Annotated in this window: 62 protein-coding genes and 2 tRNA genes (1 of these 64 running past the window's edge); 39 read left to right on the plus strand and 25 right to left on the minus strand. The window is 64.9% G+C overall.

Going from position 1 to position 54,687, the window contains the following annotated elements; genetic code table 11:
- Positions 1–17: 17 nt before the first annotated feature.
- Positions 18–3,839 (minus strand): hypothetical protein, encoded by a 3,822-nt coding sequence (locus MU553_RS04785; protein WP_247376291.1) that lies wholly within the window; start codon positions 3,837–3,839, stop codon positions 18–20.
- A 289-nt stretch (positions 3,840–4,128) separates the two neighbouring features.
- On the opposite strand from MU553_RS04785, the gene MU553_RS04790 reads away from it, so the two are divergent.
- Positions 4,129–4,854 (plus strand): competence/damage-inducible protein A, encoded by a 726-nt coding sequence (locus MU553_RS04790; RefSeq protein ID WP_247376292.1) that lies wholly within the window; start codon positions 4,129–4,131, stop codon positions 4,852–4,854.
- Here the strand turns inward: MU553_RS04790 and MU553_RS04795 are convergent.
- Positions 4,851–6,050 (minus strand): CBS domain-containing protein, encoded by a 1,200-nt coding sequence (locus MU553_RS04795; protein ID WP_247376295.1) that lies wholly within the window; start codon positions 6,048–6,050, stop codon positions 4,851–4,853. The two genes, MU553_RS04790 and MU553_RS04795, sit on opposite strands and share 4 nt — an antisense overlap.
- Positions 6,051–6,146: 96 nt before the next feature.
- On the opposite strand from MU553_RS04795, the gene MU553_RS04800 reads away from it, so the two are divergent.
- Entirely contained in the window at positions 6,147–6,536 is a 390-nt protein-coding gene (locus MU553_RS04800) for a cupin domain-containing protein (protein WP_247376298.1), read from the plus strand.
- On the opposite strand, the gene MU553_RS04805 is transcribed toward MU553_RS04800, so the two are convergent.
- Positions 6,515–7,156 (minus strand): DUF7979 domain-containing protein, encoded by a 642-nt coding sequence (locus MU553_RS04805; RefSeq protein WP_247376300.1) that lies wholly within the window; start codon positions 7,154–7,156, stop codon positions 6,515–6,517. The two genes, MU553_RS04800 and MU553_RS04805, sit on opposite strands and share 22 nt — an antisense overlap.
- 138 nt (positions 7,157–7,294) lie before the next feature.
- Entirely contained in the window at positions 7,295–7,498 is a 204-nt protein-coding gene (locus tag MU553_RS23855) for a hypothetical protein (RefSeq protein ID WP_379813854.1), read from the minus strand.
- Between the two features lie 166 nt (positions 7,499–7,664).
- On the opposite strand from MU553_RS23855, the gene MU553_RS04815 reads away from it, so the two are divergent.
- From MU553_RS04815 to MU553_RS04835, 6 genes are all read left to right on the plus strand, one after another.
- On the plus strand, positions 7,665–7,982 hold the full coding sequence (locus tag MU553_RS04815) for a cupin domain-containing protein (RefSeq protein WP_379814037.1): 318 nt from the start codon (positions 7,665–7,667) through the stop codon (positions 7,980–7,982).
- A 36-nt stretch (positions 7,983–8,018) separates the two neighbouring features.
- Positions 8,019–8,147 (plus strand): hypothetical protein, encoded by a 129-nt coding sequence (locus MU553_RS23520; protein WP_282594174.1) that lies wholly within the window; start codon positions 8,019–8,021, stop codon positions 8,145–8,147.
- Between the two features lie 75 nt (positions 8,148–8,222).
- Complete coding sequence (locus MU553_RS04820; RefSeq protein WP_247376302.1) at positions 8,223–10,277, plus strand: DEAD/DEAH box helicase; 2,055 nt, start codon at positions 8,223–8,225, stop codon at positions 10,275–10,277.
- A gap of 48 nt (positions 10,278–10,325) precedes the next feature.
- The gene (locus tag MU553_RS04825; RefSeq protein WP_247376305.1) at positions 10,326–12,362 is read left to right on the plus strand and encodes a hypothetical protein; all 2,037 of its coding nucleotides are present in this window, start codon (positions 10,326–10,328) and stop codon (positions 12,360–12,362) included.
- Positions 12,363–12,644: 282 nt separating this feature from the next.
- Entirely contained in the window at positions 12,645–14,261 is a 1,617-nt protein-coding gene (locus MU553_RS04830; protein ID WP_282594176.1) for a BCCT family transporter, read from the plus strand.
- 166 nt (positions 14,262–14,427) lie between these two features.
- Positions 14,428–14,500: transfer RNA gene (locus tag MU553_RS04835), tRNA-Pro, on the plus strand.
- A gap of 344 nt (positions 14,501–14,844) precedes the next feature.
- Here the strand turns inward: MU553_RS04835 and MU553_RS04840 are convergent.
- Together MU553_RS04840 and MU553_RS04845 are read right to left on the minus strand one after the other, a co-directional pair.
- Positions 14,845–15,108, minus strand: a complete 264-nt coding sequence (locus MU553_RS04840) for a HalOD1 output domain-containing protein (RefSeq protein ID WP_247376310.1) — start codon at positions 15,106–15,108, stop codon at positions 14,845–14,847.
- Between the two features lie 283 nt (positions 15,109–15,391).
- Positions 15,392–16,534, minus strand: a complete 1,143-nt coding sequence (locus MU553_RS04845; RefSeq protein ID WP_247376313.1) for a hypothetical protein — start codon at positions 16,532–16,534, stop codon at positions 15,392–15,394.
- 163 nt (positions 16,535–16,697) lie between these two features.
- Between MU553_RS04845 and MU553_RS04850 the strand changes: the two genes are divergently transcribed.
- The 7 genes from MU553_RS04850 (at position 16,698) to MU553_RS04880 (ending at position 23,937) form a co-directional block, all read left to right on the plus strand.
- Positions 16,698–20,210, plus strand: coding sequence for an LAGLIDADG family homing endonuclease (locus tag MU553_RS04850; protein WP_247376316.1), 3,513 nt, complete (start codon positions 16,698–16,700; stop codon positions 20,208–20,210).
- Complete coding sequence (locus MU553_RS04855; protein WP_247376318.1) at positions 20,210–20,512, plus strand: DUF7854 family protein; 303 nt, start codon at positions 20,210–20,212, stop codon at positions 20,510–20,512. Before MU553_RS04850 ends, MU553_RS04855 begins: the two co-directional genes overlap by 1 nt.
- A gap of 68 nt (positions 20,513–20,580) precedes the next feature.
- Positions 20,581–21,174 (plus strand): DUF7504 family protein, encoded by a 594-nt coding sequence (locus MU553_RS04860; RefSeq protein ID WP_247376320.1) that lies wholly within the window; start codon positions 20,581–20,583, stop codon positions 21,172–21,174.
- Between the two features lie 68 nt (positions 21,175–21,242).
- On the plus strand, positions 21,243–21,581 hold the full coding sequence (locus MU553_RS04865) for a DUF7855 family protein (protein ID WP_247376322.1): 339 nt from the start codon (positions 21,243–21,245) through the stop codon (positions 21,579–21,581).
- On the plus strand, positions 21,578–22,393 hold the full coding sequence (locus tag MU553_RS04870; protein ID WP_247376325.1) for a DUF7856 family protein: 816 nt from the start codon (positions 21,578–21,580) through the stop codon (positions 22,391–22,393). The genes MU553_RS04865 and MU553_RS04870 overlap by 4 nt, the downstream gene beginning before the upstream one ends.
- 30 nt (positions 22,394–22,423) lie before the next feature.
- Entirely contained in the window at positions 22,424–23,272 is an 849-nt protein-coding gene (locus MU553_RS04875) for a DUF7857 domain-containing protein (RefSeq protein ID WP_247376328.1), read from the plus strand.
- Complete coding sequence (locus tag MU553_RS04880; RefSeq protein ID WP_247376331.1) at positions 23,269–23,937, plus strand: MinD/ParA family ATP-binding protein; 669 nt, start codon at positions 23,269–23,271, stop codon at positions 23,935–23,937. Before MU553_RS04875 ends, MU553_RS04880 begins: the two co-directional genes overlap by 4 nt.
- Here the strand turns inward: MU553_RS04880 and MU553_RS04885 are convergent.
- Positions 23,913–24,776: a transcription initiation factor IIB gene (locus MU553_RS04885; protein ID WP_247376334.1), complete on the minus strand. Its 864-nt coding sequence runs from the start codon at positions 24,774–24,776 to the stop codon at positions 23,913–23,915. The two genes, MU553_RS04880 and MU553_RS04885, sit on opposite strands and share 25 nt — an antisense overlap.
- 160 nt (positions 24,777–24,936) lie before the next feature.
- Positions 24,937–25,776 (minus strand): hypothetical protein, encoded by an 840-nt coding sequence (locus MU553_RS04890; RefSeq protein WP_247376337.1) that lies wholly within the window; start codon positions 25,774–25,776, stop codon positions 24,937–24,939.
- 50 nt (positions 25,777–25,826) lie between these two features.
- On the opposite strand from MU553_RS04890, the gene MU553_RS04895 reads away from it, so the two are divergent.
- The 4 genes from MU553_RS04895 to MU553_RS04910 all read left to right on the plus strand — a co-directional run bounded on the left by MU553_RS04895 (position 25,827) and on the right by MU553_RS04910 (position 28,808).
- Positions 25,827–26,336 (plus strand): DUF7858 family protein, encoded by a 510-nt coding sequence (locus MU553_RS04895; RefSeq protein ID WP_247376339.1) that lies wholly within the window; start codon positions 25,827–25,829, stop codon positions 26,334–26,336.
- Positions 26,337–26,632: 296 nt separating this feature from the next.
- On the plus strand, positions 26,633–27,088 hold the full coding sequence (locus tag MU553_RS04900) for a pyridoxamine 5'-phosphate oxidase family protein (protein ID WP_247376341.1): 456 nt from the start codon (positions 26,633–26,635) through the stop codon (positions 27,086–27,088).
- A gap of 50 nt (positions 27,089–27,138) precedes the next feature.
- On the plus strand, positions 27,139–28,089 hold the full coding sequence (locus MU553_RS04905) for an NAD(P)H-binding protein (RefSeq protein WP_247376344.1): 951 nt from the start codon (positions 27,139–27,141) through the stop codon (positions 28,087–28,089).
- A complete protein-coding gene (locus tag MU553_RS04910; RefSeq protein WP_247376347.1) occupies positions 28,086–28,808 on the plus strand; it encodes a DUF7530 family protein in 723 nt (240 codons plus the stop codon). The genes MU553_RS04905 and MU553_RS04910 overlap by 4 nt, the downstream gene beginning before the upstream one ends.
- Here MU553_RS04910 and MU553_RS04915 read toward each other — a convergent pair.
- The 3 genes from MU553_RS04915 to MU553_RS04925 all read right to left on the minus strand — a co-directional run bounded on the left by MU553_RS04915 (position 28,795) and on the right by MU553_RS04925 (position 30,575).
- Entirely contained in the window at positions 28,795–28,968 is a 174-nt protein-coding gene (locus MU553_RS04915; RefSeq protein WP_247376349.1) for a DUF5786 family protein, read from the minus strand. The two genes, MU553_RS04910 and MU553_RS04915, sit on opposite strands and share 14 nt — an antisense overlap.
- Positions 28,969–29,268: 300 nt before the next feature.
- Positions 29,269–29,556, minus strand: a complete 288-nt coding sequence (locus tag MU553_RS04920) for a DUF5789 family protein (protein WP_247376352.1) — start codon at positions 29,554–29,556, stop codon at positions 29,269–29,271.
- Between the two features lie 116 nt (positions 29,557–29,672).
- Positions 29,673–30,575 (minus strand): ArsR/SmtB family transcription factor, encoded by a 903-nt coding sequence (locus MU553_RS04925; protein WP_247376355.1) that lies wholly within the window; start codon positions 30,573–30,575, stop codon positions 29,673–29,675.
- 132 nt (positions 30,576–30,707) lie between these two features.
- Here MU553_RS04925 and MU553_RS23525 point away from each other — a divergent pair, with 132 nt between their 5' ends.
- The 8 genes from MU553_RS23525 to MU553_RS04960 all read left to right on the plus strand — a co-directional run bounded on the left by MU553_RS23525 (position 30,708) and on the right by MU553_RS04960 (position 36,654).
- Positions 30,708–30,839 (plus strand): DUF7859 family protein, encoded by a 132-nt coding sequence (locus MU553_RS23525; RefSeq protein ID WP_282594180.1) that lies wholly within the window; start codon positions 30,708–30,710, stop codon positions 30,837–30,839.
- A gap of 73 nt (positions 30,840–30,912) precedes the next feature.
- Positions 30,913–32,016, plus strand: a complete 1,104-nt coding sequence (locus MU553_RS04930; protein WP_247376358.1) for an aminopeptidase — start codon at positions 30,913–30,915, stop codon at positions 32,014–32,016.
- A 203-nt stretch (positions 32,017–32,219) separates the two neighbouring features.
- On the plus strand, positions 32,220–32,393 hold the full coding sequence (gene rpl18a, locus MU553_RS04935; RefSeq protein ID WP_247376361.1) for a 50S ribosomal protein L18Ae: 174 nt from the start codon (positions 32,220–32,222) through the stop codon (positions 32,391–32,393).
- Positions 32,390–32,860, plus strand: a complete 471-nt coding sequence (gene pfdA / locus MU553_RS04940; protein WP_247376364.1) for a prefoldin subunit alpha — start codon at positions 32,390–32,392, stop codon at positions 32,858–32,860. The genes rpl18a and pfdA overlap by 4 nt, the downstream gene beginning before the upstream one ends.
- Before the next feature lie 10 nt (positions 32,861–32,870).
- Positions 32,871–34,028: a signal recognition particle-docking protein FtsY gene (gene ftsY / locus MU553_RS04945; protein ID WP_247376367.1), complete on the plus strand. Its 1,158-nt coding sequence runs from the start codon at positions 32,871–32,873 to the stop codon at positions 34,026–34,028.
- Positions 34,029–34,129: 101 nt separating this feature from the next.
- Complete coding sequence (locus tag MU553_RS04950; RefSeq protein ID WP_247376369.1) at positions 34,130–34,546, plus strand: hypothetical protein; 417 nt, start codon at positions 34,130–34,132, stop codon at positions 34,544–34,546.
- Between the two features lie 220 nt (positions 34,547–34,766).
- Positions 34,767–36,167, plus strand: a complete 1,401-nt coding sequence (locus tag MU553_RS04955) for a signal recognition particle protein Srp54 (RefSeq protein WP_247376371.1) — start codon at positions 34,767–34,769, stop codon at positions 36,165–36,167.
- Positions 36,168–36,396: 229 nt separating this feature from the next.
- A complete protein-coding gene (locus tag MU553_RS04960; protein ID WP_247376372.1) occupies positions 36,397–36,654 on the plus strand; it encodes a hypothetical protein in 258 nt (85 codons plus the stop codon).
- Between the two features lie 29 nt (positions 36,655–36,683).
- Here the strand turns inward: MU553_RS04960 and MU553_RS04965 are convergent, their stop codons facing one another.
- The 4 genes from MU553_RS04965 to surE form a co-directional block, all read right to left on the minus strand.
- Entirely contained in the window at positions 36,684–36,899 is a 216-nt protein-coding gene (locus MU553_RS04965; RefSeq protein ID WP_247376375.1) for a YgaP family membrane protein, read from the minus strand.
- Positions 36,900–36,965: 66 nt separating this feature from the next.
- Positions 36,966–37,343 carry a DUF7322 domain-containing protein gene (locus MU553_RS04970; protein WP_247376377.1) on the minus strand — a complete coding sequence of 126 codons (378 nt, stop codon included), beginning with the start codon at positions 37,341–37,343 and terminating at the stop codon, positions 36,966–36,968.
- 61 nt (positions 37,344–37,404) lie between these two features.
- Positions 37,405–37,665 carry a YgaP family membrane protein gene (locus MU553_RS04975; RefSeq protein WP_247376378.1) on the minus strand — a complete coding sequence of 87 codons (261 nt, stop codon included), beginning with the start codon at positions 37,663–37,665 and terminating at the stop codon, positions 37,405–37,407.
- Positions 37,666–37,733: 68 nt separating this feature from the next.
- A complete protein-coding gene (gene surE / locus MU553_RS04980; RefSeq protein ID WP_247376381.1) occupies positions 37,734–38,612 on the minus strand; it encodes a 5'/3'-nucleotidase SurE in 879 nt (292 codons plus the stop codon).
- 171 nt (positions 38,613–38,783) lie between these two features.
- Between surE and MU553_RS04985 the strand changes: the two genes are divergently transcribed.
- Complete coding sequence (locus MU553_RS04985) at positions 38,784–39,293, plus strand: hypothetical protein (protein ID WP_428222014.1); 510 nt, start codon at positions 38,784–38,786, stop codon at positions 39,291–39,293.
- Between the two features lie 77 nt (positions 39,294–39,370).
- Here the strand turns inward: MU553_RS04985 and MU553_RS04990 are convergent, their stop codons facing one another.
- From MU553_RS04990 to MU553_RS05005, 4 genes are all read right to left on the minus strand, one after another.
- Positions 39,371–40,042 carry a helical membrane plugin domain-containing protein gene (locus tag MU553_RS04990; protein ID WP_247376384.1) on the minus strand — a complete coding sequence of 224 codons (672 nt, stop codon included), beginning with the start codon at positions 40,040–40,042 and terminating at the stop codon, positions 39,371–39,373.
- Positions 40,043–40,051: 9 nt separating this feature from the next.
- Positions 40,052–41,194 (minus strand): NAD(P)/FAD-dependent oxidoreductase, encoded by a 1,143-nt coding sequence (locus tag MU553_RS04995; protein ID WP_247376386.1) that lies wholly within the window; start codon positions 41,192–41,194, stop codon positions 40,052–40,054.
- 61 nt (positions 41,195–41,255) lie between these two features.
- Positions 41,256–41,498, minus strand: coding sequence for a sulfurtransferase TusA family protein (locus MU553_RS05000; protein WP_247376387.1), 243 nt, complete (start codon positions 41,496–41,498; stop codon positions 41,256–41,258).
- 43 nt (positions 41,499–41,541) lie between these two features.
- Positions 41,542–41,940, minus strand: coding sequence for a DsrE/DsrF/DrsH-like family protein (locus tag MU553_RS05005; protein WP_247376389.1), 399 nt, complete (start codon positions 41,938–41,940; stop codon positions 41,542–41,544).
- A 141-nt stretch (positions 41,941–42,081) separates the two neighbouring features.
- Here MU553_RS05005 and MU553_RS05010 point away from each other — a divergent pair, with 141 nt between their 5' ends.
- The 3 genes from MU553_RS05010 (at position 42,082) to MU553_RS05020 (ending at position 44,331) form a co-directional block, all read left to right on the plus strand.
- Positions 42,082–42,660 carry a magnesium transporter gene (locus tag MU553_RS05010; protein ID WP_247376390.1) on the plus strand — a complete coding sequence of 193 codons (579 nt, stop codon included), beginning with the start codon at positions 42,082–42,084 and terminating at the stop codon, positions 42,658–42,660.
- The gene (locus tag MU553_RS05015) at positions 42,660–43,217 is read left to right on the plus strand and encodes a magnesium transporter (protein ID WP_247376392.1); all 558 of its coding nucleotides are present in this window, start codon (positions 42,660–42,662) and stop codon (positions 43,215–43,217) included. Before MU553_RS05010 ends, MU553_RS05015 begins: the two co-directional genes overlap by 1 nt.
- 70 nt (positions 43,218–43,287) lie before the next feature.
- On the plus strand, positions 43,288–44,331 hold the full coding sequence (locus tag MU553_RS05020; RefSeq protein ID WP_247376393.1) for a nucleoside recognition protein: 1,044 nt from the start codon (positions 43,288–43,290) through the stop codon (positions 44,329–44,331).
- A gap of 304 nt (positions 44,332–44,635) precedes the next feature.
- Here the strand turns inward: MU553_RS05020 and MU553_RS05025 are convergent, their stop codons facing one another.
- Together MU553_RS05025 and MU553_RS05030 are read right to left on the minus strand one after the other, a co-directional pair.
- A complete protein-coding gene (locus MU553_RS05025) occupies positions 44,636–45,031 on the minus strand; it encodes a hypothetical protein (protein WP_247376395.1) in 396 nt (131 codons plus the stop codon).
- A gap of 49 nt (positions 45,032–45,080) precedes the next feature.
- Positions 45,081–45,989: a CBS domain-containing protein gene (locus tag MU553_RS05030; protein WP_247376397.1), complete on the minus strand. Its 909-nt coding sequence runs from the start codon at positions 45,987–45,989 to the stop codon at positions 45,081–45,083.
- Between the two features lie 130 nt (positions 45,990–46,119).
- Between MU553_RS05030 and MU553_RS05035 the strand changes: the two genes are divergently transcribed.
- Both MU553_RS05035 and MU553_RS05040 read left to right on the plus strand, forming a co-directional pair.
- A complete protein-coding gene (locus tag MU553_RS05035; RefSeq protein ID WP_247376399.1) occupies positions 46,120–47,037 on the plus strand; it encodes a lamin tail domain-containing protein in 918 nt (305 codons plus the stop codon).
- 53 nt (positions 47,038–47,090) lie between these two features.
- Entirely contained in the window at positions 47,091–48,158 is a 1,068-nt protein-coding gene (locus MU553_RS05040; RefSeq protein ID WP_247376401.1) for a molybdopterin-dependent oxidoreductase, read from the plus strand.
- Here the strand turns inward: MU553_RS05040 and MU553_RS05045 are convergent.
- Genes MU553_RS05045 through MU553_RS05055 form a run of 3 tightly spaced genes read right to left on the minus strand, consistent with a single transcriptional unit; the run spans position 48,150 to position 49,737 of the window.
- Positions 48,150–48,761, minus strand: a complete 612-nt coding sequence (locus MU553_RS05045) for an HAD family hydrolase (protein ID WP_247376403.1) — start codon at positions 48,759–48,761, stop codon at positions 48,150–48,152. The two genes, MU553_RS05040 and MU553_RS05045, sit on opposite strands and share 9 nt — an antisense overlap.
- On the minus strand, positions 48,758–49,177 hold the full coding sequence (locus MU553_RS05050; protein WP_247376405.1) for a coaE operon protein: 420 nt from the start codon (positions 49,175–49,177) through the stop codon (positions 48,758–48,760). Before MU553_RS05050 ends, MU553_RS05045 begins: the two co-directional genes overlap by 4 nt.
- Positions 49,174–49,737, minus strand: coding sequence for an AAA family ATPase (locus MU553_RS05055; RefSeq protein ID WP_247376407.1), 564 nt, complete (start codon positions 49,735–49,737; stop codon positions 49,174–49,176). Before MU553_RS05055 ends, MU553_RS05050 begins: the two co-directional genes overlap by 4 nt.
- A gap of 278 nt (positions 49,738–50,015) precedes the next feature.
- On the opposite strand from MU553_RS05055, the gene MU553_RS05060 reads away from it, so the two are divergent.
- The 5 genes from MU553_RS05060 to MU553_RS05075 all read left to right on the plus strand — a co-directional run bounded on the left by MU553_RS05060 (position 50,016) and on the right by MU553_RS05075 (position 53,293).
- Positions 50,016–50,090: transfer RNA gene (locus MU553_RS05060), tRNA-Arg, on the plus strand.
- Between the two features lie 183 nt (positions 50,091–50,273).
- Positions 50,274–50,402 carry a hypothetical protein gene (locus MU553_RS23530; RefSeq protein ID WP_282594185.1) on the plus strand — a complete coding sequence of 43 codons (129 nt, stop codon included), beginning with the start codon at positions 50,274–50,276 and terminating at the stop codon, positions 50,400–50,402.
- Complete coding sequence (locus MU553_RS05065) at positions 50,399–50,578, plus strand: hypothetical protein (protein WP_247376409.1); 180 nt, start codon at positions 50,399–50,401, stop codon at positions 50,576–50,578. Before MU553_RS23530 ends, MU553_RS05065 begins: the two co-directional genes overlap by 4 nt.
- A complete protein-coding gene (locus MU553_RS05070; protein ID WP_247376411.1) occupies positions 50,575–52,416 on the plus strand; it encodes a DUF8148 domain-containing protein in 1,842 nt (613 codons plus the stop codon). The genes MU553_RS05065 and MU553_RS05070 overlap by 4 nt, the downstream gene beginning before the upstream one ends.
- A gap of 85 nt (positions 52,417–52,501) precedes the next feature.
- Positions 52,502–53,293 (plus strand): hypothetical protein, encoded by a 792-nt coding sequence (locus tag MU553_RS05075; protein ID WP_247376413.1) that lies wholly within the window; start codon positions 52,502–52,504, stop codon positions 53,291–53,293.
- Between the two features lie 24 nt (positions 53,294–53,317).
- On the opposite strand, the gene MU553_RS05080 is transcribed toward MU553_RS05075, so the two are convergent.
- A complete protein-coding gene (locus tag MU553_RS05080) occupies positions 53,318–54,331 on the minus strand; it encodes a DUF7961 domain-containing protein (RefSeq protein ID WP_247376415.1) in 1,014 nt (337 codons plus the stop codon).
- A 139-nt stretch (positions 54,332–54,470) separates the two neighbouring features.
- On the opposite strand from MU553_RS05080, the gene MU553_RS05085 reads away from it, so the two are divergent.
- Positions 54,471–54,687 carry the 5' portion of a hypothetical protein gene (locus MU553_RS05085; protein ID WP_247376417.1) on the plus strand. Its footprint extends 116 nt past the window's final position, so 217 of the gene's 333 nt are visible here — the first part of the coding sequence; its start codon is at positions 54,471–54,473; its stop codon lies beyond the right edge, outside the window.

Here is a 54,687-nt window from a genome sequence, read left to right on the forward strand (position 1 = left end):
CCCACGCGACCGCCCCGTCACGCTCGCCAGTCGGCTTTCGCCAGTTTCCCGCTGAGATGGCGCACCGTGAGGATGTCCGTCGCGCCGTCGGCGTCCAGCTTGAACTCCCGGGGCGCGGTGTTCCGGCTGTACTCCTTCGTCACGCGCGGCTCGTCGTCGGGCGGGTCGTTCAGCGCCGCCAGCACGTCGTGGGCGGCGTCCCGGTTGAGCGTGACCCAGATCGCGGCCTCGGGCTCGCAGGCGGCCATCTTGTCGTAGTCGGCCGGGATCGCCTCGTGACTGTCGTGGTTCAATCGTTCGGCCTCGCCGGTGACGACGACGTTCCCGTCGGCGTCGAGCCCGGCGACGTCCAGCCGGCGCCGCCCGGACTCCCCGCCCTCGGCCGCGTCGTCCCCGCCCATGAACGCCGCCGCGGAGACGCCCTCGGCGAGTTCGTAATAGGGTTGGACCTGGACGACCGGCGAGTCGGGGTCGTCCCGGAACGTCTGGCGGATGTAGCGGTCGAGGACCTCGACCATGTGGACGTGCTGGGCGGACTCTTCGAGGTCGCCCACGCCGTGGCCGTAGTTGACGCCCCGGCGGTAGCTCTCGCCGATGACGTCCCGGTGGTCGGGTGCCACCGAGTACAGCTTGTGGGGTTTGTCGCCGTCCTCTCGGATGACGCCGGCGTCGAGGAGTTCCCGGACGGCGTCTTGCTCGATGCCGACGTACTCGCGCAGCCGGATCATCGAGTCCCAGACGAGGTCGTACTCCAGGCGGTCGAACCGGCCCTGCTGGGCGTTGTAGACGGCCTGGACGAACAGGAGCTGCGTGACCGACCACTCCGACGCGGTGATCTCTTCCGGCGAGAGCTTGAGCGTCAGCTCACACACCGGGACATCGTCCGGGTCGACGTCGGCCAGCGCGTGACAGCACTCGATGGCCCGGCGCATCCCGTCGCTCGTCGGGTCGTAGCGGTTCTCACAGGCCACACACAGCAGGGCGTGGGCCGACTCGTCGTAGCTGACACAGTCGGGCAGGCGCTTGGTGTGCGGGAGCAGCGAATCGACCCGCGTGTCCAGGGTGGCTGACTCGACGTTCTCGTCGCTCACGTCGGGGTCGCCGTCCGCGTCGTCGGTCGACGCATCGTCGTCCTCGTCGTCCGCGAGGTGGGCGGGCGTCTCGTGGGCCAGGACGTACTGCTCGTGGGTGCGCTCGCGAACGCGGGCCAGCGCCTGCTGGAAGGCCCGCTCGTCGGCCCCGGTGAGTGGGTCCGACCCCGCAGGGTGGCCGGCCGGCAACGGCAGGGACTCCGCGAGGAACGGCTGGGGCACCTCGTCGTCGTAGTCCGCACCCGGGCGGACCAGCCACTCGCCAGGTGCCTGCCGGCGCAGCCGCTCGGCGACGTCGTCGACGTCGAGGTCCGCCGAGGACAGCACCCGGGCCAGGCCAGGGTCGTTGCCGACGTTGCCCGCGACGAACGTCCCGGTCTCGTTCAGGATCTCGGTGTAGGTGTCGTTATCGTCGGGGGATTTGAGCTGGCTCACGAACTGCAGATCGAGCGTCAGCGAGAGGCCGAACGACCGCCCCTCCGAGAGGAGCGTGTCGACGATCGCCTTGGCCTCCTCGAGATAGAGGTTCACCAGCGGCAGGTCGGCGTCGTCCGGCGTCCGCTCGTTGCGGCTCTTCAGGGCCGCCCACAGCTGCGAGAGGATGAGCAGCGTGAGCGGATCCTTCACGCGGTCCTCCATGCCCCCGTAGTCGAAGATGAGGACTGCGTCCTCGTCGAGCAGCTCACCGAAGTCCAGCGCCGGGTCATCGGGGCCGGGGACGTGCTCGAACGCCGGGGCGAGCCGGCTGTTGGTGGTGATCTCCTCGGCGCGGTTGAGGGCGCCAGACATCACGTTCTTGAACTGGTTGCGGTCCTTCGCGAGCTGGTTCCCGAAGTACCGGTGCAAGCGGTCGTCGGTGATCGGCGGCGAGCGCTCGGCGAGCGTCTGTCGTAGCGCGGCCTCGAGCGCCTCGTGGGAGTACGCCTTCTCGCCGTGGAGCGAGTCGAACAGCGCCTCGACGTGGGCGCGGAGGGCCTTGCGGGCCTCGGGTCCCCGCTCGTAGGTGTCCTTGGGCATCAGTCCGGCGACGATCTCGACGTACTGGCCGGCGACCCGCGACCGCGCCTCTGGGTACTTGATGCCCGCGTCGAGCAGGCCCTGGATGTCGAAAAACGACAGCGCCGGCACGCCCTCGGTCAGGTCGACGTAGTGGACGTCCTCCAGCGAACCGAACGTCGCGTAGTGAGCCCGGAGGTACTCCCCGGCTGTCGTCCCGCCCTTGGTGGCGAACAGGACGTCGAGCCCGTCGGTCGCCGTGACGTTCGACAGCAGTCCGGTCTGGACGAGGGCGGTCTTCCCCGCGCCGGTGCTCCCGGTGACGACGAGGTGGTGATCCTGGACGTCCGGGCGCAGGAACAGCGGCCGGCCGTACGGCTGGCGGTCATGGGTCAGCGGCATGCACAGCGCCATCCCCGGGGCGCGGTACTGGGCCAGTTGTGCGGGCGGCGGCAACGTGAGGCCGGTCCGGTCGGCCGGCCGCGTCCCGATCGCCCGCTCGCCGTGCGGTGTCAGTCCGTCGCCGTCGACCAGACAGAGCTCCACGAGTTCGTCGGCACCGACGACGATCCCCCGGCTGACGTTGCGCGTCACGGGGAGGTAGGTCCACCACGTTTCGTACGTCGGTGGGTGCAACCGCTGGGCACAGAGATCGTCGAAGAGCTGGTGGCCGGGCGGCTGCTCGTTCAGGGCGTGTGGTTCGTCATCGGTCCGGACGTGACCCCGCAGGTCGTGCGTTTTCGTGCCGAGATGGCCGACGGCAGAGGCCAGGCGCCGGGCCACGTCGTCGGCGTGACCCGGCCGGTCCCGGGTGAGTGCAACCGCGCGTGCGGAGACACAGAACGTCCGGCTCGGGTCACGCTGGCGGATCCCGTCGATCCGTGCCTGGGTGGTCACCGAGGGTTCGTACTCGCGGCGCTCCTCTTTGTCCCGGGGGGAGACCTCCTCCCAGAACTGGTCACCCACCGTGACCAACCCCTCGCGAAGCCCCTCGATGTACGCGTCGGCGTCGACCGACCAGTCGTCGTAGGGGCGACAGACCACCTGATAGAGCACGGGCACCTCGGCGGTGCAGATCGTCTCGACCAGCCTGGCCAGGGGTGCTTTCCCGCCTGCAGACGTCCTCCGCTGCCCGTCACGTGCAGCCCTGTCCTGGATCGTGCCCCCGTCCGCGTCGACTCGCCGGAGCGGCGTCTGCCAGTCCTGGCGATACTCGGCGTGGCCGCGGAACTCGACGCCCGCGGCGTACGGCTCGGTCGGCGTGATCGCCGGGTGCGGGTGCGTGTCACCGGGGGTGGGGAGCGGCAGGTGCTCGTGGCAGCGCCGGGGGTGCCACTCCACGGGGGTCAGTTCGTACGTGTCGGGGAAACACGTCCGCAGGACGGTTTCGAGGGCCGACATGAGGTCGGGCGTGTCCGTCCCGACGAGATAGCGGATCGTTGGGTCCGGCCGGCCATCACTCACGAGCAGCCACTCGACCACCGGCCCATCGCCGCCGTCCGTAAGTCCGTCGAGCAATCCCGTCTCGCTTGCCTCACGCAGCGTCGTGTACAGGTGCTCCATCGCCCGCCTGACGGTCGGGGGATCGAGTGGCCGTTCGCTCGGCCGTACCTCGAGATACGGGCGGTCCTCGATCGGTTCCGGATCGGTCGGTCTCTGTGGCTCATCGTCGACGGGCAAGACGTCGTCGACACTGGCCGGGAGCAGTGCTGTGCCGTCGCTCTCGCGTGTCCGTGCGTGCTCTCGTCCCATTCCTGTCCCCCCTGCAGGACGTTAGCTGGTTATTTTCCACCTCCATGTTCGCTAACTTAAGCGTTCGCGGACCAGCAACATCTCGCGTCGCCCGGGACCGTGACTGCCACCGGAAGGCGGACGTCGGCGTGATACCGAAACCGCGGCTGCTCGCTCGTGTGCCCAGGGGACTCCGGCTCGGGCCACACGCTGACGGGGTGCCGTGTCCCGTCGTGAGTGGTGGCGGCGTTCGCAAACCGGCGTTCGCACAGGGCAATCCCTAATTGCGTGCCGCCCGAGAACACGACAGATGCAGGTCGCACTCGTGACGGTCGGTGACGAACTGCTGGCCGGCGATACGGTGAACACGAACGCCACGTGGCTTGCAGACCAACTCTCAGAGCGTGGCGTCTCGGTCCCGCGCGTCCTCGTGGTCCCCGACGAGCGCGCACCGATCGCCGAGAACGTTCGGGCGTACAGCGACGCGTACGACGCCGTGATCGTCACCGGCGGACTGGGCGGGACGCCCGACGACATCACGATGGCCGCCGTGGCCGAGGCGTTCGACCGCGAGTTGGCCGTCGACGAGTTGGCGCTGGCGGACGTCGAGGAGACGCTGTCGGCTATCGCGGAGAGCTACCCGAACCTGGACGTCGACGCCGAGGCCGAGGCGACCATCCCGGCGGGGAGTCGACCGCTGCTCAACCGCGGCGGGCTCTCGCCGGGCTGTGTCGTCGAGAACGCGTACGTCTTCCCGGGGATTCCCGAGGAGATGAAGACGATGTTCGACACCGTCGCCGACGAGTTCGAGGGCGACGCGGTGTCGGAGTTCCTCTACACCGAACGCCCGGAGGCGAACCTCGTGGACGTGTTGACCGACGCGGACGCGCAGTTCGATGTCTCAGTGGGCTGTTATCCCGACCAGTCGGCGGGGCACAACCGGTTGAAGGTGACCGGGGACGACCCGGACGAGGTCGCGGCCGCTGCCGACTGGGTCGTCGACCAGATCGACGCGAGCGAGGAGCCGCTCGACTAGAAGCGACTCTCGGGCTGGCTGGCGGACGGTTCCGTGCTCTCGTCGCCCTCGTCGGGCTGGCCGCGGTAGGCACCGCTCTGCTTGATGATCGAGAGGGCGGTCATGATGTCCGAGCGCGTGATGATGCCGACGAGGTCCTCGCCGTCCATCACCAGGAGGCGACCCACGCTATTCTGTTGCAGTTGCGTGAGCGCGTCCATCACGTCGGCGTCAGGACTGACCGTTTTCAGGTCGGTCGTCATGATCTCCTCGACGCGGTAGGCGTCGCGTTCGATCTCCTTGACTTCGAGCGCGTCGTCGAGTGCGACGAGGCCGACGATCTCGCCACCCTGCACCACGGGATAGCCGGTGTGCCGCTCGCGGAACATCTGTTCCAGGAGTTCGGCGACGCTGGTCCCGGGGGCGACGGTTTGGACCTGCGTTGCGGGGGTCATGATGTCGCTGACGGTGACGCCCTCGAAGGCGGCGCGCATGACCGTCTGCTGGGCCTCGCCCGAGGCGCCGATGTAGATGAAGAAGGCGATGGCGACCATGAACAGGCCGCCGCCGCCGAACAGGCCGAACAGGCCGAGCAGGATGGCGAAGAACTTCCCCACCTCGGCGGCCCACTGGGTCGCCTTCGCGTAGGGGATCCGGGAAGCGAGCAGCGCGCGGAGGACGCGGCCGCCGTCCATCGGGAAGCCGGGGAGCAGGTTGAAGCCCGCGAGCGCGACGTTCATCAGCGCCAGGTAGCCCAGCAGGAACTTGGCGGCCGGCAGGCTGGTCGGCGTCTGGGTGAACGCGACGTAGGAGCCGACGCCGAGGCCGACGCTGACGATGGGACCGGCGATGGCGATGGCGAGCTCTTGCTTCCAGTCTTCGGGCATCTCGGTGAGCTGGGCGACGCCGCCGAACAGCCAGAGCGTGATGGAGTCGATGGGGTAGCCAAAGCGCATGGCCACCAGCGAGTGCCCCAGTTCGTGGAGGACGACGCCGACGAACAGCCCGACGGCCGCGACGATCCCGAGGACGATCGTCGTCTCGGGGGCGGTGAACGCGTCGGCCGGGATCGCTGCTCCCCAGACGTCGTTCAAAATACCGACCCACTCTCCGACTTGTGCGCTGATGATCCAGGCGAACAGCGGGAGCACCAGCAGGAAGGTCAGGTCGAGTTTGATCGGGATGCCGAACAACTTCCCGATCCGGAAACTTTGCATAAGCGACCCTAGGTGGGGAGTCCCCTTAAACGCGTGTTTGGCGGGCCATCTCCGGGTCGCCACAGACTCTTTGTCTGGGCGCTTCCTCTCTCGGGTATGAGCGACAACAGTGAGCAACCGACGCCGCTGATTCGGGACGCGGAAGACATCGAGTATGAGGACGTGGGGGCAGCCGACGGGATGCGGAAGGGCGTGCTCATCAACGAGGATCACGGCGCGCCGAACCTGGCCATCCGGCGGTTCACGCTCGCGCCCGGCGGCGAGGTGCCGAAACACACCAACGAGATCGAACACGAACAGTACGTCCTGGCCGGCGAGTACACCGTCGGTATCGAGGAGGAGGAGTACACGGTGTCGGCCGGCGACTCGCTGTTCATTCCGGCTAACACTGTTCACTGGTACCGCAACGAGGGCGACGACGAGGGCGCGTTCATCTGTGCCGTGCCGACTGGCGACGACGAAATTCAGGTGTTGGACGAGGACTGATCGTCGACCCCTTCTGTCAGTATGATGGGCACCACGACAACGAGGACGATGAGGAAGAACCACGCCCAGACCGGCAGGAGTACGCCGAGCATCCTGTCGAGGACCCAGTTGAGGGCGACGAGAATCGCGGACCCAAGGAGAATACCGAGTGTCACAACAGGCGGGCGAAGCCGCTGCGCTCGGAGCGACTCGCTTCCGATTCCGAGGAGTACCAGGCCGACCACGCCGAGGAGACCTTTGAGCGCGAGCCACATGACTGCGAGCGGACCGCCACCGATCTTTCCGGTCCAGATTTCGTAGTACGAGCCGTTGTATCGAACGGAGTAGACTTTCTCCTGATCGCCAATGTAATCGAACTCCGGCGGTTTCTGCTCGGCGTCAGTTACGATCGCTTCGTTGTCCGGCGCATTCAGGGCGTCCTGGAAGACGGCTCGTGCCTCCGGTGAGAGCTCATCGTACGCGCGTGGTGTCGAGTCGTTGGGAACTGAGTCGTTTGGCACACGCTCGACAGCGTGATAGTACTCTACCTTCCCCGCGTCCGGGGACAGAACGAACGCGCCACCGAGCGCTGCCAGTCCGATGAGACAGAGCACAACCGCAGGGGCCACGTACCGTTCCATCGCCCGGTCCTTTCTGACATCGAGATAAGTGTTTTCTGCACGTTGACTGGCGGTGTCAGTTTCCGGTGAGTGTCCTTCCCTGTGACCTTCGTGGCTTTCGAGGAACTGAAATACTCGTATCGTCTATCGCGGCACTTGTCACAGCAGGCCGCGCAGGTCGACACGTTGTTCCTCCACGAGGTCGGCGACGACTACCGGGCCGTCGTCGAGCGTGACGACCAACGGCTCTTCCAGGCCGTTCTGGAACTGAAAGAGACCAACGCCGGTCCCCGGCCCGCGAAGTTCCGCATCAAGGAGGGAACCAGTGAGGAGCCGCGCAACCCCGGACGAGTTCGTCGACATCGCGCGCCGAGCGAACCGCATCCGCATCTCCCAGCAGACCTCGCCGCAGGGCCGGGAGGAACTCCAGGCGATGCTCGACGGCTACCAGCTCGACGCCAAGGTCGTCCGCACCTGTCGCCACTGCGCCAGCGACGGCTACTACTCGCCGATCACCTCCGAAACGGCCATCGAAGCCAAGGACGAGCACATCTGTCCGAAGTGTGCCAGCCAGGAACTCGACCGCCAACTGGCGATCCGGCGGTTCACGCTCGCGCCCGGCGGCGAGGTGCCGAAACACACCAACGAGATCGAACACGAACAGTACGTCCTGGCCGGCGAGTACACCGTCGGTATCGGTGACGAGGAGTACACCGTCTCAGCGGGCGACTCGCTGTTCATTCCCGCCAATACTGTCTACTGGTACCGCAACGAGGGCGACGAGGAGGGCGCGTTCATCTGTGCTGTGCCGACCGGGGACGACGAGATCAATCTGACAGAGGAGTGAACCTAGGTTTATTCCCTTCCGGGAGAAGGCCACACTATGGGAAACGATCACGTTTCCAAACCGGACGTCGACGCGCTCGACGACCCTCATCCCATCTGGAAGGTTCTGTTCGTTCTGTTCTGTGCATTCATGCTGCTGTTCTGGGGAGCTGTCTTCCTCGGCTGACTGTAGGTGGGTGTGGTTGTCTCACGCGCCCTCGGTTCCGAGCGCTTGAAATAGCACGATTACATACCACTGGACGTGTCACAGCAGGTCGCGCAGGTCGACACGTTGTTCCTCCACGAGGTCGGCGACGACTACCGGGCCGTCGTCGAGCGTGACGACCAACGGCTCTTCCAGGCCGTTCTGGAACTGAAAGAGACCAACGCCGGTCCCCGGCCCGCGAAGTTCCGCATCAAGGAGGGAACCAGTGAGGAGCCGCGCAACCCCGACGAGTTCGTCGACATCGCGCGCCGAGCGAACCGCATCCGCATCTCCCAGCAGACCTCGCCGCAGGGTCGCGAGGAACTCCAGGCGATGCTCGACGGCTACCAGCTCGACGCCAAGGTCGTCCGCACCTGTCGTCACTGCGCCAGCGACGGCTACTACTCGCCGATCACCTCCGAAACGGCTATCGAAGCCGAGGACGAGCACATCTGTCCGGACTGTGCCAGCCAGGAACTCGACCGCCAACTGGCCATGCGCGGGTCGATGAGCGCGAGCGCCCGCGACCGCCTCGAGGAACTGCTCATGGACGTCCAGGACCTGGAACGGATCACCAACCTGCTCTCCGGGCGCCTGGACCCGGACCTCACCAAGTTCGACGAGATCAGCGCGACCGTCGACGAGATCGATCCGGTGCCCGTCAACTCCCTGTCGATGCACCCGGGCATGCAGTCCAAGTTAGAGGGCCGGTTCGACGAACTGCTCCCGGTCCAGAGCCTCGCCGTCGAGAACGGTGCCCTCGACGGCAAAGACCAGCTCGTCGTGAGCGCGACCGCGACGGGGAAGACGCTCATCGGCGAGATGGCGGGGCTCGACCGCGTGCTCAACGGGAAAGGGAAGATGCTGTTTCTCGTCCCCCTCGTGGCGCTGGCCAACCAGAAACACGAGTCCTTCGAGGAACGCTACGGCGACATCGCCGACGTGACGATTCGGGTCGGCGCGAGCCGCATCAACGACGACGGCAACCGCTTTTCCCCTGATGCGGACATCATCGTCGGTACCTACGAAGGTATCGACCACGCGCTCCGGACCGGCAAGGACCTGGGCGACATCGGGACGGTGGTCATCGACGAGGTGCACACGCTCGGCGAGGACGAGCGCGGCCACCGACTGGACGGCCTGATTTCTCGTCTCAAGTACTACTGTGAGCAGAACTCCAGCGGTGGCGACGCCCATAGCGACACGCAGTGGATCTACCTGTCGGCGACCGTGGGGAACGCGAGCAATCTGGCGGAGAAGCTCCGCGCCCAACTCATCGAGTTCGAGGAGCGGCCGGTGCCGATCGAACGCCACGTCACGTTCGCCGACGGTCGGGAGAAGATCGACACGGAGAACAAACTGGTCAGGCGGGCGTTCGACCAGAAATCCTCCAAGGGGTATCGCGGGCAGACGATCATCTTCACCAACTCGCGGCGGCGCTGTCACGAGATCAGCCGGCAACTGGAGTACTCGGCAGCCCCCTACCACGCGGGGCTGGACTACAAGCGGCGCAAGCGGGTCGAATCCGACTTCGCCGATCAGGAACTCGCGGCGGTCGTGACGACGGCGGCGCTGGCGGCCGGCGTCGACTTCCCGGCGTCGCAGGTCATCTTCGACTCGCTGGCGATGGGGATCGAGTGGCTCACCGTCCAAGAGTTCAGCCAGATGCTCGGCCGCGCGGGCCGGCCCGACTACCACGACAAGGGGACGGTCTACCTGCTGGTCGAACCGGACTGCTCGTACCACAACAGCATGGAGATGACCGAAGACGAGGTGGCGTTCAAACTCCTCAAAGGCGAGATGGAGCCGGTCATCACCCGCTACGACGAGGCGTCGGCCGTCGCGGAGACCCTGGCGAACGTCACCGTCGCCGGCAAGGGAGCGAAACGGCTCAACGACCGGATGGTCGGCGAGGTGCCGACCAAGCACGCGGTGGCGAAGCTGCTCGAATACGAGTTCATCGACGGCTTCGACCCGACGCCGATGGGTCGGGCCGTCACCCGCCACTTCCTCGCGCCCGACGACGCCTTCCTGATGCTCGACGGCATCCGGAAGGGGAAAGACCCGAAGGGCATCGTCGCGGACATGGAGCTGAAAGACGAGGACCAGTAGCGCTCGTCCTGCCACAACGCCTATTCTCACCGCGTGCAGAGCGAACGTATGGGGCTGTTCGATTCGGTCCGCGGATTCCTCGGGGACGAGGCGTCGGCGGACGCGAGCGACGAGTTGTCGGCGGCTGGCGCTGACGAGATACCGCGACTGGACGTCCGGGACCCGACGCCGATGGACTTCCGGAACAAGGCCGTCGACGCCGTCCAGGAGTGGGACGCGGTCGACCTGGATTTCTCCCTGGCGTCACTGGAGCGACTCGACTCGTTCGCGAGCAAGCAGGGCGCTCGCCTCGACGTCCTCCGTGACGAGAGCGACGACGGCGGCGAGCGCGTCGCGGACATGCACACCGGGTTCACCATCCGGGCCGGCAGCTACGTCGGCGAGGTGCTGGTCCGCGAACTCGACGGGGAGTGGGTCGAGACCGACGACTACTGGGCCGTCCGGGTCGCGGTCGGTGACGACGCGACGACCGTCGACGTGTTCGAGGTGGCGAGCCACTCCTTCGCCGAAGAACCGGTGTTCACCGACCTCACCGAGAATCTCGTGACTGACCCGGACGACGACGAGGGCGACGCGGACGACGCTGCCGACGTCGATCTCCGGGCCGACTTCCGGCCGGACGCCGAGGAGTTCGCGGCGTTCTGGGACGCTTACGAGCTCGATTTCTCGGCGCTGTCGCTCGCGCGCCTGGACGTGCTCGTCGAGAGCGAGTGGGACGACGGCGAGTTCAGCGACGTCGAAGCCGGCGGCGACGACATGGACTCGAAGATGTACACGGAACTCGTCAAACAGCTCGGCTGTTACTACGGTGAGGTGCTGGTCCGGGCACTCGACGCCGAGTGGACTCGGCGCGACGGTGCGGTCGTGATCGTCGTTCCGGGTGCCGACGACTCGCCGGTCACCGTCCCGATCTTCGACGTCGCCGAGGCTGCTCTCACCGGTCCCGGGCAGTTCGCCGCGGACGCCACGACCGTGGCCGAAGAGGCTGACCGGGAACTGCCGGCGATTCCGTCGCGGGCACCGGCACAACCCTCGCCGGACGAACCGCTCGACGAGATTCCGGACGGAACGTCGACCGACGACGCGCCGGACGAACCCACGTCGACTCGGGCCGACGCTGCGTCGACCCCTGACGAACCTGTCGCGAACGACGTTGACGAGACAGCCGCGGACAGCCCGGAGAGTCCGGGATCGCTGTCACCGGCGGAGATCGTGGGCATGGACGCAGCGGACGAGGCAGCCACTACAGACGCAGCAGCAGCCGACAGCAAGTCAGCGGAACCCGCCGACGCGGTGCCGACGGAACCTGACACCGACCCCGATGCCGGTCCGTCCGCGACGGAGGGCCAGCCTGTTGACGACCGCGTCGAGGCGGACGGCGACACCACGGCGACGGACGACGAGACGCAGGCCGACGAGGACGCTCCCCGGTCCGAACAGGACGACGGGGCACCAGCGGAAACTGACGACGAAAAGTTGGTCGATTCGCTCGTTGGCTCGTCGCAAACGCCTGCCGACGAAGCGGAGCCGGAGCCGGCTGCGGAGGGCGAGTCGATGGACGACGCGATTCCGCGCGCGGAGCCTCGCGACGCGGCGGCCGAGTCACCGTCTGAGGACGCCGACGCGGACGCGCCGGCGGAACTGGACCTCGCCGAGGGCACGCCGGACGGCGACGACGGGCTCACGCCCGCGGAGATCCGCGAGGACGCGGCGGCGTTCGCGGCGACGTGGCCCGGGCACGACCTGGACTTCTCGCCGGAGTCACTGGAGCGCCTCGACGCGCTCGTCGCCGAGGAGTATCCGGCCGAGGACGTGCCGGACGTGGACCTGTCTGCCGGGAACGCGGCCGACGCGGGCTATCTGGCCGCGCGGGTCGTCGAGGCGGGCGGCTACTTCGCCGAGGTGCTTCGGCGGACGGTCGGCGGCCGGTGGCGGGACGACGACGGGCTGACGTTCGTCGTCAGCGGCCAGGCGGGCGACGTCAGCGTCGATCCGGCCGCGGTCGCGACGGAGTGTTTCCGCGGTGACGACTCGTTCGCAGCCCGCTACGGGGCGGTTCGGGGACGGATCTCGCCGTCGGGCTGAGGGGACCGGTCACTTTCCTGTCTCCCTCGGGTTCGACTCTCTCTGTCGCACGAGTCCGCGGCTGCGAGACCGCCCGCGCGTCGTCCGACTTCGTCTGTCACCGTGCGTGCCGCTCGACGTATACGGACGAGTACGACCTGCCGACGAGAAACGCGTGTGGGAGAACATGTAACGTAGCGGTGAGTGAGTCCCAAAATTGAAACCTCGCAAGGAGCGGATACCGATTGAATGATCCCAGCGACGCGAAAGAACGGCACGGCGAGTGGATCTTCAGGGTGAATTATGCGTCTGGTAACTGAGGCTCTGGAGGAGACGGACTCGACGATATTTGTCGGATCGATTTCAACCCTCCTCGTGATGACGGCAACAATCATCGCGTGGCCAGAAGCGACCACCTCACGCCTGGCGGCCATTAACTCCTACGCCGTCTCGAATCTCAGTTGGTTCTTCCTCTGGCTCGTCTTTCTTTCGTTCTCGTTTTTGATGTACGTACTGCTCGGGCCGTGGGGGAACATCAAGTTGGGCGGCCCGGACGAAGAGCCCGAGTTCTCGTATCTCGGGTATCTCGTGATGATATTCACTGCGGGGCTGTCTTCCGGCGGCCTCGAGTACTGGGGGCCGGTGGAACCGTTGGTGCATTATCAAACCGCGCCGCCGTTCGTCGGTTCGACTGGAGGGACCTGGGAGGGAATGGTGAGTGCGCTCCAGTACGCTCTCTTCCACTACGGGACCTCGGCGTGGTCCGTGTACCTGGTTTTCGGCATTGCTATCTCCTACTTCGCGTATCGCAAAGACATGGCGTTTCGTCCCGCCGTGATCCTCGCCCCGTTTCTCGGACCGAACAACGTCGACGGCTGGATGGGAAAGACGGTTGATACGCTGGCCGTCGTCGTTTCGGTGAGCGGAATCACGATCTCGTTCGGACTCGGCGTCGATCAGTTCTTCGCTGGTCTGTCGTACAACTGGGGCGTCCAGGTCGGGAAACTCGGGGAAGTGCTGTTCATCCTCGTCATAACGACCCTGTTCCTCCTCTCCGTTACAGCCGGGATACGGGAGGGCATACAGCGGTTTGCAAATCTGAACGTCCTCCTCCTCTTGCTTCTCATGACGGTGTCGCTGGTGTTTGGTCCGCTGTCGTTTCTGCTCAATCTGGGGACACGGGCGCTCGAAGGATACGTGACTGAATTCGTCGGAATGAGTCTCTACTTCACGCCGGATGCCGCCGGCTGGTTCGGCTCCTGGACGGTGTTTTTCTGGGCGTGGTGGCTCACGTTCGCACCCATGGTCGGCGTGTTCATGGCTCGCATCTCCCGCGGGCGGACGCTCCGGCAGCTCGTGTTCGCCGGAATTCTCGGTTCGTTCGCGCTCACCGTTCCCTGGTACGTAGCTACCGGCGGGTCGGCGCTCTGGTTACAGACGACTGGTCAGGCTGACCTGCTGGGCGTGTACGCTGACGTCGGTCTCGCCGGTGTCAGTTTTGCCCTGTTCGATCAGCTGCTCCCGTTTGCCGATCTGTTTTCCGCGATTCTACTGCTGCTCGTGTTGAGTTTCCTCGTTACGACACTCGACTCGGCCACGTTTAGCTTCTCTATGATCGCTAACGAAGGCGACTCGTCCCCGTCGACACTCAACCGGATCACGTGGGGCCTGGTACTGGCGTCGCTGACGATTGCGCTCAGCCTCGCCGGCGGCGTTTCCGTCCTCCGCTCGTTTACTGTCCTTGCCGGAATCCCAGCCGCTGGATTGTGTCTGATCGCTCTGGTCGGGATGATCGTTCAACTCGAACGCCACGCCCCCGTTTTGGTCGAGGAGTTCGAGTACACGGACGACGACATCGTGTCGACCGTTCGAGAAAAATTACCGGACCTGGTGACTGAGAGACAGCCAACGGATGACTAGCACGGGCGCGATGCCGTCAGTGTCGGTCAGTAGGACACCGCCTGCACCGCACTGTGACAGCGGTAACGAGGCGACCGCTCACCCGTTCACGGTTGCCGCGTGAACGCGTGCCGTGGTCGGTTCGCAACGAAACGCTTACGACCGACCAACGGCGAGTTGTTCGTGCGGGACCGTGGGTTAGCCTGGTATACTTCGGGCCTTGGGTGCCCGTGACCCCGGTTCAAATCCGGGCGGTCCCACTGCTGTTCTCGCGACGCTCACTCTCGAGCGTCGCGTGTCCGAAGCGGCCGCCCGGAGTTGCGCTCTGGAAGTCACAGCCCGCACAGCCGAGCAGAGTGAGGCGAGCAGGACTGTCTTCCTCAGGGTCACAATCCGGGCGGTCCCATGAACGGAGTGAATGGGTCCTCGTCGCGTCGGTGGCGCGACGGTGGTCCCATATTGCCGTCGCGAACGACGCCGTGAGCGACGGCAATCTGTAGAGCACGGATTCGGCAGCGGATGGGTCCGCAGCCTCTCCACTTCTTGAGACCCGATCAGTAGCCCAGGGGCCTCATTCGCCCACGCGTCCGATGTTCGATACGGATCACGACATCGGTGAGAGCCCGACGTGCCCGTCGGCGTGGACGATCACGTCGTATCCGCTGTACTCGAAGGAAATCGGCCTTCCACTCCCAACCGACTCTGTTCCCGACTGGAACAGTCGATCACACACGTCGGAATCGAGCACGTCGTAGAGCGGAGGGAGCGAGAGCGGTGACACGCCTTCGCGACGAGCGATCTCCGTGATGACCGTCTCGGCGGGCGATACTCGCTCGTCAACAGTCAGCGCCGTTTCGGAGTCGGCCATGACATCGGACTATCGTTCTCACATGACATAATTATTTTGATACTTTTAATTCACACTGTCGAAATATTATACTTAGTATTGATACTATGTCCCGAGGGGGCTGGTCGATGCAATCATCGAAATTGGGGCATCTGTGGGTTTTGACGCCGCTCCTCGACCGGTCTCCATAACAGACGTGGTGACCTCTCCGATGGGTTTGAAAAAATGATAATTGGTGTCGCTGTCAGAAGTCCTGGTCGAGAGCCCACGAGTCGGGTGGACGGCGTCGGTCGACTCGCCGTCGTCAGTTCGTCCGCTCGTGGTACTCGATGATCTCGGTGACGCTATCGAGCCTGTCGACGGCGACCTGGGAGGTTTGCAACGCCGAGATGGCGTCGTCGAATCGCTCGTCGCGTGTCTCCCACTCGAACTCGTCGCCGGCGCGGGACGCCGCTTCGAGGTCAGCGGCACCGCTGGCGACGGCGTCCGCGACTCCGGTCAACTCTGTGACCGCCGATTCGACTGCAGTCGGAGCGTCGAGCGTCTCCAGCGTCTCGGTCGCTGTACCGAGGCGTTCGGACGCGGTCACGTACTGTTCCGCGGCGTCGCCGTAGCTGTCGTCGGTGAACTCCCCGTTCGCGTCCGTGAACGCTTCGAGCCCGTCGCTGATCGCGGAGATCGCGTCCGCGAGCGTCTCGAAGCCCGTCATCTCGCGGTCGAGCTGTGCGACCTTCTCGTCGTAGATAGTCGCCGAGATCGCATCGAACGACTGGACGTCGTCGCGGTCGGTCTCGGACTGGAGGGTGTTGCGGAACTCGTTTGCCGTGTCGCGGTTCGTGCGGAGCCGCCCGATCTCGCCGGGGAGAACGGCGAACGCTTCGGCGTAGAGGCGATCGAGGACGAACGTGAACTTCGAGTAGGCGGCGTTAGCGCTCGACTGATACCGAATCCCCGTCGCGAGGAAGTCCGCGACGCCGGACAGCCGGTCGACGGTCGTCTGCTGGGCCGGGCTGGTCGTGTTCGGTGCCTCCTCGAGCGCTTGCCGTGCCTTGCTGGCGTGCCGCGTGACGTCCGAGACGCTGACCTGCGTCGCTGCGGTCACGTCCACCAGCGTCGGGTCGGTCGCGTCCGCGAACGCGAGGTACGCAGCATGTGCGTCCGTGAGACGAGAGCGTGCCGTCGTGATCGCCTGAGCGACCTCTCGATCGCCCTGTGTGGGCGTGTCGGTCTCCGTCTCGGTCGGGTGGTCGCTGGTCCGTCCGTCGTCGGGGGCCGTCGTCTCGGAGCCGTCCGTCGGCACGGTTTCGCTTCCGGTCCCGTCGGGGCCGGTCGTCTCGTTGGGGCCGGCGGCGTCACTCCTGACGGTCGTTTGCGGCGGGGGAATGATTTCGGAGCAGCCGGCCGAGAACAGGGCTCCGGTGGTCGCGAGGAACGTTCGGCGGCGCATCATTTCCCAGATATATCGGGCACAGTGTTAATTCTGACTATCGGACGTATCGTGGCCGGCCGTACGAGGACGCGCCCGCTGTCAGCTCACCCCCCTTCGTTTCACTTCCAGTCCGCCTTGCGAAACTTCTTACCCGAGTGCGCACAAGCCCTGCAACACTGCAATGGCACGTGCGGAGGACACCGAGGTAATCGATCTGTTCGAGGAGTTCTACCGCAACTACTACCGCAACGAGATCGGCGACCTCGCCCAGAAATACCCGAACGAGAAAAAGTCCCTCTACGTCGACTGGCAGGAACTGTACCGGTTCGACCCGGACCTGGCGGACGACGTCCGGAACCACCCCGAACAGTTCCAGGACTACGCCGAGGAGGCGCTGCGACTGTACGACCTGCCCGTCGACGTGAAACTCGGTCAGGCACACGTCCGCATCCAGAACCTGCCCGAGGCGACCGAGATCCGCGAGATCCGCGCGGACCACCGCGGCAAACTCATCAGCGTCCAGGGGATCGTCCGGAAAGCCACCGACGTGCGCCCGAAAGTCACCACGGCCGCCTTCGAGTGCCAGCGCTGTGGCACCCTGACGCGGATTCCCCAGACCGCCGGCGACTTCCAGGAACCCCACGAGTGCCAGGGGTGTGAACGCCAGGGACCGTTCCGCATCAACTACGACCAGTCGGAGTTCGTCGACGCCCAGAAGCTCCGGGTCCAGGAGAGTCCCGAGGGCCTGCGCGGCGGGGAGACGCCCCAGAGCATCGACGTGAACATCGAAGACGACATCACCGGCGAGGTCACCGCGGGCGACCACGTCCGCGTCTCCGGCGTGCTGAAACTCGACCAGCAGGGCCAGCGCGGCGAGAAATCGCCGATGTTCGACGTCTACATGGACGGCCACTCCGTCCAGATCGAAGACGAGCAGTTCGAGGACATGAACATCACCGACGAGGACAAAAAGGAGATCATCGCCCTCTCGGAGGAAGACGACATCTACGACCAGATGATCGAGTCCATCGCGCCCTCCATCTACGGCTACGAACAGGCCAAGATGGCGATGATCCTCCAGTTGTTCTCCGGGGTCACCAAACACCTCCCCGACGGCTCTCGGATTCGTGGGGACCTGCACATGCTGCTGATCGGGGACCCTGGTACAGGGAAGTGCGTCTCGGGCGAGACGAGTGTGACGCTCGCTGACGGTACTGAAATGCCGATACAGGAACTGGTCGAGACTCATCTCGACGACCCGAAACCGATAGACGATGGCGTGTATGACCAGGTAGATTTCGAGGTTCCCTCGCTCAAGACGGACGGCTCATTTGGGCTGGAACGGGCGACCAAGGTCTGGAAACGTGAAGCTCCCGAGCGGATGTATCGGATTCGGACAGCGAGTGGTCACGAGGTCGAGGTGACGCCATCTCACCCACTGTTCGTCCAGTCTGATGGAGGGTTTGGTGCCATCAAAGCCGAGAACCTGGCAGAGGGACAGTTCATCGCGACCCCGCGTGAGCTGCCCACCGTTGGTGACGACACGCTCGATGTCGAGTACCGTCGCTCGAAATCGATGAACGCCATCCGTCTCGACCTTCCGGAGGAATGGACTCCGTGGTTCGCTCGACTACTCGGCTACATCGTTGCGGAAGGATACGTCGAACAGCGCGACGATAAGACGGGCTTCGTCTCGATTACCAACGAGGATCGGGAGGTACTCGACGATATTACCGATGCACTGGAGCGGCTCGGATTGAACTACACGGAGCGGGAGCCACACGACGGGAAAACCGCTCGCGAGATCATGTGCTCGTCCGGTGAGTTCGTCAGTTTCCTCCGGACACTCGATCCGTCACTTCTCGAGTCCTCGCGTGAGCAACGAGTTCCTGCGGAAATACTGAGCGCGAGCGATCAGACCAAAGCGGCGTTCGTCCGTGCCTTCGTTGAAGGTGAAGGCCACGTTTCGGCGAAACAGCGGGAGATTTCGGTGGCCTCGATGAGCAAAGAACTCCTCGCAGGACTTCGGAGCTTGTTGCTTTCGTTGGGGATCACCTCACAGCTCGCCGAGCGCCACAACGATAGCTACCGACTCCGGATAAGTGGATCACAGTTCGGTCGGTACGTTGAGCGAGTTGGCTTCGTGACTGACCGGAAGGCGACAGCAGCCGAGTCGTACGCCGACGTTGCCGGAAACACGAACCGTGACGTCATCCCGAACATCGGTGACGAACTTCGCCGGGTTCGCGAGGCCCTCGGGCTTACACAGGCTGACTGTGGGATCCCACGGTCGACGTACCAACACTACGAGCGTGGTGACCGGAATCCGAGCAGAGACAGTCTTCAAACTGTCGTGGAAACATTCGAAGATTGTCTCGCCCAGGCCAGCCCACCCTCAACAGTCGCGACTGACGGTGGGTCCACCACGCTACAGCGTGATGTCAATGCGCTTCGATCGCTCGCAACAGGCGCAATTCACTGGGAGAGAATTGAGGATATCGAGACGGTCGAACCGGAGGACGACTGGGTCTACGATCTGGAGATTGAGGGAACCCACAACTATCTGACGAACAACGTGGTCTCACACAACTCCCAGATGCTTCAGTATATCCGAGAGATTGCGCCACGTTCTGTCTATACGTCAGGTAAGGGTAGCAGCTCGGCGGGTTTGACCGCAGCTGCGGTTCGCGACGATTTCGGCGAAGGGCAACAGTGGACATTGGAGGCAGGAGCGCTCGTACTCGCCGACCAGGGCATCGCAGCTGTGGACGAGCTCGACAAGATGCGTCCGGAAGACCGGTCGGCCATGCACGAAGCATTAGAGCAGCAATCGATTAGTGTCAGTAAGGCTGGTATTAACGCCACACTGAAAAGTCGCTGCTCACTCCTCGGAGCAGCGAACCCGAAGTACGGTCGGTTCGACCAGTACGAGCCGATCGCCGAGCAGATCGACCTCGAGCCCGCCCTGATTTCGCGATTCGACCTCATCTTCACGGTGACGGACAAGCCCGACGAGGAGGACGACCGGAACCTCGCGGAGCACATCCTGACGACGAACTACGCCGGGGAGCTGAACACGCACCGCGAGCAGACCAGCGCGTCCGATTACACCGAAGAGGAGGTCGCGCGGGTCACGGACGAGGTCGCGCCGACCATCGACGCGGAGCTACTGCGCAAATACGTCGCCTACTCGAAGCGGAACGTGTTCCCGACGATGACCCAGGAGGCAAAGGAGACGATCCGGGAGTTCTACGTCGACCTGCGCTCGCAGGGGACCGACGAGGACGCGCCGGTCCCGGTGACGGCCCGGAAACTGGAGGCGCTGGTGCGGCTGGCAGAAGCGAGCGCCCGCATTCGGCTGGCCGACACCGTCGAGGTCGAGGACGCCGAGCGCGTGATCCAGATCGTCCGGTCGACGCTGGAATCGATCGGGATGGACCCCGAAACCGGAGAGCTCGACGCGGACGTCATCGAGACGGGGACGTCGAAATCCCAGCGGGACCGCATCAAGAACCTGAAGACGCTCATCGGCGAGATCGAAGACGAGTACGACGAGGGCGCGCCGGTCGAGCGAGTGCTAGAGCGCGCCGAAGAGGCCGGGATGGAGCGGTCGAAGGCCGAACACGAGATCGAGAAACTCAAACAGCAGGGTGAGGTGTACGAGCCGAGCCACGATCACCTGCGCACCACATAATGGACCGGATTTCCGCCCTGCGAAACGTCGAGGAGGCGCTGGCGGCTTTCGAGTCCGGCGAGGCGGATCTCGAAGCCGTCGAGCGCCAGGTTCGCGGGGTGTTGCGGACCTACGCGACCGAGTTCGAGGGCGACCTCTCGGCGTATCGGGCCAGCGGTGACGAGTCGGTCGACGGGATGGTGGTGATGGCGACCGGCCAGCAGCAGGCACGCGAGCGCGTGCGGTCGTTACTCGACGGGGACGACGCCGTCGAGTTCGAGGTCGAGTCGGTGACCGTGGCTGGCGGGAGCGACGGGGACTGAGCGGTGACACACCCGAAGGATTTTAGCGACGACAGGTCTCACTACACGACGAATCGGGGACAACCGCGATGCCAGAACTGAAAGAGCAGTTGGGGGATGCGGCGAACATCCTGTTGGGTGCGCCGTCGATGAGTCAGGGGACCGAGGGCGTCTGTGTCGACCTCCTGGCCCAGGGACCGTCGGAGGACGCGAGCGTCCTGTGGGTGTCGTTCAGGAAATCGGCCAGCCAGTGTCTCGCCGAGTGGCGCGGCGAACACGACGTCGACCCCGGCAGCTACGGGGTGATCGTCGTCGGCGACACGGCCGGGACCGAGGACGACGGCGAGGTCGAGCCGGGGGCGGTTCAGCACATCTCGAACCCGAGCGATCTCACTGGCATCGGGATCAAGGTCGGCGAGTTCGTCTCGGGGCGCTCCGGACAGATCGTCGTCTGCGTCGACTCGCTGACGGCGCTGCTCCAGTACGTCGACCTGGAGACGGCCTACGAGTTCGTCCACGCCCTGACCGGCCAACTCTACAGCGCCGGTGCCGTCTCGCACTTCCACGTCGACCCGACCGCCCACGATCGGGAGACGATCGACACGCTGCTGTCGCTGTTCGACGCCAGCGTCGACCTCAGCGACGGGGACGTGGACGTCCGGACGCGGTATCCGTTCGAATAGCCACAGCGGGCCCGTTCGTCGTAGTTTACACAGATTTTTCAGTCGTACTTTCGACAACTCTGCCAGTCGTGCTCCTGGTGGTGACGTTCTCGCGTGCAGCCCGGCGAACGCTCCGAAACGCGTGTCGCACACACGAAGACACCGTCGTCAGGAGCTTCGGTCGTGCGGCGCTGTTCGAGGACACGGAGTTCGGTGCGTTCCTCGCGCTCCGCGTGCGGGCAGCACACGGTGGCGACGTCCAGATCGAACGGACGCGGCCGCTGAACGAGTTCGCGACGGTTCCCGAATCGGTCAGGGACGCCGTCGCCGCCTACGCTGATCGCGAGCACGCCAGCACGCCCTACGCCAAGTTCGCTGTCGGCACCGACCATCCGGACCCCGAATCGATGAAAGAACGGGAGCTATGATTCTCTCCTTCGAAGGTACAATTCGTGAGGGGAGAGCGCTCGACGTTCGCGACCTCGATCTGACCGCGGCGGCGGTGGTCGCGGCCGTGCGTGGTCGGGAGTCGTCCGTCGACGTGACCGCCCCCGAACACGGCTCGGTTCACGAGCGCGTCGGGCACGTTCGACCGGGGATGGGACTTTCGACGCGGACGGCGCTGGCGGCGGCCGCCCGGTCGCGGGGGCTCTCGGCACCGCAGGACGAGCAACTCGCCGCGGTGCGCGCAGAGCTGTCGACGCTGGACTGCCCGTCTGTATCGACGCGCGCGGAACGGCGATCGGTCAGCGAGCAGGGCGCCGAGACGGAGCGATTGCGCGAGCGAGTCGCGGCGTTGCGCGGGCGCGTCCAGGCGGCACGTGAGCGGGGGGACGATACCGAGGAACTGGAAGCCGAACTCGCGGCGGCGGTCCGGGACCTCTCGGAGGCGGAAACCGAACGGGTCGCGGCCCGCGAGCGATTCGACGCCGCTCGGGACGCGGCGCGCGAGGCGCGCGACGTGCGCGAACAGCGGCTCAAACTGGCGGATCGGCGGGCGAATCTCGAACGGGCGGCTCGCGCCCATCTCGTCGAGCAGGTCGACACCGAGTACGCCGAGGCGGTCGCGGCCGTGCCGGGGCGGACGCCGACGAATCCGTACGAGGCCGACGGCGTGACGGCGGCGCTCGCGGTCGGTCGCGTCGCGGCCCTGAACGCACCGGTCGTGCTCGACTGTGACCGCTTCGATAGCCCCGAGGCCGCGGCGTCGTGGCTGGACGCACCGGTCGTCCGGCTGTAGTTTATATCAGAAGCCGGGGCCAGACGGCGTATGGTCTCGCTCGTCTGTACGACCGCCGAAACTGACGGCGTGACGCTCGTCACGGGTCGGATCGAGAACCCCGACCGACCGCGACGCGTCCGCCTGGAGAACGAACTCGACGGGCCGGTCTGGCCGCCGCGACGCCGGGGCGTGCCGGCCGCTGGCTGGACCGACGCCGGGTTCGAGTGCGTCCTGGCCGCCGACGAGACGCGCGGAGTGGGATACGCCTGTCCGGCGCCGGCCGAAGAGCCACCGCTCGTCGTCGCGGAGGCGGACCCGGTCGATCCCGACGCCGACGCGTCGGCGTTCGAACCGCGGGGACCCGTCCCGTCCGTCGAGGAAACGCCGGCAGGCGTCGTCCGTGCGCTCGGCTCGCCCCGGCCACCGCGCGATGCCGTCCCGGTTCCGGACGCGACCGCCGAAAGAGATGGCCCGGTCGCGGAAACGATGGAGGCGACCCAGGACGATCCGCCGGAGACACCACCGTCTGCCGGGTCGGCTACTCCTGCCGACCGTTCGCCCGAGCAGTCGACGGCACGGTCGGAGTCCGAAACACCACCTGGCACGGCGGACGGTGGGGGACACTCGGTGGAGACACGCGTCGAGGCGGTCGAGGCATGGTTCGCCGGCGTCGAGGCACGCCTCGATCTCGCCGCGGAGTTGTCCGGGACGACGCGGTTACCGGTGGTCGCCGACGCGCTCGACCGTGCCGGCGGTGTCGCTGGCGTCCGCGACGTCGACGCGCAACTCGACGAGGACGCCGAGGCGCTGCGCCGGGTGGCCGAGCGGGCGCGGACGCTCGCCGATCGTGCGGAGTCGGCGACGATCCCCCTCGCGGAACTCGACCGGCTCCGATGATCGTCGCTGTCATCGGCGGGAAAGGCGGCGTCGGCAAGACGACGGTCGCGTACAATCTGGCGGCGGCGCTAGAGGCCGTGGTCGTCGACGCCGATCTCGGGATGGCCGACCTGCCGTCGGCACACGGCCCCGATCTCCACGACGTGCTCGCTGGTCGTGCGAGCCCCATCGAGGCAGTCCGCGAGGAGACGCCGGTCGCACTGCTGCCCTGTGGGCGAACGCTGGCCGGGGCACGAGCGACGGATCCGCGGAAACTCGTCGCCGCCATCGAGGCCGTCGCGGCGGAGTACGGACGCGTCGTCGTCGACTGCCCGGCGGGCATGGGCGGTGACGTCGGGCTGGCGCTTCACGCGGCCGACGCCTGTGTGCTGGTGACGGCACCGACCGAGGCCGCCCTCTCGGACGCAGTCCGTGCACGTGCCCTCGCGCGCGAACTCGACGCTGGCCTCGTCGGTATCGTGTTGAACCGCGCCGATGGCTCCGTCTCTCGGGATCTCGTGGCGCGCGAACTCGGTGCGCCGGTGACGCCGATTCCGCCGTCGCAGTCGCTCGAACGGGCACAGCGTGACGGCGTGCCGGTGACGCAGGTGGCACCGGAGAGTACGGTCGCAGAACGACTCCGTTCCGTCGCGAACGCGGTTCAGTCCTCGCTCAACTCCTTGTAGGTCGCCCGGAGGGTGACCGGCGTGACGTCGGCGACCTCAGCGGTGGCGGTCTGGGTGAGATCGTGGCCGGCTTCGACGGCCGCCGCGTACAGACAGCCGGCCGCGACCCCCGAGGGGTTGCGGCCGGAGACGATGTTTCGCTCTTTGCTCTCGGCGACGAGTTCCTGTGCGCGCCGCTCGACGGCCTGCGGGAGGTCGAGCTGACTGGCGAATCGCGGGAGGTACTCCGCCGGATCGATGGGACCGGTCGGGAGGCCGAGTTCCCGGTTCAGGGCGTCGTAGGCTGCCGTGAGTTCCGCCTCGCTCGCGCGAGCGACCGCGCTGACTTCGTCGAGCGTGCGGGAGATCGACGCCGTCCGACAGGTCGCGTACACGGCCGCGGCGGCGAACCCTTCGAGCGAGCGACCGCGCAACAGGTCCTCCGACTGGGCCGACTCGAACAGGACGCACGCCCGGTCGCGGACGTGGTCGGTGAGGTCGAGTCGGCTGACCAGCCGGTGGATCTCGCCGAAGGCGTACACCTGATTGCGCTCGCGCTTCGAGGAGATCTGCGCGCGGTTGTGCTGGCGCCGCATTCTGGCGACCTGCCGACGTTTGCGGCCTTTCAGTCGGGTCTTCCTGCCGATCTCCGTCGAGAGGCCGCGGTCGTGGCGGCTCCGCGTCAGCGGCGCCCCCGTCCGCTCGCGGTTCGTCTCGTCGTCTTCGAACGAGCGCCACTCCGGCCCGCGGTCGATGCTATCTTCGGCGACGACCAGCCCGCAGCTGGCGCACACTGTCTCGTTGTCCCCTTCCCGGAGCTGTCCCTCGCATTCGGGACAGCACTGCAACGATGTACTCATTCTACATTCGAACGTTCGCTCCGTTTGGCATTTAAAGAAACGACGCAGCCCGGGGGTTCGACGCGCTTTCGCGAGCAGAAGGCACCGGTAACCGGTACCTTCCGGTGGCCGGCGATTCGGTCGCGGTGGCTGTGGCAGTCAGCGCCGTGCCGGCGAACACTCAGTGTCGCATGGGTTCGTCCTCGGCGAGGACGCCGAGCGTGTCGCCGACGGACCTGAACTCCTGGGCGACGCGCTGGTACGCCGGGTCGCTGTCGAAGGTGAGCGTCGTGGGTCGCGACGGCCGGAACTGGGCGGCCAGGCGGCTGAGAAAGCCCTGCTCCGTCGCGTCCCAGGCGAGATAGATCCGGTGGCGATCGCGGTCGAAGCTCACCGACGCCAGGTTCGAGAGGTCGAACGCGGCGTCGTCGACAGTGACGGCCGGTGGGTGGAGCGCGTACTCGCGGCCGTCCTGCCGCCACTGCACGATCTGTGTCGTCTGGAGCAGGCCGGCCGGATAGTCGCTGATTTCCGGGCGAACGTCCGCGGCGGCACCGTCCGTCGCCCTGTCGTCGAGTTCGACCAGTCGCTCGTCCGGTCGGTACACCAGGACGGGCGTCTCGTCGCGACGGAGCACGATCCGCTCGATGGCGGCGATCTCATCGAAGGTGCGGACGTCGAGCAACTGGGCGAGCGGCGCTGCGTCCTCGGGGAGCGATCCGCGGTACTGCCCGTCGGTGACGAGGGAAAACGCCTCGCCGACGTCGGCCAGCGAGCCGAGCGAGACGCCGGCGATGCGGTCAGCGTCGAGAAACACGTCCACGGCCGTGGCGTGGTCGAGGGCCGCCAGAACGGCAGTGTGACAACTCACGAGCGCGTCGCGCTCGGGGTCGTCGAGCGCCCCCAGGACGAGGACGTGCGTCGGGTCGATGCGAGTTGCGTGGTCGGCCACGGGTGAGTGCTCGTGGGGCGACCGCTTGAGGCCACCGACTGCGACGTCGACTGTGCCTCGGACTGGCACAACTGTCCCGAACACGAATACTTTTCAATCAGATGGCATCACTGCCGACTATGGGGTTGTCGGACATCGCGGCGGGGATCGAGGTCACTGCCGAGCAGCGCGACCGCGGCGTGGCGACGGTCGACGAGACGGCGTCGTCGCTGGCCGAGCGACTCGCCGACCACGCCGATGCACTGCCCTGTGCCGTCGGCGAGGCGGCGACCGTCGTCGAGGTCTACGCCGAGGGCCGCGCGATCGGCACGGCGGCTCGCGTGGCCGGGATCGCGCCGATGACGGCCGCGAAGACCCTGCATCTCCTGGGCGAGCAGGTCACGCCGCTCGGGCCGACGGCCCGGGACGTCCTCTGCGACTGGTTGCACGGCGAACTCGCTCGCACCGACGCGCTGGAACTGACCGGGGCGACTGAACGGGAGTTCGCGCTCGCCGCGTACGTCGAAACACACGACCCGATCCCGGAGGCGCGCGAGGCCGTCGCCGAAACGTTGTCGTCGGGGCTCGGCGGGGACGGGGACCCACTGGCCGAGACGATGAGCGATGTTGGCGATCTCCGCGAGTTGTAGCTGAGCGGTTCGTCGCCACCATCGCGAGTGAGCGGTGTTTCCGACCTCGGGGAGTTGTAGACGGGCGGTTCGTCGCCACCATCGCGAGTGAGCGATGTTGGCGATCTCCGCGAGTTGTAGCCGAGCGGTTCGTCGCCACCATCGCGAGTGAGCGATGTTGGCGACCTCGGGGAGTTGGAGACGAGCGGGTCTGCGTCACCAGCGCGATGGGGGCTCGACACGCCCGAACTTCGGCCGAACCCGTCGATACCCGTGCCCACCGTGCCTTTTTACGCCAGAACGCCGAACTATCAGGTATGGCAAACACTCGCACGGTAGAACTCGACGAGGGCGAACGCACCGAGTTCCTGGGAACCGGTGGGACGGGGGTCCTCTCGTTTGCGACGGGGAGCGATCAGCCGCCGTACTCGCTGCCCGTGTCGTACGGCTACGACGAGACTGACGGGACGTTCTACTTCCGGCTCGGGTTCGTCGCCGACAGCCGGAAGGCCGACGTCGTCGACGAGGGACGCCGCGTCTCGTTCGTCACGTACGACGAGAGCGACAACCGGTGGCAGAGCGTCATCGCGACGGGGGACCTCGAGGAGGTGACGGAGTCGGCGATCAACTCGGACGCCATGCAGGGGCTCAAGCGCGTCGAAATCCCGATGGTCGACCTCTTCGAGCGGGAAACCGAGGACGTGACGTTCCGCTTTTTCCGACTGGCAGCCGAGGACGTCTCCGGGCGAAAGGAAGCACGGTCCGACCGCTGAGGACCGCGACCTGCTTGACGCTTAAGCCACGTCGGCACTTGTGAGGGTATATGCGAGTGCTGGTCACGGGCGCGACGGGATTCGTCGGGGGTCGGCTCGTTCCCGAACTGCTGGCTGCGGGCCACGAGGTGCGCGTCCTCGTTCGGGACCGAACCGGGTACGATGGTCCCGAGGCAGTCGAGGTGTTCGAGGGCGACCTGCTGAAATCGGGGAGTTTCGACGCTGCCCTCGCCGACGTCGAGGCGGCGTACTATCTCGTCCACTCGATGCGAGCGGGCGGTGATTACGCCGAGCGCGACCGGGTGGCGGCCCGAAACTTCGTCGACGCTGCGGACGCGGCGGGCGTCTCGCGAGTGGTGTACCTCGGCGGACTCGGCGAGGAGCGCGACCGCCTCTCCGAACATCTGCAGTCGCGGCGCGAGGTCGAACACGTTCTCGAATCCGGTGGGTCCGAACTGACGAGTCTGCGGGCGGCCATCATCATCGGTCGGGGGAGTGCCAGCTTCGAGATGGTGCGCCAGTTGGCCGTGCGACTCCCGGTGATGGTGACGCCACGGTGGGTCGACACGGCCTGTCAGCCCATCGCGATCGACGACGTGATCACATATCTCGTCGGGGTCCTGGACGAACCCGCGACGGCAGGACGGACCTTCGAGATCGGCGGGCCGACGGTCCTGACCTACCGGGAACTGATGGCGCGGACGGCCGAAGTGGTCACTGGCCGCCGACCGTTCATTCTCCCGGTGCCAGTGTTGACGCCGAAGCTCTCTGCCTACTGGGTGAACCTCGTGACGGACGTGCCGAAGGCGGTCGCGTATCCGCTCATTCTCGGGCTGAAGAACGCGGTCGTCGTCCGCGACGACAGCATCCGCGAGCACCTCCCCATCGAACTGACGCCGTTCGAGACTGCCGTCGCACGCGCGGTCGAGGACGCTGACTCGGCGGCTGGCGACGAAGCTGCTGTCGCCGAGCCGGCGACGGGGACGGGTGACGACGGGTGACCGACCCCGACTACGGCGAAACCTGGGCCTACGAGAGCATCATCGGCGCACTCCCGGGCATTGACGTGTCCACGCGGCTGGCGGTGCTCATCCAGTTCGTCGTCTTCGAGGCCGCAGTGTTGGTGTTCGCAGCGGTCTACGACCTCTGGTCGGCAGTCCCGGCCGCCACGGCAGCGGTGGTCGTCGCGACCGCGGGGAGTATCGAGATGGTGCGGATCGGGCGGGTCGCCCGCCGGGCGGCGGTCCCGGACGCGTACCGGCGCCTGCTCTTCGGGTCGAGCATCGAGGTGGTGCTGACGGTGTTGGCGTTCGTGGCGCTGATCACGCATCTGTTCGTGTTCGCGCCGCGGTACGCCGAGGTCGCGCCGCTCACTCGACTGTTCGGCCCGGACCCGCCAGTCGTCGTCGTGTATCTCACGCTGCTCGTGCTCTGGGACCTGTGTTACCGGATCGGGACGGGCTGGTGGGCGAGCGTCGTGGCGCTCTGGCGGACCGCCCGCTACGAGTGCGATCCCGAGACGGCGGCGACGCTCCAGCGGGCCGATCTGGAGACCATGGGGTTCGGGCTCTTGCAGCTCGTGCTCGTTCCGTTCCTCGTCGACTTTCCGGTCCTGGCGGTCGCGGTTCTGGGGCACGTCCTGGCCGTCACGCTGGTAACCGGCACGTCGGTCGTCTTGCTGCGGCGACAGACGGCGTCAGAAACAGCTACTCCGATTTGATCTGCTCGAACTGATCCAGCAACTCCTCTGCGGATTCGCCGCTGTCGTACTCGATGGACCCCTGGTAGTTCGTTCGCTCGTCGTCGAAGTCGGCGTCCACCTCGCTGTTCTTGCGTTCACGCCGCTCGTGTTCTTCTTCGTCGTAGGCTCCCATCGACATTGGTACTCACACTCATACTAATCAGTAGCTACGTATGAATCTAACGGCGCGGCTACATTCGGCTATTTATATCTATTGGCCGAAACCGTGCTGCAGCGTCCTGGTACAGGGTGGCCGTGAGAACGACCACCGCGATTGTGGTCGTAATAAACCCCGTCAGTCGAGCGGGACGGTGTCGGTCCGGTTCCAGGTGGTTTCGTCGACCTCCGGCTCGCTCGTCGGTCCCGTGCTCGTGACGGGCAGCTGGTCGGTTTCGACCGGACGTGATGGTAGTGGTCCCCGCTTCCCACCGGACGCGGTTCAGAAGGAGATCTGCTCGTGGCCGTCCTCGCCGATGCAGGACGGATCGCGGTCGCTGTACCCCTTTCGGCCGATGGCGTTGTTGCTCATGGCACTCATCGCGGCCAGTCGGAGATCCTCGTGGTGCTCGAACGTCTCCGAGTCCAGGCGGCTCAGCACGGTTTCGAGCGTCTCGTTGCCGTTCGGCAGCTCCAGTTCGAGGTCGCCGTACTCCTCGATGACTTCCTCGGTCGTCGCCGGATAGCTGTGGGCACCCATCGTCTCGTCCAGGTCACTCAGTAGTCGCATACGTCACGGTCGTTCAGGATTGTTCATAAACGTTTTCTATCGATTCTATCGATGCGATTCATTCTCCCTAGTGTCATTAAGGTCCGCGATCCGAGACCCGCCGAGCCGGCGACGCGTCAGTTGGTGACGTACCAGACGCCCGCGACGACCGCCAGTGCGGTGACGCCGCCGAGGAAAAACAGGACGCCCGGCTGGAGCGACGTGGCGGCGGCCGCGACGTCGTGACCCCCCGAACCAGCGGCGTCCGTGGCGTTCTGGACGGTCGCGTTGACGGTCTCCGTCGCCGTCCGGGTCGCTTCGCCCGTCGTGCCCTTGTCCACGGGGGTGTCCCTCGCTATGTCGACGGTTTTGGTGGCCGCGTCGGCGGCCTCTTCGGTGACCTGGTCCGTGCCGTCGGTCGTCGAGGGCTCGCTGGCGATCTGGATGCCGGTGTCTCCGGTTTCGTTCCCACCGGCACCGCCCGCCGGCGTCGGCGTCGCAGTTTCGTTCCCGCTCGTCGGGGCGGGCGCGGGGGCGGGCGCGCCACCGCCGCCACCGGCGGATTCGGTGCCACCGCTGCCGCTGCCGAAGAGGTTCGTGAGGCCGCCGCCGAACACCTCCTGGATGACGACGCTCGCCAGCGCGATGATCCCGAGGCTGCCGAGGAACCGAGAGAGGGCGGCGCGCAGGCCGGTCGACTGCTCTTCGGCGCCGGCGAAGATGACCAGCGGCTGATCGGCGGGCGCGTAGACGTTCATCTCGCGGCCCTTCTCGGAGTAGATCTGGTCGATCACCTCGATCGCGCCGGCGTCTTCGAGTTTGTTCAGGTGGTACTGGACGTTCTGGAGGGACGTGTCGACGCGGTCGGAGAGTTCCGCGGGCGGTGCGGGATCGTCGTGGAGTTCCGACAACACCTTGCGGGCGGTGTCGGACGTGAGCGCCGAAAGGACCTCGTCGGCGTCCTCGGAGTTGACGTCGATGACGCGTGGCTCGGTCTCGTCGACCGCCGACGTGTCCGGCTCGGAGGGCAGGAGCGACATCGTTGACCCGTTTGCTGTCATCAGGCATCAACTTTGTTCCTGACTCCTCCCACGTAGGTACCATCCCAGTCGACGGATACTGTGTCACTGGACCCCGAAACGTCTTTGCCGTCGGGCCAGCAACCTGGTCGCATGGTGGACCCGATCCTGGTGGGGATGGTGGCGATCATGCTCGCGTTCGTCTTCGCCGTCTATCTGTTCCTCCGGCGGATCGTGACCGGCTTCAAGCAAGGCGTCGAGAAGGGACGCAACGATCGCCGCTGACCGGCGGCAGTCGTCCGGGCGAGCACTTGACGTATCCGAAAACTGTTTTCGCACACCGACCGACGGGAGCAACATGGATCCACGTATCCGCGAGCACGCGCAGGTGCTCGCCGACGCGATCGACCTCGACACCGGTGACAACCTCATCATCAAGTCCGAGCCGGCGGCCGACGATCTCGTCGTCGCGCTGTACGAACTCGCCGGCGATCGCGGCGCCAACCCGCTCGCCATCCGCACGAACCGGAGCGGACGCGCCATCCGGGGCTACCTCCGCGCGGCCGACGGGGCCGGCGTCGAGTTCGAGACGCCCGCCCACGAGCAGGCGCTGGTCGACGCCGCCGACTGTCACGTCGTCATCCGCGCCAACGAGAACGTCACCGAGACCTCGGACGTCGACACCGAGGTCAACTCCGACTACGACAAGGCCCACAGCCCCATCCTCGACGAGCGACTCTCGGACCGCTGGACGCTCACCCAGCACCCGACGCCCGCGAACGCCCAACTCGCCGAAATGAGCACGGAAGCCTACGAGAACTTCGTTTACGACGCCGTCCTCAAGGACTGGGACGAGCAGGAGGCGTTCCAGGAGCACATGGTCGACATCCTCAACGACGGCGAGGAGGTCCGCATCGTCTCCGGCAACACGACGGACGTCACCATGTCCATCGCGGGCAACGTCGCGCTCAACGACACGAACACCCACAACATCCCTGGCGGCGAGGTGTTCACCGCGCCGATCCCGGACTCCGTCGAGGGGGAGGTCCTGTTCGACAAGCCCGTGTACCAGAACGGCAAGGAGGTCAACGACGCCCATCTCGTGTTCGAGGACGGTGAGGTCGTCGACCACGACGCCTCGAAGAACGAGGAGGTCCTGACGTCGATCCTCGAAACCGATTCCGGGGCGCGTCGCCTGGGCGAACTCGGCATCGGGATGAACCGCGACATCGACCAGTTCACCTACAACATGCTGTTCGACGAGAAGATGGGCGACACCGTCCACATGGCCGTCGGGCGAGCTTATGAGGCCAACGTCGGCGAGGACAACGAGCAGAACCAGAGCGCCCAGCACGTCGACATGATCGTGGACATGAGCGAGGACTCACGGATCGAAGTGGACGGGGAGGTCGTCCAGCGCAACGGCGTGTTCCGGTTCGAAGACGGATTCGAGGACGCGTAGGAACCGGCCGCGAACGAAGTGAGCGGTCGGCTTTTTCATCGACGTTTTTCGTCCCGTTGGCTCTCCCGCCGGGTAACTCCCGTCGTCAGTGTTCCGAACCGCCTTTTTCGCGCTCGTTGCCACGTCTGCGGCCGGACAGCGTCGCGGTGGGCCAAAAATCCAGATGGGCAAGGTTCTTCCCCGTCGGAACCGCACCCATGGACATGACCGAGTTTACCGTTAGTGGTCGCTGGCAAGCCCGCGATGGCTGGGAGTCGTTCGAGAAAGAGATTCAGGCGGAGAACGAGGACGTCGCGACGGAGCGAACCTACACCGAGTTCGGGTCGAAGCACGGCCTGAAGCGTACGCAGGTGGAGATCGAGGAGGTCGCACAATGAGCCTGGGTGGCGGCGGCGGCGGTCAGCTCCAGCAGCTCGCCGAGGAGATTCAGGCACTCGAAGAGGAGATCGAGACGCTCGAAGCGGAGATCGAGGACCTCCAGGACGAGAAGCTCGAAGTCGACGAGGCGATCGAAGCGATCGAGACCCTCGACACGGGCGAGACCGTTCAGGTTCCCCTCGGTGGCGGCGCGTACCTCCGCGCGGAGATTCAGGACATCGACGAGGTCATCGTCAGCCTGGGCGGCGGCTACGCGGCCGAGCGCGACCAGGACGACGCGACCGTGACGCTCGAGAACAAGAAAGACACGCTGGACGACCGCATCGAGGACATTCGCTCCGAGATCGCCGAGATCGAGTCCGAGAGCGAACAGCTCGAACAGAAGGCCCAGCAGATGCAGCAACAGCAGATGCAACAGCAGATGGCCCAGATGCAACAGCAGCAGGACGAAGGCGACGACGAGTAAGTAAGGCCACATGTTCGACGGACTGAAAGACAAGCTCAGTAACTTCAAGAAGAGCGTCGAGGAGGAAGCCGAGGCCGACGAGGCCGACCTCGACGAGGCGGCCGAAGAGCCGGTGGATGCCGAGGCGGAAGCCGAACCCGCTGAACCCGAAGTGGCCGAGTCCGAACCAGAGCCTGAACCGGCGGCCGAACCGGAGCCGGAGGCCGATGCGGCCCCGACCGCCGATGAGGAGTCGTCCGAAGCGGACGACGCCGAGGACAGCGGTGGGTCGAGTCGTGGCATGCTAGAGCGGGCGAAACTGGCCGCGACTGGGAAGACCGTCATCGAGGAAGAAGACCTCGAAGAGCCGCTGGACGAACTCGAACTCGCGCTGTTGTCTTCGGACGTCGAGATGAACGTCGCCCAGAACATTCTGGAGGGCATCCGCGAGAACCTCATCGGCGAGACCCGCGCGCAGGTGAAGACGACGGGGCACGTCGTCGAGGAGGCACTCCACGACGCGCTCGTGGACGTCATCAGCGTCGGCCAGTTCGACTTCGACGAGCACATCGCGGCGGCGGACAAGCCCGTCACCATCATCTTCACCGGCGTCAACGGCGTCGGGAAGACGACGACGATCGCGAAGCTCTCACAGTACTTCGAGGACCGCGGCTTCTCGACGGTGCTGGCCAACGGTGACACGTACCGCGCCGGCGCGAACGAGCAACTCCAACAGCACGCGGAGAACCTCGATCGGAAGATCATCTCCCACGAACAGGGCTCGGACCCGGCAGCCGTCATCTACGACGGCGTCGAGTACGCCCAGGCGAACGATATCGACATCGTGCTCGGTGACACTGCCGGACGACTCCACACGAGCAACGACCTGATGGACCAGCTGGAGAAGATCGACCGCGTCATCGATCCGGACATGACGCTGTTCGTCGACGAGGCCGTTGCCGGCCAGGACGCCGTCAATCGCGCCCGCGAGTTCAACGACGCCGCGGAGATCGACGGGGCCGTCCTGACGAAGGCCGACGCCGATCCGCAGGGCGGCGCTGCGATCTCGATCGCGCAGGTCACCGGGAAGCCGATCCTCTTCCTCGGCACCGGACAGGACTACGACGACCTCGAACCGTTCGACCCCGAGGTCATCGTCGACCGCCTACTCGGCTTCGAGGAAGAGTAGGCGCTCGACGGCTGTTCTGCTCATTAGGCGTGCATACTGATCGTACTTGGAGGCATGTGGTGCAGGAAACAGTTAATCAGATAGGATAACTACTCGATCACGTGGACACACAGCCACTCCGCAGGTTTTTCTTAGGCCAGCCAACGCAACGACGGTCGTTGTACTTTCTTAGCGCTGTGGCCTTCACACTCGCTATATGGCTGCTTGGACACACGGTTTTCCCGTCTTCGTGGTTTCCATATAACGTCTGGAAGGCCGCGATCATCGGGAGTGTCATCGGCATCCTCGCTGGGTGGAACAACCAAGGGCTTGTAAGCGGATCTCTCGGGACTGGATTATACGTCGTCGTCATCTGGCAGAGCTTCTATGTCCTCTCCACTAGTAGGGACTACTCGCTTTTCACTCACTTCCCTCGAAAGATTATGGTGTTGGGCACAATGACCGCTGTGCTAAGCATTCCGAGCTATTTCGTCGGCATTGGATTCCGCATCTTGGGGGCCAGATTTGACCCTTCGTAACGGGCACAGTCGATGAATAGATACACTGGACTGACCGCCAGCATCCGCGCGACCGAAGGGAGCGCGGTTCACCGACGGCGAACGAAGTGAGCCGTCGGCCTTTTTCACCCATGTTTTTGCCGCGAGTGGTGCCCGCAGCGAAGCGAGGACACCCGAGCGGGAAAAAGATGGACTGGAAAAAGTCTTTACCTGCTGAGGGACCTACTACTGGTAACTAACTATGGTACTCGACAATTTGGGGAGTTCGCTCCGGGGGACGCTGAACGACCTCCGTGGGAAGTCCCGCATCAGCGAAGACGACATCGACAACGTCGTCAAGGAGATTCAGCGCTCGCTGCTCCAGGCCGACGTCGACACCAGCCTGGTGATGGACCTGTCAGACTCCATCAAGACGCGGGCGCTGGAAGAGGAACCGCCGAGCAGCACGTCCGCCCGCGACTGGGTGCTGCGCGTCGTCTACGAGGAGATGGTCGACCTCATCGGCGAGTCGACCGAACTCCCCCTCGAACCCCAGACCATCATGCTCGCCGGCCTGTACGGGTCGGGGAAGACGACCACCGCCGCCAAGATGGCCTGGTGGTTCTCGAAGAAAGGGCTGCGCCCGGCGGTCATCCAGACCGACACGGACCGTCCCGGTGCGTACGACCAGTCCAAGCAGATGGCCGAGAACGCCGAGGTGGACTTCTACGGTGATCCCGACGAGAACGACCCCGTCACCATCGCCGAAGAGGGGCTCGAGGCGACCGCCGACGCCGACATCCGCATCGTGGACACCGCGGGGCGGGACGGCCTGAACCAGGAACTCATCGACCAGATCGAGCGCATCGACGACGCCGTCAACCCCGACCGGAACCTGCTCGTCATCGACGCCGCGATGGGGCAGTCCGCGAAGGAACAGGCCCAGGAGTTCGAGGAGTCCATCGGGATCGACGGCGTCGCCATCACGAAGCTCGACGGGACGGCGAAAGGTGGCGGTGCGCTCGCCGCCGTCAACGAGACGGACTCGTCGATCGCCTTCCTCGGGACCGGTGAGACCGTCCAGGACATCGAGCGGTTCGAGCCCTCGGGCTTCATCTCCCGCCTGCTCGGGATGGGCGACCTCAAACAGCTCACCGAGCGCGTCGAGCGCGCGATGGAGGAAACCCAGGCCGAAGACGAGGACTGGGACCCCGAGAACATGCTGGAGGGCGAGTTCACCCTCAAGGACATGCGCCATCAGATGTCCGCGATGGACAAGATGGGGCCGCTCGACCAGGTGATGGACATGATCCCCGGTATGGGCGGCGGACTGATGGACCAGCTCCCGGACGACGCCATGGACGTCACCAAAGACCGCATGCGCGAGTTCGAGGTCATCATGGACTCGATGACCGAGAAGGAACTTGAACAGCCCCGCTCGATCGGCGCGAGCCAGGTCAAACGGATCGCCCACGGCTCGGGCACCTCCGAGGAGCGCGTCCAGGAACTGCTCGAACAGCACAAGATGATGTCGAAGACGCTCAACCAGTTCCAGGGCATGGGCGACGCCGACATGGAACGGATGATGAAACAGATGGGCGGCCAGGGCGGCGGCGGTATGGGCGGCATGGGCGGCGGCCCCGGCGGTCCCGGTCCCTTCTAAACCACTTTTTTACGTCGACGGGTTTCCTCACGCGCCTCCGGCGCATTGCGGGAACCCGCCTCGTAAAAACCTGGACTAAAAACTGCCGGACGCTCGTTTCACTCGCGTCCGGTGAACCGCGCGCCGCAGGCGCGCGGATGCTAACCCCGTTTGGTGTCCACAGAACGCGACCGCAATCTTCCACCTTTGATTCCCAGCCCCTTTTCGCGTTCGAACGGCTACGGAACGTATGGTCAGCTCTCGGACGGCCACTGCAATCGCGGGACTCGTCGGTAGTGTGCTGCTGAGCGTCGTACTCTGGTGGTACTTCGACACCTTTGCGTTCTTCCTGTTCCTGCCGTTCGTCCCGTTTCTGTTTCGTCGGTCAGAGCAAGCGTCGCGCGAGGAGCGGCTTCGGACTTGTCCGACGTGCGGGTTCCAGACGCGCAACGACGCCTACGACTACTGTCCCCGCGACGGGACGCGATTGGAACGGCCCAAGCGATAATTTCTCGAAAAATCAGCAGTGCTGTCTGCTTACTCGTCGCTCGTCGTGTCGATGCCGAGTGCCTCGTTCAGGCCACAGAAGCACACGGTCGCGTTGAAGCCGAACCCGAGCGCGGCGACGCCCGCGACGAGGCCGGTCGAACGTTTCCCCTTTCGGAGTGCCGTGACCGCGACGACGGTCAGGACGGCTGCGAGCAGTGCACGGCCGATGCGGTCGATACCCCCGACGTTCTTGTCGAGTCCCATGGGTCGTCGTTACACGTTCTCTCCCTTAGATTTCACCCCTCCGGCAGCCTGGAACAATACGCGTTCTCACAGGTCTCTGAGGAGGTCCCGATACACCAGGTATCGGTGTGCGGCGTACGTACAGGCGACGACGCCGATGCCGGTGATGAGCTGTCCGTAGAACCAGTCACCGCGCAGGAACATCAGCATCGGGCCGAGTGCGAGCGCGAACAGGCCGATCCGAACGACGCCGAGGAGCGCGAACATCGCGGTCTGTATCCCGGGCGGGACAGCCGTGTCGGCCGTGTCCTCGGTGCGCTCGTCCGGTTGGTCCGGGCGTCCGGACTCACCGTACTCCGGAAACGGGTCCCGATACTCCGGATACGGGTCGGCGTACTCCGCGAACGCGTTCCGGTACTCCGGGAACGGCTCGGTCGGTTCGTCGGGCCACGACTCTCCGAACATGTCCTGACAGATGCTACCGAGTGTCAAAACTGTTCAGCAGCGATCGGGTCAGGGGTCGCCGCTACGGTGGCACTTTTTTCCGGAGCGTTTCCGTCGAGGTGTCGGGCGCTGCTCGCTGGCAGGTGTCTCGTCCGAGGAGTTCGTTCAGCGGGCAGTACCTCGTGAACACCGTAAACAGGATGGGGACGGCTGCGAACCAGATGACCGTCCCGCGCGTGCCCTGCCCTCGTTCCAGTGCTCTGACTGCGACCACGGCCAGGACCACTCCGACGATGGCTCGGAGCTTGCGGTCGGCGCCGCCGACGTTGCTCGGAAGTGCCATGGTCGTACGTACGGAACCAGCCAGTTAACGTCACGACTGGCGCACTCAAGGCGTTTATACGGTCACCCTCAGAGGCCTTCCTCGGTCGCACGCTCGCGGGCCGCTTCGCTGTCGTTGAACCCGGCGACGAGTTCCTCGACGGCCGCCGTTTCCACTGCAGCGGCCGGGGCGGTCAGCGGCGAGACCGACACTTCGCCCTCGATGAGCGCTCGCCGATCCGTGCCCACCGGGTAGCGCTCGCGGACCTCGTCGTCGGCGGGGAACGGGTTCTCCCAGCCGATTGTGTTGGGCCAGACCACGTCCCGGATGGCGATGTCGCCGTCGCGTGGTTTCCCGAGGTCGACCTCGTCGCGGTCGGTGACGTCGTGTTCGACGTGGATGTCGTAGTCGTGATGAGGCTCGGTCAGTCGCATGTCAGACTCCGGAACGTCGACGGGGGCGTTGACGTTGAGCATGTCGACCGTGTCGAAGATGTCTCCGGAGAGCGACCGAACGAGGAGTTCGCGGGTGACGCGTGCCGGCCGCCCGAAGTCGTACTCCTCGGGCGGGTGGACGAAGAAATCCCGGTTGTGATACGCCGAGATGGCGATGCCGGGCGTATCGAGGAAGGCGGCCTCGATGCAGGCGCCGACGGTCCCCGAGCGGCCGACGACGTAGTTGCCGGCGTTGGGGCCGTGGTTACAGCCCGACACCACGAGGTCGACGTCCCCGTCGAGGCCGCGGAGGCCGTAGGCCACGCAGTCGGCCGGGGTGCCGTCGATGGCGTACCCCCACGGATGCTCTTCGCGGGCGGTCCGGTGGGTGCGGGTTCGGCCGGTGCCGCTCTGGTTGTCCATCGGCGCGACGACCGTCACCTCGGCCGCACCGGTGAGTTCCTCGTAGAGTGCCGCCAGACCGGGCGCGTCGATACCGTCGTCGTTAGTCAACAGGACGTGGGGCTTGCTCATCCAGTTGTGGGTGCATTCGCGTCCGAATGCGTGAGTCTTTCGACGCACTGTCGGACGGTACCACGAGACAGTATCGGGCGCGCGTCAGTCCAGCAACGGACGAAGATCGGTGTGTAAGCGGTGAGAACGGCTATGTCTGGGACTAGCATCAGTTCACGTAGGAGATTCTCGATGGCACAATCGACGACACAACGGAGAGTTCAGAAATACACGACAACTGGTCGCTGGTCGGCGGCGTTTACCGGTGGGCTCCTCGCCGGGCTCGTAATGGGTTTGCTCATGCAGTTCCTCGCAGAGATGATGCCGATGGTCGGTGCGCTCTACGGCATGCCGACCGCGACGGCCGGCTGGATCGCACACATCTTCCACAGCGTGGTCCTGGCGCTGGTGTTCGCCGCGATCGTCACCAGTCCCCCGCTCAACCGCTACGCGAGGAGTTCCCGAGGGATCGTCGGCCTCGGACTGGCGTACGGTGCGGTCATCTGGTTCGCCCTGGCCGGGTTCCTCATGCCGGTCTGGCTCGGTGCGGTCGGCGTCCCGGACGTGCCGGTCCCGAACCTGGCGGCGACGTCGCTCGTCTTCCACCTCGCGTACGGCGCCATCCTGGGGATCGTCTACGCTATCGCTCGCGCACCCACTATGCGGCGCATAGCGGACAAGACTAGTCCCGACGCCCAATAGAACAGAGTCCGCTTTTCTTTTCGACTGCACGCAGCAGCCCTGTGCTCACCACGGGCGGCGAGCGCGGGCCGGTGCGGTTACGATTCATCGTCGATCTCGGCGCCGAGCGCCTGGGCGAGCGCGAGCAGGAAGCCCAGGCCGCGCTTGGTGTCGGGGTCGCGCAGTGCGTTGGCCATGCCGACCAGGCCTGGCGTCTCGCCCGATTGCTCGCTGGCCTCGCCGACGGCGGTGAGCATCGACTCCAGGCCGCCGGCGACGTCGTCGTCGGCGGCCGTGTCGGCGAGTTCGCCCAGGCGGCTGCCCGTCGCGGTGAGGTTCATCACCATCTCGTCGTCCATCGCGGCCGTGACGAGCGAGAGCGTGTCGGTCAGCGCCAGCACGTCGTCGAGCGTGCCCGAGCGTTGGAGTCGCGCGAGCGTCTCGATGGCGTCGGCGAGGTCGTCCGCGTTCTCGCCGGCGGCTTCCCCGAGGTTCGCCAGTTCGGGCGTCGCCATGCCGTCGGCGGCGGCCCCGAGGTTGTTCGCGGTGCCCGCGAGCGAGGTGACCATCTCGTCGTCCATCGCCGAGGTGGCGACGGCGGTCCCGTCCAGCAGGTCGTTCACCTCGCCGAGGTGGTCGAGGAAGCGCGCGACCTCCTCGGGGTTGTCGGCGATGGCCTCCTTGACGTCCGGCGGGAGGTCCGCGTCGTCGGACTCTTCGGGGGCTGTCTCGCCGTTTCCGGTCGTCTCGTCTGTGTCTGATTCGGACATACTAACACCTCACAGGAGTCCCCGGGCGGTGAGCCAGTAGGACTCGTTGTAGCCGAGTTTCGCCCAGTGGACGGGTTTCGAGGGTTCCCGTACCGTGGGCTGGGTGCCGTACTCGAAGTCCACGAACGTCGCCTCGTCCATGCCTGCTTCGATGAAGCAGATGGTCTTGCCCTGGTAGGTCGCGGTCGGGGTCTGGCCCCGGACCTGGCTGGCCAGGCGGTCGGCGACGGCGCCGGCCTCGTAGTGGGCGACGCTGCCGGCCTTGCTCGTCGGCACGTCCGCGACGTCGCCGATGGCGTAGACGTCCTCGGCTTCGGTGGCTTCGAGCGTGTGTTTGTCCACGTCGACCCAGCCGTCCTCGGAGAGCCCGGCGTCGATCACCAGGTCGCTGCCGTGGTGGGGCGGGATGCCGACCAGCAGGTCGTAGTCGAGTTCCTTCCCTTCCATCGAGTGGAGGACGCCCTCGTCGGGATCGACTTCGTCGGCGTTGAAGAACGTCTCCAGGTTGATGTCGCGTTCCTCGAACTCCGCGCTGGCCCAGTCGGCGATGTTCTGGATCGCGTGGGCGCGCTGGATCGGATAGGTGTAGGTGATCTCGACGTCGTCGCGCAGGCCCCGCTCGCGGAACCAGGCGTCGGCCATGAGGACGAACTCGACGGGTGCGGCGGGACACATGTGCGGGGTCCCGATGACCGACAGCACGAGGTGGCCCTCGGTGAAGTCGGCGAGTTCGTCGCGGAGGCGCTCGGCACCCTCCGGACCGTAGAAGTGGTGCCCGCCCTCGGCGAGGCCGTCCAACTCGTCCGGCACGAGCTGGGCGCCCAGACCGAGCACGAGGTAGTCGTAGCGCATGGGCCGGCCGTCGCGGAGCGTGAGCCGCTTGCCGTCGGTGTCGATCTCCTCGACGCGGTCGTTGCGGACGTCGATGCGTCTGTCGACGAGGTCGGCGAGGGGCCGCCTGGCGTCGTCGACCGTCTTCTTGCCGAAGGGAACGTAGAGGAAGGTCGGCTTGTAAACGTGATCCTCTCCGTCAGAGAGGAGCACGACCTCTACGTCCCCGGATTCGAGTTCCGGTTTCAGTTCGTCGGCCAGACGGTTGGCGAGCACGGTGCCGCCCGTCCCCCCGCCGACGATTGCGATAGTTTGTGTCATTGTCCTGGTGAATGGTGTGGTGATCCGGTACGATGCGCGGGTGGGGCGACGGCGCGACCGGTCACGTCGTCTTGACGTACATGCTCCAGTAGTCGCCGTTGTCGACGGTCTCGAGCATCTCGTGGCCGGCTTCGTCGATCCACTCGGGCACGTCGCCCTTCGAGCCGCTGTCGGACGTCTGGAGTTCGATCACGGTGCCTGCGTCGACTTCCTTGACCTTGCCGATGAGGTCCATTAGCGGACCGGGGCAGGTCGAACCGCGGGAGTCGATCGTCACGTCGGGGTCGTAGTTTGATTCGCTCATTTGTCTCTCTCCTGTGTGTGGTGTGTTCGCTCGTGGCTGTTCTTCAGACGAAGACGACCTGCTTGTCCTGGGCTCGGTTGAGGAACCCGGCGACGCCGAGTTTCTCCTCGAAGACGTCGACGTAGTCGTCGAGCGTCGTGTCGAGCAGGTCCATCGCCATCTCGCAGGCGTACAGGTTCAGCGGGCCGATCTCCTGGGCCTGCTGGAACTGCTCGGTGAACAGCGGGACGTCCGCGTCCTCGGATTCGAGCATCGCCTGCCCGACGGGTCCGACGTCGAAGTCGCCAGTCTCGACGACCTCCTTGTCGAACGCGAGCAGGCCGTCCATCGTCACGAACACCTCGACGGGGACGTCGGATGCGGCCGCCACCGAGCCGATCGTGCCTACCGCCTGTACGCGTGCGAGCTCGTTCGACGCCAGCACGATTGCGTATCCAGTCATGATCCTCTCACACCTATTACTTCGATGTCACCCTATATAATATTGTGCAGCAATTCCAATACACTGGGAATCGAGGGTGAGAACGACACCCGTGGGCTGTCGCGGGCGTTTTTTGGTCCCCGGGGTCGTTGCACCGGCCACATGACCGTCCGCGAGGTGGCCACGGAGGCCTACCGGGAGGGACTTCCCGCGCTCAGTGCCAGTCTCGTCGGCGGTCTCATCGCGGGGGTCGTCCTCGGCGGGATGCGCGGCGAGTTCCGCGCCGTGCCCGGTCTGCTGGTGCTCGTTCCTGCACTCCTGGCGACCCGCGGGAACGTCTACGGGTCGCTCGGGGCGCGCATCGCGACGGCGCTCCACCAGGGGTTAGTCGAGCCACGGCTGCGGACCGACGACGACCGCCTCCAGCGAGCGGTCGCAGCCGCCATCGCGAACGGGTTGATCGCGAGTACGTTCGCCGCCGTCGTCGCCTACGTCATCCTCGTCGGGCTGGGGTCCCAGCACGCGCCGCTGGTGACGCTCGTCTCCATCGCGGTCCTGGCGGGCCTGCTGTCGGGGATCACCCTGTCGCTGATCGTCGTCGGCGTCGTGTTCGCGGGCTACCGACGCGGGTACAATCCGGACACGCTCGTCGGCCCCATCGTCACGACGGCCGGTGACGTCTTCGGTATCGCCTTCCTGTTGCTCGCGGTGCGCGTCGTCCTACGGCTGGGAGGAACCTGATGCCCACGGACTGGACTGTCAGGGCGATCATGCGCGCAGGGCTGCCGGTGTTGCTCGTTCTCACGCTCGTCGAGATCGGCAGCGGGCTCGTCCTCGGGAGCTTCCAGGCGTCGCTCCTGCGATACCCGACGTTGCTCGTGCTGGTGCCCGTCACGATCGGGACCGCGGGCAACCTCGGCAGCATCCTCGCAGCGCGGCTCTCGACGGTGTTTCACCTCGGTCTTCTCTCCTTCGAACCGGACGACGAGTTCCTGCTGGGGAACGCGCTGGCGACGATCGGGCTGGCACTCACGCTGTTCCCGGTCGTCGGCGCTGGCGCGTGGGTGCTGCAGGCCATCGTCGGCGGGACGACGCTCCCGTTCGGCACCGTCGTCGTCGTCGCGTTCACGAGCGGTGCGATCCTCGCCGTGTTGGCCGTCGTGGTCACGTTTGTGACGACGTACGCCGCCTACCGGTTCGGGCTCGATCCTGACGACGTCGTCGTCCCCGTCGTCACCAACGTGTGTGACGTCCTAGGCGTCGTCGTGCTCGTGCTGGTCGTCGGACTGCTGGTGTGACCACCACCCGCCGGACGTGTCAGCGCCGATAGTCAAGGCTTTCCCGGCCAGGTCCGTAGCGGGGACAGACATGGCCACGCCGGTCGAGACGCTGCTCGTTGACGTCCTCTTTCGGGTGGCGAAGATCACCGTCTTCCTCGGCGTCGGCGTCGGCCTGGCCAACGTCGCCATCCAGTTCGGCGCCGTCGAGTACGTGACGGCGCTCGCCAAACCGCTCACGCGCCCCGCGAACCTCCCGTCGGAGGTCGGGACGGCGATCCTGGCGACGACGGCCTCGCCGACCGCCGGCTACGGGATGCTCGCCGAGTATCGTGAGTCCGGCCTGCTGGACGACCGGGCGACGCTCGTCGCCGTCACGATGAACACGTTCTTCGGGTTCGCCCAGCACATCTTCACGTTCTACGCGCCCGTCCTCATCCCGATCCTCGGGCTGCAGGTCGGGCTGCTGTACGTCGGTGCCCGGGCGCTCATCGCGCTGGCGATCACCCTGACCGGCGTCGCTGCCGGGGCGCTGTTGCTCTCGGAGACCAACGTCGACACCACGGTCGATCACGATGCGGCGGACCCGGAACTGACTGACGGCGGTCCCGCGAGTGGGACCTCGTCGGGCGGCCAGCCCGACGGCGGGGAACGCCAGAGTCGGTCAGCGAAACTCCGAGCGGCGGGCGAGGAAACCGTCTCGAAGATCAGGGAGATCGTCCCGCGCCTGCTGGGCGTCTATCTCGTCGTCGTGATTCTGGTCGACCGTTACGAGCAGATCGCGAGCGCGCTCTCGCTCCCCGACGTCGCCGGCGCCGTCGAACCGCTGACGAGTGCACTCGGCTTGCCCAGTGCCGCAGTGCCGACGATCGCCGTGTTCGCCATCGACACCACGAACGGCGCCATCTTCATCGCTCCCTTCGTCGAGAACGGGACGTTCACCGCCCGGCAGGCCGTCGCGACGATGCTCGTCGGCGGGATCGTCTCCTTCGCCGTCTCGACGTTCAAGCGTTCGATCCCCTTCCAGTACGGGATCTGGGGCGCGGAGTTCGGCTCGAAGGTGATCCTCGTCAACACGGCCCTGAAGGTCGTGTTCATCGCCGTGGCGCTGGTGCTGTTGCTGGTGCCGATGTGAGGGTCGCCCGTGCAATCGCGCGGGCCTGAAAACTGAGACGTGAACTCCCGGTCGCTTAGAGGGCGTGGCCGGCCACTGGCTGTTTCTTCTCGATCTCGGTCGCGTGGCAGACCTCGCACGTGTACTCGTTCAGCTTCGTGGTCTCGTCGTTCAGTGCCATCCGCGAGCCACAACGGGGGCAATACATTATAACTGTATAAGGGATGGACACCACCTTAATTCTTTGTATCTGATAGGTGTGACAGGGTCTCGCATGGTTGTTCATTACAAATGTCGGCAAACGGACATAGGGTTTGTTCCGCAGCTATCGGCCGTTGTGAACGATTGTCAGGTACGCAAGCAGGAGGCAGATCGGGAACAGTCCCGTCCAAGTGAGTATCTGCGTGGACGGATCTGGTGGGCTAACCAGTGCGCCGATGAGAAACGAGACCACCCCCGCACTCGCCCAGGTCGCCGCCCAGCGCTCACGGTGGGTCGGTGGCCGAGATCGCGGGCTGAGTTGTCGGCGCTTGTAGAGGTAGTACGGGAGGCCGATGGGCGTGAACACCGCGGCAACTGCCCACGTTCTGGGCTGGGCACTCCCGCGCGCTGCGGCGTCGGCGGCCACCCAGGAGGCCAGACTGACGGCCATCGACAGCCAGAGCGCTCCCAGGGCTATCGGGAGGACCAGGGCAAGGACCGCTGGCGGGGACACTGCCATCGTCTGTTGGGACCGTCGCGAAAACGGCGGGTAAGTCTTCCGCTCGTTCTCAGGCGGTGTCGGGGATGTCGTCGGCGAGGACGACGGCTTCGCCGTCGATGACCTGTTGACCGTCCTCGCGGGTGACGGCGGTGGTGAGCCGATAGCGGTCGTTGCCGAGGTCTTCGACGACTTCGCAGACGGCGGTGACGCGGTCACCGACGTCGACGGGACCGAGATAGCTCACTTCCTGGGAGAGGTAGACGATGAGGCCGGGCAGGCGAGCGAGCGCGGCGCTGATCGTGCCGGCGACGAGCGTCCCGTGGACGATGGGGTGGCCAAAGCGCGTGCCCGCCGCGTACTCGGCGTCGAGGTGGAGGCGGTTGGTGTCGCCGCTGGCGTCGGCGAACGCCTGGACGTCGTCCGCCGAGAGCGTCTTCGAGAACTTCACCACGTCACCCAGGTCGATGTGGGTTTCGCGCTCGCCGAAGCTCTCGAAGGACCACGCCTCGTTCTCGTAGGCCGTGTCGACTCGGGTCCGGTTGCGCCGTCCCGCGGTCGCGTCGGTCGGCGGCGGCCGCTCGGTCGCTTTCCGGGTGAGATGTGGCAGATAGTACGAGAGATCGGTCGTCGTCACGATGCCGGCCAGCTCGTCGCCGTCCATGACGGGCAGTTTCTTCACGTTGTACTCGCGGAACTGCTCGACGGCGAGTTCGAGCGCGTCGTCGACCCCGACGGTGATGGGCGGCGCCGACATGCATTCGGCGGCCGTCAGCGAGGTCGCGTCCTTCTGCCGGGCGAGCAGCCGAACCACGTCCGATTCGGTGAGGATGCCGACCGGGTTGCCGTCGCGGACGACGACCACCGAGCCGATGTCCTCCTCGTACAGCAGCTGTGCCGCCTCGATCACCGGGAGATCGGGAGGGATGGTCTCGACGGTCGGGTTCATGACCTCGCGGATCGTGACGGGTGCCAACATCGGTTGGTGGGTCTGTGGCTCGGCGTGGTTCTATCGTTTGGGGTGTGTCATCGCTTCTATGCTTCAGTCCGCGCTCTCGAGCGGTGATCGCGGCCCGGGTTCTGAAGTAGCCCGGGTGCACATGCCGTGTATGGTTCGCGGATCGGTCGTCGCTATCGCTGCGCTGGTCGTCCTGAGCGGGTGTACTGGTTTCGTCCCGAGCGACGAGCCGGCGACCACGTCGGCGGTCCTCGGCGAGACACACGTCGTCACCGTCACGTCGGTCGTCGACGGCGACACCATCAAAGTGCGCTTCTCGAACGGGACGCTCGATACGGTCCGGCTGCTCGGGGTCGACACGCCCGAAACGCAGAGCGCGACCAGCCCCGACGAGTTCGAGGGCGTCCCCGAGACCGACGCGGGACGCGCCTGCCTCCGCGAGGCCGGCCACGACGCGACGCGGTTCATGACCCGTCGCCTCCTCGGCGAGACGGTTCGGATCAGCACCGACGGAATCGCCGACGCCCGCGGCTACTACGGCCGCCTCCTCGCTTACGTTTCACACGAAGGCACGAACGTCAACTACCGACTCGTCGCCAGCGGCCGTGCCCGCGTGTACGACAGCACGTTCTCGAAGTCAGACCGGTTCTACGCCGCCGAACGGCGCGCGCAGGCCAACGGCACTGGCGTCTGGACCTGTGCCGACGATCCCAGCGTCGCCGCTGACGGTGGCGACGGTGGACTCGTCGTCGCCGAGATCCACGCCGACGCGGACGGTGACGACCGCGAGAACCTCGCCGACGAGTACGTGGTCCTCGCGAACCGGGGTGAGTCCACCCTCGATCTCTCGGGCTGGTCGATCAGCGACGAGTCGGGAGCGACCTACACCTTCTCCGACGGCACCGAACTGCCTCCGGATACGGCGCTGACCCTCCGAACGGGCGCTGGGACGGACACGAGCGGAGAATACTACTGGGGCAGTGCCCGGCCGGTCTGGAACAACGCCGGTGACACCGTCACGATCAGGGCCGCTAACGGGACCGTGATGACGCAGCGAACCTACGGCTAGTTGGCACTGGGCCGACCGTGCCAATCAAGCACACGCAGCCCCTTCGCCAAGCTATGGGACCGGGACTGTTGCCCCGGCTGGAACCGCCACCGCGGCTCGTCGATTTCGCCATCCTGGTCGTGGTCTGTTTCGAGGTGTCGTCGGGGATCGTGAGCCTCACCGTCGGTCGACCGGCCGGGGCGTGGCTGTTCGACCTCCACGCAGTCGCCGGCTTCTCGCTCGTCGTTCTGCTCGCCTGGAAGTTCCGACGCGTCCGCGTTCGCGTGACCGACCGCACGCTGTGGGACGGCGGAACGCCGGTGTCGATCCTGCTCGGCACGCTCGCCGTCGCAGCACTCGTCTCCGGCGTCGGCTGGGCAGTCACCGGTCCGGTTCGCGTCGCTGCCTGGCCGCTCCTGATGATCCACATGGGCCTCGGACTGCTCGTCGTCCCCGTGCTCCTGTGGCATCTCCGTCGCCGATTCCGGCTGCCCTCGAAGGAATCTGCGAGTCGGCGAACCGCGCTCCAGTACACTGCCCTCCTGGCGGGCGGTGCGCTGGCCTGGCGCCTGCAGTCGGTCGGCTCGTCGGCGCTCGGACTGGCGGGCGCGGATCGGCGGTTCACCGGCTCGAAGGCCGACGGAAGCGGCGCGGGCAACGACTTCCCCGTCACGAGTTGGGTCGCGGACGATCCCGACCCGATCGATCCCAGCGACTGGACGCTCACCGTCACCGGCCGCGTCGAGCGGGACCTGCGGTTGACGGACGCTGACCTCTCGCCCGGCGACGAACAGCGGGCAGTCCTCGACTGCACGAGCGGCTGGTACTCCGACCACGACTGGCAGGGCGTCCGGGTGGGCGACCTGCTCGAGAAGGCGGGGCCGACGGACGACGGCCGCTGGGTCCGCTTCCGGTCGGTCACCGGCTATCGATGGAGTCTCCCCATCGAGGAGGCTCGGCATGCCCTGCTGGCGACGCACGTCGACGGTGACAGGCTCGCCCACGGCCACGGGTTCCCGCTCCGGCTGGTCGCGCCCGGGCGCCGCGGCTTCCAGTGGGTCAAGTGGGTGACGAGCGTCGAAGTGACCAGCCAGCAGGACCTCGGGCAGTGGCTCGCGATCTTCGTCAGCGGTCTAGACTAGGGCGTTGAGCGTCTGCCAGAAGTCCGGCCCCTCCCGCTCGAACCGCACGGGGACGAACCCCGCCGCGCGAGCGCCCTCGACGTCTCGCTCGTAGTCGTCGCCGACGAGCACGTACTCGTCGGCGGGCAGGCGCTCGCGGGCCAGCTCGAAGGGCGCGCCGTCCGGTTTGTGGGTGCCGGCCTCGTAGGACGCGACGACGGCGTCGAACTGCTCGGTCAGGTCGTGATGGGCGAGTTGCCGGTCGACCCAGTCCCGGGGGCCGTCGGTCAGGACCCCCAGGTCGTTGTTCGCGGCCAGCTTCCGGAGGCTTGTGCGTGCGTCGTCGCTCACGGTCGTCGTCGCGAGCAATTCCTCGGTTAGCGTCGCGGTCAGCCGCGTCGGGTCGGCGTCCAGGTCGAACGCTTCACACACGTCGGCCAGTGCCCGCTCGCGCGGGTTGTCGACGAGGTCGCCGAAGTACGTCTCGACCTGCTCGTCGTAGTGGTCGAGCCAGGCCTGCTCGACCGCGTCGAGTTCAGTCTCGAAGACGGTTCGGAGCGGCCGGCTGTCGGCTGTGCGCTGGAGAAGCGTCCCGTCGAGTTCGAAAAAGATCGCGGTGGTCATTCCTGGTCGTCGGGGCGAACCGGCTTGCCTTCCTCGGTCGGCGGGGCGATGTGGTCGACGTACGCCTCGACCGAGGGGTCGTTCACGCGGACGCGCACGTGGATGTCGCCGAGTTCGCTCGGGTTCCCGACGGCGAACGTGACGGTGTCCTCGAACGCCGGCTGTTTCTTCAGGTCGAAGCTGAAGGTGTCGCCGCGGCGGTTCTCGAAGAACACCTTGCGGGCGGCGTCGAGGATCTCACGCCGGTGGAGGTGCTCGGAGAACGTCTCGAGACTGTGGGTCTCGCCGACGAGTTCCCCCGGCTGTTCCTCGACGGTCGCGTTCGGGAACACGTTCAGGATGGCGTCCGCGACGCGGTCGGTCACTTCGGTGTCGTTGACGGGCGCCGTGATCTGGACGTCGACGCTGTAGATCATTGTTCCTGGTACTGCTGGGGACCGTCTTCGATGATCGTCCGGATCTGTTCGCGGAACGCGTCGAGCGTGTCCGTGTTCTCGATGGTGACGTCCGCTCGCTCCATCACCTCGCCCATTCCGAAGCCGAGTTCGCGCTCGTCGCGCTCTTTCAGGCTCTCGCCGTCGTCACCGGTCTCGTCACGGCCGCGGTCGGTGATGCGCTCTTCGCGGACCTCGAAAGGCGCTTCGATGCTGACGAGGAAGAAGTCGTCGCCGAACCGCTCGCGGAAGGCGTCGAGCTCCACGTCCGACCGCAGGCCGTCCACGAGGACGGTGTCGGTCTCTTCGAGGCGGGATTCGAGCATCGGCAGCGACCGCTCGGCGATGGCCGCCGGCCCGTTCTCCTCGCGGAGCGTCTGGGCGATCGTCCCGTGGCTGGTCGCGGGATCGAGCCCCCGATCGCGGCACTCCTGCCGGATGACGTCGCCCATCGTCACGACTGGCACGCCGAGGTCCCGTGCGACTTCGGCCGCTTCGCCTTTGCCGCTGCCGGGGAGCCCGACGGTCCCGATTACAGTCATTGCCTCCCGGTAGTCGAGAAGCGCGCATAAGCGCTGTGGACTCCACTTTTTTACGTCACCGGGTTTCCTCACGCGCCGGAGGCGCGTTGCGGGAACCCGGATCGTAAAAACCTGGACTAAAAACTCGCTCCGCACTCGGCTCGAGAGCCTCGTGCGGAGTGAACCGACTCACGCCGCTCGTCGGATGCGTATTTGAACACTCAACGGTCTGTGAACCGCCCCGCTCTGCTAACGGAAACCCGATTCTTTTTGCTGGAGAACGTTTTACGTCGGCGCGAGGGCACGTAGCTCAGTCTGGAAAGAGCGTCGGACTTCTAATCCGACGGCCGTGGGTTCAAATCCCATCGTGCCCGTCCCGAAACCGTCGGTTTAGGACTTCTATCCAGAAGTCCGTCTGAGCGTTTTTCCGGGCGATATTCGACAGAAAGAGGATTTACCGTTCGCTCTCGGATTTCGAAGTTCGTTCAGCACCTGAACGGCCCCCGCTGCCTGCTGTCGATTTCCATTGTCGGATCTGAGCGCCGAGGTGGTTCGGCGTGATCGAAGCCGACGACGTTCCCTGGCCGGTCAGGTTTGTCCGTGCGTCCCAGCTCGTCGATGACGGCGCGACCGACCAGGAGGTACGCCACGCCATCGAGCGCGTCGAGGATGGTGATCAGGCGTGACGGACTTCACGCAGTACCGCTGGTATCGCTGTCACGTCTGCCACGAACCTTGTATCAATCACGTCGATGAGTCTCGGACCCAGGACACCGAGTGCGCCGACTGCTACGCGATCCCGGCGCTCGAACAGGCTCCCGAACTGGGCAGTGACGATCGACAGGTTCAGTCTGCGGAATGAGTGTCGTCGACGAGCCGGGGTATCTGTCTCCGCTCGATCTCGCGGACAGATGTAACACTCCCGTCTTAGCGGACCTCCTCGACGACCGCGATCTCCTCGGCCACGGTCCACTGATCGACGGAACCCTCACATCACGCGACGAAGACCGCGTACGGATAGCGAAGTTCATCGCGTCGAAACCAGAGGGTACGCCGCTCTCTCACGTCGTTTCCTACGCAGTCAAAGGAGTGTCCCCAGATGCCTGCGAGCGTGTCGAAGGCTCCGACGCAGATTACCAGTTTGCCTACCGGTTCGTCGACGATCTCGTAGCCCCGGAAGACCCCTACGTGCGGAAATCCCGGTCTTCAGGGGCTCTCATGGTCACGCCGACTTTGCGCCTTCTTGACTTGATTTCAGAAGGCATTACTCAAACAACCGCCGGCTCAGACGAGGTGACCTATGATCGCCAATTCGTCCGCAACTACCTCGCACGTGTCGATTCCATCCAGGAGAGCCACCGCGAAATGCTCGTGGAGAGTTTTACATCCTACCTGAACCGGATCAAAGACTACCGGCTGCTGTTCGACGTTCACATGGTCGGACGCACCGGCGGCGAGACCACCCGCCGGATGACCAAGAGCTACAAAACCCGTTTCAACGACTCCGGCCGTATTTCCAAGCAGTTCGCCCGTTTCAATGACGCCCTCGAATACGCCTACGAACACGCCGACAACGCAGTTTTAGCTACCTTCACCACCGACCCGAAACGCCAGTCGTCCCTGCTCGACGGGATCGACTCGATCAACGAGAACTTCAACCGGCTGCTCTCCTACTTCGACTCCGACCCTTCGACGAAAGCAGACACCCGGGATTCCGACGTTCCTGGCTGGCGATCCGAACTCAATAGCGACGTTACCGGACGTCCTCGCTGCCGCCCGGACTATATCAAGGCCCTGGAGTTTACCGAAAAGGGTTATCCGCACCTGCACGTGCTGTTTTTCGACGTACCAACCCGCGAATCTGATGGGCTCCCCTGGCTCTGCGACAAAGCCGAAGTGGCCAAGAAGTGGGCCGACTACGGCCAGGGCGAGATCGTCGACATGTACCCGCTCGTCTATCGCGACGACCTGGACGACCTCGACCCCGACTTCCAGAGCGACGAAGGCTTCGTCGACTGGTACCGCTTCGGTGACCACGATCACGGCGAAGAGTGGGTACGCGATCGAACCCGCGCACACGAGCTGATCGAGTTCAACGACGACACTAACGCGATGGAGTCAACAGCCGGCGCGTACCTCGGCAAGTACCTCAGCGCCACGTTCGGCTCGTTGCTCGACGCCACCGAGTCATTCGAGAAAGACGACGACGAACGCGACAGCTACGCCGACAAAGCCGCGACGTGGAAACTGGCGCTCTACTGGGCCACTAACCGCCGGTTCTGGTCCTGCTCCGAGTCGATCACGAAGGGAATCGACCCGAACGACCACTTGGAAGAACCCGACGTTCGTGAAGCAGTCCGGTGGTGTTCGCTCGACTCGGTACGAGCTGCCTGCGAGACTTCTATCCGTGACGATCTCGCTCGACTCCGGTGGGACAATCTCGACGACCTGGATGCCGCAATTGATCGGGCGATCTCCGACGTAGAAAATCCAACAGTCCGCTCTACGCTCCCTGATGAAGCCTCTTTTCGGTGTGTTGTCGACTATATTGGAGCGTATGCATACTGGGACATCCCGAGTGGCGAAGTAGCCGATCAGTCTTGCAATCTTGAAGCTGTGGAAGAATTCATTAATTCTGATTATGATACTGCGGAGATACACAAAGAAAATGATCCACCGATCACGGACGTATGGGCCTAACTTGATCAGATGATGCTTAGAAAGGTATCTCTGTATTCCCAACGCTATAGTTTCAAGAACAATCCGCTCATACAGATTGTATAGAATGACAACATCTGGTAGCGCATTTGGACAACTTTCGTACGGGGTTTTCTATGTCCCTTCTATCGTATTTGGCTATCTTCTTTCAAATCCACAAGATCCAGCGATTGACTTTCTACCTACTATTGGATTTATGTCCCTGTCTCGCCTAGATATTCTGAGTATTCTAGCTATCGTGTCATTTCTTGGAGCCATTCAAGGGCATGGAATTGCCCGAGCTGTATATGGTCCAGATGGGCCTGTTTATAGGCCTAAGCAGGGGTCTATCCAATTACAACATACCCTTGCAATTATTCTTAATGTGAAGCCAGATAGAATCCCAATTGTTCTTTGCCGCGTTCCTCAAAATGGTTATTTAATAGAAATGCTGGGATATGTTGACAATCTAAGCCGCAAATTTCTCTACAATTCCTCCAAAGGTGAAGTCCCACTAGATATTGACCCACCCTTACCAAAACACCGTTTGGAAATAGCTTATGAACAGTTGTTTGATGTGTTTGGTCTAATGTCTATTTGGAAAGTACCGCGAATTATATTTTTTCTCCCTGCTGGACTTCAAAAGATAACTGGATGGATCGCTTTTCTGCTAATGTCTGCTTCTCTATATTTCAACGGCATTAGATATGTGCCAATGTTTCTTGGGGGTGTTCTGTTTCTGCTTTTGTTCAGGGCAAAGCTTTGGGGTCCGATCCCTGACATTGCTGACCCTGATGCACTGAAAGATCGGTTCACTCCAGAGTACAAAATGCATTTGGACGATAATAGATCCAGAAAAAGGATAAACCGCAACAAATGAAGCCATCTCCTACATTTGAACCGGTTAGTCTAATTCTGTAAATTCGATTTCGTCAATAGAGTAGCTATATGTCGAAATACTCTCTTCTTTACAGTGTATTCCGAGATTGCTCGGCTCGATCTGCCTATCGAGCTGTCCTTTGTATACGACACTGACTTCACCACTCCCATCAGCGACCTCGACGACAACTGCGGTATCGGGATCGTCGTGAGATGATTTGATGACGTAATCACCGACGGTGTACGGATTCTCTGCAAATCGCAGGTTCTCGTGCTTGTACGTGTATAGTTTGATGTCCTGGTCGTCACAGTACGACGAGAGAAGTGCCGGATCGATGTCTCGCCAGTCTCCAGGTCCTTCGTCGAGTGAGCTGGGGAATGCAACCCGGACACCCTCACCGTCGAGTTCCTGGCCGTACAGTTCGACCTGGGTCTCCGGCGGCAGTACCTCGACGACGACCGCGACTGAAGCATCATCATCTTCTCGCTTCTCGACTCGATCTCCTGGCTGAAACGGATTCTCCGGCGTCTGGTTCATGTGAGCCGTGTTCGGTCCCAGATTGAGTAGATCGTTCATCGGTCGCGTCGCGAGGTGTTCCAACTTCTCGGGTGAGTCTCCGGAATACTGGTTCTCCGTCTCGACCTTCGATTTGAGCGTTTCAACCCGCTCCCACCCGAGTAGAATTAGACTGTCCTCTCGATCTCGGTGCCATACCATGACGATAATATCGTCGTCGGCATCCTTCTCGATCAGTGCCTTCGGGTGGAAGGCCGACACGTCACGGGAGGTCTTCACGTCGACCTCGTAGCCGAAGATCTCGAAGTCGTGTCCCGAGTAACTCTCGGGATTACACCGCCGCATCGCTTCCTCGTTCTCCCACTCCCACATCTCCGTCGGCAGATACTCACGGCAGAACTGCTCGAAGGCGATCTCGCCGAGATTCCCGATTCGCTTAACATCCACATCTTCAGCGTCTTGCTTCACTGCTTGGTGGTGGGCACGGCTTTGGTCGATCTCATCAGGGCTGAACTGGTACACTCGTTGTACTGCTCAGCCAATCGACAAATATATTTCCAATATATCAGCCATATACACCCCCCCAAAATCGCTAGACTGGACTACTTTCACCGAGGCTCAAATCCCGTTTAAAACACCTACATCTAGTTTATTCTAGCGCATGGCTACAGATGATGCCCCTGCGGACCTCGACTCGTTCGAAGAACCGACTGTTGACAACGACAATTCGGAAGGTATCGACCTCGAACCCGGCGACCACTACATCGGCCAGATCACCGGCTTCAAGCCGTGGGTCGGTGACTACGGCCTTCTGCTGATCGACGGCGAACCGGTCTACCTCAACCAGACGCTGCGCGACCAGTTGGTGAGTGGCTGCG

This window comes from Halorientalis brevis (assembly GCF_023077655.1).

Coding starts and splice junctions, on each gene's coding strand:
- MU553_RS04850 (WP_247376316.1), top strand. CDS start 16,698: ATGGCACGTGCGGAGGACACCGAGGTAATCGATCTGTTCGAGGAGTTC.
- MU553_RS05070 (WP_247376411.1), top strand. CDS start 50,575: ATGAGTGTCGTCGACGAGCCGGGGTATCTGTCTCCGCTCGATCTCGCG.
- MU553_RS04880 (WP_247376331.1), top strand. CDS start 23,269: ATGATCGTCGCTGTCATCGGCGGGAAAGGCGGCGTCGGCAAGACGACG.
- MU553_RS23855 (WP_379813854.1), bottom strand. CDS start 7,498: ATGTCGACGAACTCGTCCGGGGTTGCGCGGCTCCTCACTGGTTCCCTC.
- MU553_RS04930 (WP_247376358.1), top strand. CDS start 30,913: ATGGATCCACGTATCCGCGAGCACGCGCAGGTGCTCGCCGACGCGATC.
- MU553_RS04870 (WP_247376325.1), top strand. CDS start 21,578: ATGATTCTCTCCTTCGAAGGTACAATTCGTGAGGGGAGAGCGCTCGAC.
- MU553_RS04805 (WP_247376300.1), bottom strand. CDS start 7,156: ATGGAACGGTACGTGGCCCCTGCGGTTGTGCTCTGTCTCATCGGACTG.
- MU553_RS05075 (WP_247376413.1), top strand. CDS start 52,502: ATGACAACATCTGGTAGCGCATTTGGACAACTTTCGTACGGGGTTTTC.
- MU553_RS05045 (WP_247376403.1), bottom strand. CDS start 48,761: ATGACCACCGCGATCTTTTTCGAACTCGACGGGACGCTTCTCCAGCGC.
- MU553_RS05025 (WP_247376395.1), bottom strand. CDS start 45,031: ATGGCAGTGTCCCCGCCAGCGGTCCTTGCCCTGGTCCTCCCGATAGCC.
- MU553_RS04925 (WP_247376355.1), bottom strand. CDS start 30,575: ATGTCGCTCCTGCCCTCCGAGCCGGACACGTCGGCGGTCGACGAGACC.
- pfdA (WP_247376364.1), top strand. CDS start 32,390: ATGAGCCTGGGTGGCGGCGGCGGCGGTCAGCTCCAGCAGCTCGCCGAG.
- MU553_RS04860 (WP_247376320.1), top strand. CDS start 20,581: ATGCCAGAACTGAAAGAGCAGTTGGGGGATGCGGCGAACATCCTGTTG.
- MU553_RS23520 (WP_282594174.1), top strand. CDS start 8,019: ATGGGAAACGATCACGTTTCCAAACCGGACGTCGACGCGCTCGACGAC.
- MU553_RS04800 (WP_247376298.1), top strand. CDS start 6,147: ATGAGCGACAACAGTGAGCAACCGACGCCGCTGATTCGGGACGCGGAA.
- MU553_RS05040 (WP_247376401.1), top strand. CDS start 47,091: ATGGGACCGGGACTGTTGCCCCGGCTGGAACCGCCACCGCGGCTCGTC.
- MU553_RS04905 (WP_247376344.1), top strand. CDS start 27,139: ATGCGAGTGCTGGTCACGGGCGCGACGGGATTCGTCGGGGGTCGGCTC.
- MU553_RS04855 (WP_247376318.1), top strand. CDS start 20,210: ATGGACCGGATTTCCGCCCTGCGAAACGTCGAGGAGGCGCTGGCGGCT.
- MU553_RS04965 (WP_247376375.1), bottom strand. CDS start 36,899: ATGGGACTCGACAAGAACGTCGGGGGTATCGACCGCATCGGCCGTGCA.
- MU553_RS04795 (WP_247376295.1), bottom strand. CDS start 6,050: ATGCAAAGTTTCCGGATCGGGAAGTTGTTCGGCATCCCGATCAAACTC.
- MU553_RS05005 (WP_247376389.1), bottom strand. CDS start 41,940: ATGACTGGATACGCAATCGTGCTGGCGTCGAACGAGCTCGCACGCGTA.
- MU553_RS04915 (WP_247376349.1), bottom strand. CDS start 28,968: ATGTCGATGGGAGCCTACGACGAAGAAGAACACGAGCGGCGTGAACGC.
- MU553_RS05035 (WP_247376399.1), top strand. CDS start 46,120: ATGGTTCGCGGATCGGTCGTCGCTATCGCTGCGCTGGTCGTCCTGAGC.
- surE (WP_247376381.1), bottom strand. CDS start 38,612: ATGAGCAAGCCCCACGTCCTGTTGACTAACGACGACGGTATCGACGCG.
- MU553_RS04900 (WP_247376341.1), top strand. CDS start 26,633: ATGGCAAACACTCGCACGGTAGAACTCGACGAGGGCGAACGCACCGAG.
- MU553_RS04970 (WP_247376377.1), bottom strand. CDS start 37,343: ATGTTCGGAGAGTCGTGGCCCGACGAACCGACCGAGCCGTTCCCGGAG.
- MU553_RS04985 (WP_428222014.1), top strand. CDS start 38,784: ATGGCACAATCGACGACACAACGGAGAGTTCAGAAATACACGACAACT.
- MU553_RS04995 (WP_247376386.1), bottom strand. CDS start 41,194: ATGACACAAACTATCGCAATCGTCGGCGGGGGGACGGGCGGCACCGTG.
- MU553_RS04960 (WP_247376372.1), top strand. CDS start 36,397: ATGGTCAGCTCTCGGACGGCCACTGCAATCGCGGGACTCGTCGGTAGT.
- MU553_RS05050 (WP_247376405.1), bottom strand. CDS start 49,177: ATGATCTACAGCGTCGACGTCCAGATCACGGCGCCCGTCAACGACACC.
- MU553_RS04830 (WP_282594176.1), top strand. CDS start 12,645: ATGCGTCTGGTAACTGAGGCTCTGGAGGAGACGGACTCGACGATATTT.
- MU553_RS04955 (WP_247376371.1), top strand. CDS start 34,767: ATGGTACTCGACAATTTGGGGAGTTCGCTCCGGGGGACGCTGAACGAC.
- MU553_RS04825 (WP_247376305.1), top strand. CDS start 10,326: ATGGGGCTGTTCGATTCGGTCCGCGGATTCCTCGGGGACGAGGCGTCG.
- MU553_RS04845 (WP_247376313.1), bottom strand. CDS start 16,534: ATGCGCCGCCGAACGTTCCTCGCGACCACCGGAGCCCTGTTCTCGGCC.
- MU553_RS23525 (WP_282594180.1), top strand. CDS start 30,708: ATGGTGGACCCGATCCTGGTGGGGATGGTGGCGATCATGCTCGCGTTC.
- MU553_RS04895 (WP_247376339.1), top strand. CDS start 25,827: ATGGGGTTGTCGGACATCGCGGCGGGGATCGAGGTCACTGCCGAGCAG.
- MU553_RS04875 (WP_247376328.1), top strand. CDS start 22,424: ATGGTCTCGCTCGTCTGTACGACCGCCGAAACTGACGGCGTGACGCTC.
- MU553_RS05030 (WP_247376397.1), bottom strand. CDS start 45,989: ATGTTGGCACCCGTCACGATCCGCGAGGTCATGAACCCGACCGTCGAG.
- MU553_RS04785 (WP_247376291.1), bottom strand. CDS start 3,839: ATGGGACGAGAGCACGCACGGACACGCGAGAGCGACGGCACAGCACTG.
- MU553_RS05015 (WP_247376392.1), top strand. CDS start 42,660: ATGCCCACGGACTGGACTGTCAGGGCGATCATGCGCGCAGGGCTGCCG.
- MU553_RS04840 (WP_247376310.1), bottom strand. CDS start 15,108: ATGGCCGACTCCGAAACGGCGCTGACTGTTGACGAGCGAGTATCGCCC.
- MU553_RS04885 (WP_247376334.1), bottom strand. CDS start 24,776: ATGAGTACATCGTTGCAGTGCTGTCCCGAATGCGAGGGACAGCTCCGG.
- MU553_RS05010 (WP_247376390.1), top strand. CDS start 42,082: ATGACCGTCCGCGAGGTGGCCACGGAGGCCTACCGGGAGGGACTTCCC.
- MU553_RS05055 (WP_247376407.1), bottom strand. CDS start 49,737: ATGACTGTAATCGGGACCGTCGGGCTCCCCGGCAGCGGCAAAGGCGAA.
- MU553_RS04975 (WP_247376378.1), bottom strand. CDS start 37,665: ATGGCACTTCCGAGCAACGTCGGCGGCGCCGACCGCAAGCTCCGAGCC.
- MU553_RS04790 (WP_247376292.1), top strand. CDS start 4,129: ATGCAGGTCGCACTCGTGACGGTCGGTGACGAACTGCTGGCCGGCGAT.
- MU553_RS04990 (WP_247376384.1), bottom strand. CDS start 40,042: ATGTCCGAATCAGACACAGACGAGACGACCGGAAACGGCGAGACAGCC.
- rpl18a (WP_247376361.1), top strand. CDS start 32,220: ATGACCGAGTTTACCGTTAGTGGTCGCTGGCAAGCCCGCGATGGCTGG.
- ftsY (WP_247376367.1), top strand. CDS start 32,871: ATGTTCGACGGACTGAAAGACAAGCTCAGTAACTTCAAGAAGAGCGTC.
- MU553_RS05000 (WP_247376387.1), bottom strand. CDS start 41,498: ATGAGCGAATCAAACTACGACCCCGACGTGACGATCGACTCCCGCGGT.
- MU553_RS05020 (WP_247376393.1), top strand. CDS start 43,288: ATGGCCACGCCGGTCGAGACGCTGCTCGTTGACGTCCTCTTTCGGGTG.
- MU553_RS04920 (WP_247376352.1), bottom strand. CDS start 29,556: ATGCGACTACTGAGTGACCTGGACGAGACGATGGGTGCCCACAGCTAT.